Source organism: Marinifilum sp. (genome assembly GCF_965230805.1).
Lineage (GTDB): Bacteria > Bacteroidota > Bacteroidia > Bacteroidales > Marinifilaceae > Marinifilum.
Map to the genome: position 1 here is coordinate 4,498,374 of NZ_OZ246019.1, position 57,671 is coordinate 4,556,044.

General features: G+C 34.9%; 51 protein-coding genes and 1 tRNA gene (1 of these 52 only partly in view). 33 read left to right on the top strand and 19 right to left on the bottom strand.

The window, feature by feature from the left end; all coding sequences use genetic code 11:
* Positions 1–51: 51 nt before the first annotated feature.
* Both ACO05S_RS17495 and ACO05S_RS17500 read right to left on the bottom strand, forming a co-directional pair.
* A complete protein-coding gene (locus ACO05S_RS17495) occupies positions 52–675 on the bottom strand; it encodes a YqaA family protein (RefSeq protein ID WP_421919308.1) in 624 nt (207 codons plus the stop codon).
* Between the two features lie 202 nt (positions 676–877).
* Positions 878–1,183, bottom strand: coding sequence for a hypothetical protein (locus ACO05S_RS17500; protein ID WP_421919309.1), 306 nt, complete (start codon positions 1,181–1,183; stop codon positions 878–880).
* A gap of 156 nt (positions 1,184–1,339) precedes the next feature.
* Between ACO05S_RS17500 and ACO05S_RS17505 the strand changes: the two genes are divergently transcribed.
* The 6 genes from ACO05S_RS17505 to ACO05S_RS17530 all read left to right on the top strand — a co-directional run bounded on the left by ACO05S_RS17505 (position 1,340) and on the right by ACO05S_RS17530 (position 7,029).
* Positions 1,340–2,137, top strand: a complete 798-nt coding sequence (locus ACO05S_RS17505; protein ID WP_421919310.1) for a hypothetical protein — start codon at positions 1,340–1,342, stop codon at positions 2,135–2,137.
* A gap of 58 nt (positions 2,138–2,195) precedes the next feature.
* Positions 2,196–3,128 carry a universal stress protein gene (locus ACO05S_RS17510; protein ID WP_421919311.1) on the top strand — a complete coding sequence of 311 codons (933 nt, stop codon included), beginning with the start codon at positions 2,196–2,198 and terminating at the stop codon, positions 3,126–3,128.
* Positions 3,129–3,371: 243 nt separating this feature from the next.
* Positions 3,372–4,628, top strand: a complete 1,257-nt coding sequence (locus ACO05S_RS17515; RefSeq protein ID WP_421919312.1) for a sensor histidine kinase — start codon at positions 3,372–3,374, stop codon at positions 4,626–4,628.
* Positions 4,629–5,288 carry a response regulator transcription factor gene (locus ACO05S_RS17520; protein WP_421919313.1) on the top strand — a complete coding sequence of 220 codons (660 nt, stop codon included), beginning with the start codon at positions 4,629–4,631 and terminating at the stop codon, positions 5,286–5,288. It abuts the gene before it with no gap.
* A 139-nt stretch (positions 5,289–5,427) separates the two neighbouring features.
* Complete coding sequence (nhaA, locus tag ACO05S_RS17525; protein WP_421919314.1) at positions 5,428–6,759, top strand: Na+/H+ antiporter NhaA; 1,332 nt, start codon at positions 5,428–5,430, stop codon at positions 6,757–6,759.
* Positions 6,760–6,947: 188 nt separating this feature from the next.
* A tRNA-Leu gene (locus ACO05S_RS17530) sits at positions 6,948–7,029 on the top strand.
* Between the two features lie 306 nt (positions 7,030–7,335).
* Here the strand turns inward: ACO05S_RS17530 and ACO05S_RS17535 are convergent.
* Positions 7,336–7,851: a DUF6155 family protein gene (locus ACO05S_RS17535; RefSeq protein WP_421919315.1), complete on the bottom strand. Its 516-nt coding sequence runs from the start codon at positions 7,849–7,851 to the stop codon at positions 7,336–7,338.
* Positions 7,852–8,599: 748 nt separating this feature from the next.
* On the opposite strand from ACO05S_RS17535, the gene ACO05S_RS17540 reads away from it, so the two are divergent.
* Positions 8,600–10,234, top strand: a complete 1,635-nt coding sequence (locus tag ACO05S_RS17540; protein WP_421919316.1) for a hypothetical protein — start codon at positions 8,600–8,602, stop codon at positions 10,232–10,234.
* 234 nt (positions 10,235–10,468) lie between these two features.
* On the opposite strand, the gene ACO05S_RS17545 is transcribed toward ACO05S_RS17540, so the two are convergent.
* From ACO05S_RS17545 to ACO05S_RS17555, 3 genes are all read right to left on the bottom strand, one after another.
* Positions 10,469–11,890, bottom strand: a complete 1,422-nt coding sequence (locus ACO05S_RS17545; RefSeq protein ID WP_421919317.1) for a glutamate synthase subunit beta — start codon at positions 11,888–11,890, stop codon at positions 10,469–10,471.
* A 62-nt stretch (positions 11,891–11,952) separates the two neighbouring features.
* Entirely contained in the window at positions 11,953–16,473 is a 4,521-nt protein-coding gene (gene gltB / locus ACO05S_RS17550) for a glutamate synthase large subunit (protein WP_421919318.1), read from the bottom strand.
* 416 nt (positions 16,474–16,889) lie between these two features.
* Positions 16,890–17,165: a hypothetical protein gene (locus tag ACO05S_RS17555; RefSeq protein ID WP_421919319.1), complete on the bottom strand. Its 276-nt coding sequence runs from the start codon at positions 17,163–17,165 to the stop codon at positions 16,890–16,892.
* Positions 17,166–18,001: 836 nt separating this feature from the next.
* Between ACO05S_RS17555 and ACO05S_RS17560 the strand changes: the two genes are divergently transcribed.
* From ACO05S_RS17560 to carB, 10 genes are all read left to right on the top strand, one after another.
* Complete coding sequence (locus ACO05S_RS17560) at positions 18,002–18,142, top strand: hypothetical protein (protein ID WP_421919320.1); 141 nt, start codon at positions 18,002–18,004, stop codon at positions 18,140–18,142.
* Between the two features lie 11 nt (positions 18,143–18,153).
* Entirely contained in the window at positions 18,154–18,783 is a 630-nt protein-coding gene (locus ACO05S_RS17565) for a GNAT family N-acetyltransferase (RefSeq protein WP_421919321.1), read from the top strand.
* The gene (locus ACO05S_RS17570) at positions 18,770–19,969 is read left to right on the top strand and encodes an argininosuccinate synthase (RefSeq protein ID WP_421919322.1); all 1,200 of its coding nucleotides are present in this window, start codon (positions 18,770–18,772) and stop codon (positions 19,967–19,969) included. Before ACO05S_RS17565 ends, ACO05S_RS17570 begins: the two co-directional genes overlap by 14 nt.
* Position 19,970: 1 nt before the next feature.
* Complete coding sequence (gene argC / locus ACO05S_RS17575; RefSeq protein WP_421919323.1) at positions 19,971–20,936, top strand: N-acetyl-gamma-glutamyl-phosphate reductase; 966 nt, start codon at positions 19,971–19,973, stop codon at positions 20,934–20,936.
* Positions 20,937–20,947: 11 nt separating this feature from the next.
* On the top strand, positions 20,948–22,090 hold the full coding sequence (locus ACO05S_RS17580; RefSeq protein ID WP_421919324.1) for an aspartate aminotransferase family protein: 1,143 nt from the start codon (positions 20,948–20,950) through the stop codon (positions 22,088–22,090).
* 27 nt (positions 22,091–22,117) lie between these two features.
* Positions 22,118–22,921, top strand: a complete 804-nt coding sequence (gene argB, locus ACO05S_RS17585; RefSeq protein WP_421919325.1) for an acetylglutamate kinase — start codon at positions 22,118–22,120, stop codon at positions 22,919–22,921.
* Between the two features lie 123 nt (positions 22,922–23,044).
* Positions 23,045–24,109: a M20 family metallo-hydrolase gene (locus ACO05S_RS17590; protein WP_421919326.1), complete on the top strand. Its 1,065-nt coding sequence runs from the start codon at positions 23,045–23,047 to the stop codon at positions 24,107–24,109.
* A 162-nt stretch (positions 24,110–24,271) separates the two neighbouring features.
* Positions 24,272–25,609, top strand: a complete 1,338-nt coding sequence (gene argH / locus ACO05S_RS17595; RefSeq protein WP_421919327.1) for an argininosuccinate lyase — start codon at positions 24,272–24,274, stop codon at positions 25,607–25,609.
* Between the two features lie 50 nt (positions 25,610–25,659).
* On the top strand, positions 25,660–26,757 hold the full coding sequence (gene carA, locus ACO05S_RS17600; RefSeq protein WP_421919328.1) for a glutamine-hydrolyzing carbamoyl-phosphate synthase small subunit: 1,098 nt from the start codon (positions 25,660–25,662) through the stop codon (positions 26,755–26,757).
* A gap of 67 nt (positions 26,758–26,824) precedes the next feature.
* Positions 26,825–30,067 carry a carbamoyl-phosphate synthase (glutamine-hydrolyzing) large subunit gene (gene carB / locus ACO05S_RS17605; protein ID WP_421919329.1) on the top strand — a complete coding sequence of 1,081 codons (3,243 nt, stop codon included), beginning with the start codon at positions 26,825–26,827 and terminating at the stop codon, positions 30,065–30,067.
* Positions 30,068–31,050: 983 nt separating this feature from the next.
* Here the strand turns inward: carB and ACO05S_RS17610 are convergent.
* Both ACO05S_RS17610 and ACO05S_RS17615 read right to left on the bottom strand, forming a co-directional pair.
* Positions 31,051–31,629, bottom strand: coding sequence for a transposase (locus tag ACO05S_RS17610; RefSeq protein ID WP_421919330.1), 579 nt, complete (start codon positions 31,627–31,629; stop codon positions 31,051–31,053).
* Between the two features lie 356 nt (positions 31,630–31,985).
* Entirely contained in the window at positions 31,986–32,684 is a 699-nt protein-coding gene (locus tag ACO05S_RS17615; protein ID WP_421919331.1) for a DNA-binding domain-containing protein, read from the bottom strand.
* 118 nt (positions 32,685–32,802) lie between these two features.
* Between ACO05S_RS17615 and ACO05S_RS17620 the strand changes: the two genes are divergently transcribed.
* Both ACO05S_RS17620 and ACO05S_RS17625 read left to right on the top strand, forming a co-directional pair.
* Positions 32,803–33,207, top strand: coding sequence for an acyl-CoA thioesterase (locus ACO05S_RS17620; RefSeq protein WP_421919332.1), 405 nt, complete (start codon positions 32,803–32,805; stop codon positions 33,205–33,207).
* Between the two features lie 278 nt (positions 33,208–33,485).
* The gene (locus ACO05S_RS17625; RefSeq protein ID WP_421919333.1) at positions 33,486–34,160 is read left to right on the top strand and encodes a TonB-dependent receptor plug domain-containing protein; all 675 of its coding nucleotides are present in this window, start codon (positions 33,486–33,488) and stop codon (positions 34,158–34,160) included.
* 57 nt (positions 34,161–34,217) lie between these two features.
* Here ACO05S_RS17625 and cysK read toward each other — a convergent pair whose 3' ends face one another.
* Complete coding sequence (gene cysK / locus ACO05S_RS17630) at positions 34,218–35,126, bottom strand: cysteine synthase A (protein ID WP_421919334.1); 909 nt, start codon at positions 35,124–35,126, stop codon at positions 34,218–34,220.
* A gap of 6 nt (positions 35,127–35,132) precedes the next feature.
* Entirely contained in the window at positions 35,133–35,972 is an 840-nt protein-coding gene (gene epsC, locus ACO05S_RS17635) for a serine O-acetyltransferase EpsC (protein ID WP_421919335.1), read from the bottom strand.
* Between the two features lie 420 nt (positions 35,973–36,392).
* On the opposite strand from epsC, the gene ACO05S_RS17640 reads away from it, so the two are divergent.
* From ACO05S_RS17640 to ACO05S_RS17650, 3 genes are read left to right on the top strand one after another with little or no spacing between them, the layout of a single operon-like run.
* Entirely contained in the window at positions 36,393–36,602 is a 210-nt protein-coding gene (locus tag ACO05S_RS17640; protein WP_421919336.1) for a zinc ribbon domain-containing protein, read from the top strand.
* Positions 36,603–36,612: 10 nt separating this feature from the next.
* Positions 36,613–37,086, top strand: a complete 474-nt coding sequence (locus tag ACO05S_RS17645; protein WP_421919337.1) for a low molecular weight protein-tyrosine-phosphatase — start codon at positions 36,613–36,615, stop codon at positions 37,084–37,086.
* Positions 37,083–37,952: a fructosamine kinase family protein gene (locus ACO05S_RS17650; protein WP_421919338.1), complete on the top strand. Its 870-nt coding sequence runs from the start codon at positions 37,083–37,085 to the stop codon at positions 37,950–37,952. The genes ACO05S_RS17645 and ACO05S_RS17650 overlap by 4 nt, the downstream gene beginning before the upstream one ends.
* Positions 37,953–37,968: 16 nt before the next feature.
* On the opposite strand, the gene ACO05S_RS17655 is transcribed toward ACO05S_RS17650, so the two are convergent.
* From ACO05S_RS17655 to ACO05S_RS17670, 4 genes are all read right to left on the bottom strand, one after another.
* On the bottom strand, positions 37,969–38,643 hold the full coding sequence (locus tag ACO05S_RS17655; RefSeq protein ID WP_421919339.1) for a hypothetical protein: 675 nt from the start codon (positions 38,641–38,643) through the stop codon (positions 37,969–37,971).
* 114 nt (positions 38,644–38,757) lie between these two features.
* Positions 38,758–40,041: a tRNA (N(6)-L-threonylcarbamoyladenosine(37)-C(2))-methylthiotransferase MtaB gene (gene mtaB / locus ACO05S_RS17660; RefSeq protein ID WP_421919340.1), complete on the bottom strand. Its 1,284-nt coding sequence runs from the start codon at positions 40,039–40,041 to the stop codon at positions 38,758–38,760.
* A complete protein-coding gene (gene miaB / locus ACO05S_RS17665; RefSeq protein WP_421919341.1) occupies positions 40,038–41,381 on the bottom strand; it encodes a tRNA (N6-isopentenyl adenosine(37)-C2)-methylthiotransferase MiaB in 1,344 nt (447 codons plus the stop codon). Before miaB ends, mtaB begins: the two co-directional genes overlap by 4 nt.
* A 192-nt stretch (positions 41,382–41,573) precedes the next feature.
* Positions 41,574–42,218 (bottom strand): ferredoxin--NADP reductase, encoded by a 645-nt coding sequence (locus tag ACO05S_RS17670; RefSeq protein WP_421919342.1) that lies wholly within the window; start codon positions 42,216–42,218, stop codon positions 41,574–41,576.
* A gap of 702 nt (positions 42,219–42,920) precedes the next feature.
* Here ACO05S_RS17670 and ACO05S_RS17675 point away from each other — a divergent pair.
* Positions 42,921–43,613 carry a hypothetical protein gene (locus tag ACO05S_RS17675; protein WP_421919343.1) on the top strand — a complete coding sequence of 231 codons (693 nt, stop codon included), beginning with the start codon at positions 42,921–42,923 and terminating at the stop codon, positions 43,611–43,613.
* Positions 43,614–43,715: 102 nt separating this feature from the next.
* Here the strand turns inward: ACO05S_RS17675 and bioD are convergent, their stop codons facing one another.
* Genes bioD through bioA form a run of 5 tightly spaced genes read right to left on the bottom strand, consistent with a single transcriptional unit; the run spans position 43,716 to position 48,236 of the window.
* The gene (bioD, locus tag ACO05S_RS17680) at positions 43,716–44,393 is read right to left on the bottom strand and encodes a dethiobiotin synthase (RefSeq protein ID WP_421919344.1); all 678 of its coding nucleotides are present in this window, start codon (positions 44,391–44,393) and stop codon (positions 43,716–43,718) included.
* Positions 44,394–44,399: 6 nt separating this feature from the next.
* Complete coding sequence (bioC, locus tag ACO05S_RS17685; protein ID WP_421919345.1) at positions 44,400–45,161, bottom strand: malonyl-ACP O-methyltransferase BioC; 762 nt, start codon at positions 45,159–45,161, stop codon at positions 44,400–44,402.
* Complete coding sequence (locus ACO05S_RS17690; RefSeq protein WP_421919346.1) at positions 45,142–45,831, bottom strand: DUF452 family protein; 690 nt, start codon at positions 45,829–45,831, stop codon at positions 45,142–45,144. Before ACO05S_RS17690 ends, bioC begins: the two co-directional genes overlap by 20 nt.
* On the bottom strand, positions 45,821–46,942 hold the full coding sequence (locus tag ACO05S_RS17695) for an aminotransferase class I/II-fold pyridoxal phosphate-dependent enzyme (protein ID WP_421919347.1): 1,122 nt from the start codon (positions 46,940–46,942) through the stop codon (positions 45,821–45,823). The genes ACO05S_RS17690 and ACO05S_RS17695 overlap by 11 nt, the downstream gene beginning before the upstream one ends.
* 7 nt (positions 46,943–46,949) lie before the next feature.
* Complete coding sequence (gene bioA / locus ACO05S_RS17700) at positions 46,950–48,236, bottom strand: adenosylmethionine--8-amino-7-oxononanoate transaminase (RefSeq protein WP_421919348.1); 1,287 nt, start codon at positions 48,234–48,236, stop codon at positions 46,950–46,952.
* Positions 48,237–48,585: 349 nt separating this feature from the next.
* Here bioA and ACO05S_RS17705 point away from each other — a divergent pair, with 349 nt between their 5' ends.
* The 10 genes from ACO05S_RS17705 to ACO05S_RS17750 form a co-directional block, all read left to right on the top strand.
* Positions 48,586–49,113: an FKBP-type peptidyl-prolyl cis-trans isomerase gene (locus ACO05S_RS17705; protein WP_421919349.1), complete on the top strand. Its 528-nt coding sequence runs from the start codon at positions 48,586–48,588 to the stop codon at positions 49,111–49,113.
* A gap of 103 nt (positions 49,114–49,216) precedes the next feature.
* Positions 49,217–50,521, top strand: coding sequence for a dicarboxylate/amino acid:cation symporter (locus ACO05S_RS17710; RefSeq protein WP_421919350.1), 1,305 nt, complete (start codon positions 49,217–49,219; stop codon positions 50,519–50,521).
* A gap of 120 nt (positions 50,522–50,641) precedes the next feature.
* Positions 50,642–52,423 carry a fasciclin domain-containing protein gene (locus ACO05S_RS17715; RefSeq protein ID WP_421919351.1) on the top strand — a complete coding sequence of 594 codons (1,782 nt, stop codon included), beginning with the start codon at positions 50,642–50,644 and terminating at the stop codon, positions 52,421–52,423.
* A 115-nt stretch (positions 52,424–52,538) separates the two neighbouring features.
* On the top strand, positions 52,539–53,420 hold the full coding sequence (locus tag ACO05S_RS17720) for a MerR family transcriptional regulator (protein WP_421919352.1): 882 nt from the start codon (positions 52,539–52,541) through the stop codon (positions 53,418–53,420).
* Between the two features lie 187 nt (positions 53,421–53,607).
* Positions 53,608–54,102: an RNA polymerase sigma factor gene (locus ACO05S_RS17725; RefSeq protein WP_421919353.1), complete on the top strand. Its 495-nt coding sequence runs from the start codon at positions 53,608–53,610 to the stop codon at positions 54,100–54,102.
* 384 nt (positions 54,103–54,486) lie between these two features.
* Positions 54,487–54,774 carry a hypothetical protein gene (locus tag ACO05S_RS17730; RefSeq protein ID WP_421919354.1) on the top strand — a complete coding sequence of 96 codons (288 nt, stop codon included), beginning with the start codon at positions 54,487–54,489 and terminating at the stop codon, positions 54,772–54,774.
* Positions 54,775–54,823: 49 nt separating this feature from the next.
* Positions 54,824–55,546: a M48 family metallopeptidase gene (locus tag ACO05S_RS17735; protein ID WP_421919355.1), complete on the top strand. Its 723-nt coding sequence runs from the start codon at positions 54,824–54,826 to the stop codon at positions 55,544–55,546.
* Positions 55,547–55,900, top strand: coding sequence for a hypothetical protein (locus ACO05S_RS17740; protein WP_421919356.1), 354 nt, complete (start codon positions 55,547–55,549; stop codon positions 55,898–55,900). It begins immediately after the preceding gene.
* Positions 55,901–56,894: 994 nt separating this feature from the next.
* Positions 56,895–57,332 (top strand): helix-turn-helix transcriptional regulator, encoded by a 438-nt coding sequence (locus tag ACO05S_RS17745; protein ID WP_421919357.1) that lies wholly within the window; start codon positions 56,895–56,897, stop codon positions 57,330–57,332.
* A gap of 211 nt (positions 57,333–57,543) precedes the next feature.
* On the top strand, positions 57,544–57,671 hold the 5' end (the start) of the coding sequence (locus ACO05S_RS17750) for a dihydroorotate dehydrogenase electron transfer subunit (RefSeq protein WP_421919358.1). The gene runs 637 nt beyond the window's last position; the window shows 128 of its 765 coding nt (coding positions 1–128); its start codon is at positions 57,544–57,546; the stop codon falls past the right edge of the window.

Here is a 57,671-nt window from a genome sequence, read left to right on the forward strand (position 1 = left end):
TTTGTCTGCATGTTCATGTCGCATCCAAATAGAAGTTTTACCCATTACAGATCAGCTCATCAACTTAAAAATTGCTATGGCGAACAAATAGAAGCGTGCAAAGCGAAACAATGCGTAGAACAAATATTTCACAAAACTAAATCGGATAATTCCCGAAGCAATGCTTACAATAGAAAAAGGAATTGGCAGCAAAGCACCAACTATAATCAGAAAGCCACCCCATTTTCTGATGTTGTGAATGTGTTTTCCAATCTTAACTTCAATCCAGTTTCTTAGACTTGAAACACGTAAAAACCATCTTCCAATGCCATATGAAACACAACCACCCAAATAGGATAGTAGTGCGAGTATCGAAAGATAAAGTATAGGATTTGGAAGCGTTTTTACCCAGGCAATAAATAATTCAGGAGGTATTAATCCTAAAAACGATTCTGATACAAAAAAAACACTTAGCAAACCAATGGTAGGCAAGTTCTTGGTGGTGGTATAAAACAGGTTTTCAAAATCAAGTACATAGTACTCTAAAAACAACACCAAGCCAATAATTAAAAACAAAGGTACTATGGCCTTTTTTAGGATTGACACAATAAAATCATAGAAACCTGTATATGAAAAGTATTGATGCAAGAGTGCGATTCGCGACTTACGACTTTTTTTACTTGATTGTATTTTCATCTGTTTGTAATTTTCTCCTTTTCTGAGGTGGAAGCCACAAGATCAAAACAATCATTACGCTGTATGTTTGATAATTATTTTAATCATGCTCATTTCATAAAAACCATATTTAGCCTTACATATAGCTGCAAGAGAATAAAATGTTTTCGCGAAACAAAAGATAGTTATTCGTTTGATTTCAGGTAAAAACAAGGATTAGTTATTACCATCTTGGTGGGGGAGTAATCAATCGAAAGATATGATTATCCAAATACAAGTTTTCTCGAAAATACCCTAAAAAATAGAGCTTGTTATAAAATGAATGTATGCTATTGAAAAAATCATCAAGTTCTTCGCTATCTGTTTCTTCAGACTCAATTGATAATTCATCCCAATCGGAAAAGTTTTCAATCAAGGGCGACAGAGAATCTACCTGTTGAGTGTCTGTTGAACACAACAGGCTACCAAGCAATACCAGCATGGTAACAAATAAAAATAGTAGCGATCTCTCTTTCATCTCTGATTTCATACAATACAAAAGTATGAAAATAAGACATACGATAAAGCGAATTACATGGAAAAATAAGTGAGTTTGGTAAAGTAGGGAAAACCCCCACAGGATTTAGGTTTTCCCCTGTTTATAAAGATCTTCTCGTTAAATAACTTTGAGTTTAAACTAAATGCTATGAAGAACAGGAACAACAACGACAAGAGGATATTGATTTTGGCTGATTTTATGGAAGGAAACAGTACAGCAATCAATTTTGCAATGAATTATTTACACGACGAACAATCAAGTATCTATTTGCTACAGACCTGGAAAAAACCTGCTTATGGAGCAGCATCGGTAAGAGATTTGGCTGAGGTATTGAAAGAAATTACCCTAAAAGAGTTGAAAGCACTTAAAGCACATATGCTTAAAAATTACAGCATCAGAAATCCGGATGTTAAACTACTTTCTTTTGAAGGTGAATTAACGGATTTTTTTAAGTCTAAAATCTACGCAAATCACAACTGGCAGGTTGTGTTATCTTTAAAGGAACAAGGATTGTATACCGAAAAAGATGCCAAAATAAAAGAAGTAAAAGTAGCGGTACATACTCCTATCTACATATTAAACGATTACAATCCAAATGAGAAACTTAAGAGCATATCTATTAAAAACGGTAGCTCTCAACCTTCCACCTCCTTTTTATATTTTCTTAGTAAAATCTGCTCACAGCAAAATTGCAATGTGCTTGTAGAAATTAACGATAATGATTTTTCGAACTACGAAAAAAAGAGCTTGATTAAAAAATATTTGGCAGCCTGTGGTGAATCATCGCTTCAATTCGAACAGATGGGAGATGTGCAACAATTGAACAATTCCCAGCCTAAACCAATACTATCGATTTATCACAAACATCACATCAAACATAAAGTGGGGGATTTGGTATCTTATTTCGATAATTTGCTATTTAGGTTGAAAAGAACTGTGGTTTAAACGTACACCAATATAATTGACATAGAGATTCAATAGGTATAAAAAGAAATTACAACATATGGAATTAAACAGTTTTAAAAAAATTCTCGTTCCGGTAAGATTGGATATTGATAGTACAGCAGCTTTTAAACAAGCTTTACATTTTAGAAAAAAATTTAAAGCAAAAGTAAGTCTGCTTCATGTTGTGCAAAAGAAAGGGGAATTAACAAATATGCTTCAGCCAAAACTGGAAAGTAGTTTACAAGGAATCGGAATGGTTCACTTGATTCGTTTTGCCAAAATGCATTTTCGTGGTCGTATTCCTAATGATATAAAGCTAAGGGTTGAAGTTGGCGACTATGTAAATATCATCAGCGAGATTGCCAATAGCGAAGACTTTAACTTGGTAGTAATTAACAGAACCAACAATATCACAGGCTTAATCAAGAAGTACAACAAAACTGTAAATAGAATGATCGGAAAGTTGAAATGTCCGCTAATCAGTGTGAATACAAAATGGACCAGCAATGGTGTAAAAAGCATATTGATTCCTATAGATATTTCAGAACAATCGGATGATTTGGTAAACTGGGCGATTGTATTGGCTAAAACTTTTAAAGCAAAAATAAAGGTATTGCTTGCGTCAACGCTTAATATAGACACGAAAAACAGCTTTGCTTACGAAAAATCGCTACTCATCAAAAGTGCCATAAAAAAAGAAGGAATTAATTGCTCGATTATAATTGTTCAGGACGATAATATTGAAAGAAGCAAAGCATTGGTAGAAGGAGTTAAAAAAATTCAGGCCGATATGATATTAATTCAAGAATTTCAGAATTTAATGCTGAGCAATACTCAAAATAAACGATTACTGTCCGAATTTATACAAAATTCCAGTCATCCCATTTTTAGTCTTGGCACGAATCATTCAGCTTTGGTAAAAGAGTTATTATCCGTAAATAAAAGTCAAATATATAATTCAGAAAATTTAACAGGTAAATTAATCATCTGAATCCGATTAAAAACAAAACTACATCAATTAGATCAGGGGAGAAAACCATAAAAAGGAAGCAGTTATTAATTAAAAAAGATAAGGTTCTTCTCTTGAAAAGCTTCCGGTTCATAATTAAAAATGATGCGAACATTTAAGGCAATTGGAAGCTTTTCTCTCTGGTCAAATAGTTAAAGAGTATAAAGGGCAAAAATAAAATTATTACTAGATTTGAGTTAAACTTGAACTTAGATCTTGATAAGAATGAGTAGCAAATTCTTTGTGAAACAGAAAGTTGCCATGGTACTTGTGGGTTTTAGTATTGTTGCCATTGCAGCTATTCTTTATACTTTGTATCGTAGTTCCGAACTCGACAAGGAGCATATAAACCTGGTTGAAAACTCGGAAAAGATTGAAATAAAGATATTCGAAGTAAGAATCGAATTTGCAAGCGATCAAAATCGAAAAAATCCAATCAGTCAAATAAAAATCGATTCTCTTTTTAACAGTGCTTTTCAAAATATTGATAACATTAAAGCAATCGCCTCGAAAGAGTTTGGTGTTAAATCAAAGGAAAATAAAAACTTTACAAAGGAATTGTCACTATTAAAAGGCTCCGTGTCCGGCTTGAAACCTGTTGTTGATAAGGGGGGAGACATTAAAATCAAGCAAAACCACCTGGAAAGCCAAATGAAACTTTTTACCAATGCTTTTACCAATTACGAAAAAGCATTGCATCTATATATTAATCAGACCAACCAAAAATTTAAACAGAATATTTTTGTACTTCTGGCATTCCTATTGATTTTATTGGGTGTAAGTTTGTTTGTGGTTATGAAATTAATGAATTCCCTAACACAAGCGCATCTTCAACTGCTTAGAAACACCATGTCGGTGGAACAACGGGAAAGAAAAAGAATCGCACGAGAATTACACGATGGATTAGGGGCTATTTTGTCGAGTATAAGCTTATATGGCAAAATGCTTGGTAAAGATTTATCAGGTAACCAAACTTCCAACAATAAAGCAATTCAAATCAACCAACTTTCAAAACAAGCGCTGGATACCGTATCTGAGGTGATTAACAATTTGAATCCATCTGTTTTAAACCAATATAATTTGCAAGAATCATTACAGCGTTTGGCTGATAAAATCCACAATCTCGACCATCTGGATGTTGATTTGGATTTGAAAGAATTTAAAGCCGAACCTGAGCAAAATACAAAGATTGTTATTTACAGAATTTGCAGCGAGTTGATAAACAATACTCTAAAGCATGCGAATGCAAGCCGTATTACGATTAAATTGTCAGGGAAAAAGCATTTGGTATTGCAATATTCCGATAATGGTATTGGTTTTAATTTCGATGCGATTAAAACGAAAGAAAACGGCGGAATGGGCTTGCTAAACATCATAGAAAGAGTAGAATCAATAAACGGAATATGCCATATAAAAACAGCCGAAGATAAAGGCTTTAAAATAAGGATAGAATTTGCTTTGAGCGAATTAAAATTGAATTAAATGGATAAAATAAAAATAATATTAGTTGATGATCACAAGATATTCCGGGATGGGTTTCGAATGCTTTTACAAAGCTTCAAGTTTGTAGAAATAATTGCTGAAGCTTCAAATGGTAGTGAATTTTTATCACTATTAAAAGATCATATGGTCGATATTGTCTTTATGGACATCAACATGCCAAAAATTGATGGGGTAGAAGCCAGCCAGAAAGCACTTGAAATAAATCCTAATCTTAAAATTATTGCTTTAACAACATTTCTCGACAATGATTATCTGGAAAAGATGCTGATGGCAGGTGTGGAGGGCTACATGCTTAAATCTGCCGAGATAGAAGAGTTTGAAAAAGCTATAGTTAAGGTATATGAAGGTGGCAATTATTTCTCAGATGAAATTGTAAGTCTGCTATCGGATAAACTATACCTGCTTCGTAAAAAGAAAAAACAAAGAGCCGAACTACCTGAATTTACCGAAAGAGAAAAGGAAGTTCTTGAATTGATCTGTAAAGGGTTTGGAAATAAGCAAATAGCAGAAGCTACCTTTTTAAGTACAAAGACCATAGAAAAACACAAAAGCAGTTTATTTCAAAAAACAGGAACATACAATACAGTAAACTTGGTGATTTATGCATTTAAACATCAAATTGTAAACTTCGATTTGTGATTGTTACGAGCAATATATCGGCAAGATTATTTATTAAATTTAAAAGACTTGAAGTAGGGATATCCCTATTGTTTAATGCCTAGTAAACTATTACTTTCAGCCTATTTTGCATTCGAGAAAAAAATAAAATTATATAATGATGATTCAATTTTTAAGAAAGACAGAAATTTTTCGCAGGATCAAAGATCCGTTGGCCGAATTTGTTCGATTAGAGGCATTTAGTGGTATTGTATTAATGTTCTTTACCATTTTAGCTTTGTCTATCTCTAATTCTGCTCTTGGTGAGTCTTTTATTGCTTATTGGAAAAATTATTCAGGCATTCAGTTTGGAGATTGGATTTTGAAAAAATCGTTTCTGCATTGGATCAACGATGGTTTAATGGCAGTATTCTTTTTTGTAGTTGGTTTAGAGATAAAAAGAGAATTGCTTACAGGTGGACTTTCGTCAGTAAAAAAAGCAAGTTTGCCATTTTTTGGAGCCATTGGAGGAATGTTAATTCCAGCCTTGCTGTATGTTAGTTTTAACATACAAGGCGAAGGCACACATGGATGGGGAGTGCCTATGGCCACCGATATTGCTTTTGCGCTTGGTATTTTAATCCTATTAGGGAAAACAATACCCACCTCTCTAAAGTTATTGCTAACGTCTATTGCAATTGTTGATGATATTGGAGCAGTAATGGTAATTGCTCTTTATTACACCAACGAAATAGATTGGATTTATTTACTATACGGAGGTGGAATTTATGCAGTATTATGGCTTTTTAATACCCTGAAAGTAAGAAACATTACGGTTTACCTGATATTCGGAGTATTTCTTTGGTATGTTCTTCTAAAATCTGGTGTTCATGCAACCTTGGCAGGGATTCTATTAGCAATTACCATTCCTGCACGAGCCAGTAGAAATCTTTTTGATTTTATTGGATCAAATCAAGAGCTCTTACAGAATTTAAAAGCCAAAACCTCAGAGTTACAGAAAAAGCCAAACGAAAAGTTTATACAAGCCACCGTAAGTTCTATCGAAAGCAATTGTTTAAAGGTAATCTCACCTTTGCAACGATTAGAGCATTTGTTTCATCCCTGGGTGGCCTATTTAATTGTACCTCTTTTTGCATTTGCCAATGCAGGTGTAATTATTGATACCGAATTAACAAGCAGAGTAATTGAACCCATTTCCTTAGGAATCATTGCTGGTTTATTTGTTGGAAAACCACTTGGAATATTTGTATTTTCATGGGTAGCTGTTAAGTTTAAAATCGCTCAAAAACCAAGTGAAATCTGTTGGGCTCAGATTGTAGGAATAGGATTTCTGGGTGGTATCGGATTTACAATGTCATTCTTTGTTACCCAGCTGGCATTTTTCGATGATGAAGTATTAAGCCTCGCCAAATTTGCTGTTTTGATTGCTTCATTCATGTCAGGAGTTGTGGGATTCTTAATCTTAAAGTTATTTTGCATTAAAAAAGAATAATACTTCAGGACTGTTTAAGTTTGCATTGAGAATTTTTTTATAGTAGTACATCATTCTTAATGGACTTGTTTATCAGGAAGTTTTATTTATAAACACCCACAAATAGGCTTGTACAGAGGAGTTATTTATCAGAATGATTTGTAAGAATAGAAAAAATCTACCATATTTGCACCGCAATCAATCGCAATGCGGATGTGGCGTAATTGGTAGCCGCGCTAGACTTAGGATCTAGTGCCTTTGGGCGTGGGGGTTCGAGTCCCTTCATCCGCACACAATAGGATCAGCGTAAGTTGATCCTTTTTTATTTTAGTAATAATACAGTTCTATTTAGTCAATTACGAGCATCTTTAAAATGAAAAGTGCATGCTTAAAATAATTATTAAGCATGAACGGTAACGATTGTTTTGATTTTGTGGATTCCATCAGATTAGTGGGAAAATATTTACTGATACCGTGCGTCTTAAATTGTTGTGAATATTCTGAGTTTAGTCAGTCAAAAAATAGAGGCATTTCCAAGCCGCAAGGTTGGTATTTTAAAGAAGAATAAACTCAAATGATTAAGATTGTTTCAGCTTACTAATTTTGCGAACTACTTATACACATTTCAAAACCTTTACTATTTATCCAGTTTTGTTCAATGCTTTCCTCGATAATATTCTCGATACGATCCTTAAATTCCTTTTTCAACCCTTTAACTTCTATAAACTTTATTGCCTCTTGAAATGATTTTAGCATACTTTTATAAAAAGATTCCTGTTTGATACATTGTCCTGAAGTAAAGGTTTGTGCTATCTCAATATTATAAAGCATGACATTGGCAATTAGTGAGGGGTTTACACCCAAGCGTTTAAAATGCCTGATATAATTTTGTGCTACCGAACGCCTCATTTTTGCTTTTCTTCCATTTACAGGAAAGTACTCCTTGGAAATTTTAAATTTACATTCTTCCAGAAGTTTATTTTCGTTTGGATTAAAAGCAAAATCATAAAATTCCTTTACATCTTTAAATCTGTCATATAAATCTAAAAGCTGATCTTGCAGCTGCTCTTTTGTGAGTTGATGTAAGTATTCTTTTAAATCTTTTTTACTCATATTATTTGATCTCGATTATTGCAAAGATACATCATCATTACAATTTAACTGTTATATTCATTATTCCTGTTTAAATATGCCATTGTGCTCAAAGGAATACTTCAGCTTATTGTTGACTAATCCAGATTTATAAGCTTATAATAATGATTAGTCATAAAACAAGTATGTTTAAGTATTATTAATAAAATTAGAAACTTAAGAATCACTTATCATTTTATTTTGTTCATACATCATCAAAATAAAGAAACTAATGTAATGCACATAAGTTTTACGAAAATAGTTCACTAGCTTTATTTCTGTAAAATCAACTAATTCAAACCCAGTTTATGTTGCAAGCATGATGTATGGATTAAATCTTTTACATCAAGCTCAAAATCTAACATTTTTGCACTATTTAAAAATGCTTTTAAAACCCGAAAAACGAACAGAACGAAATGTTGTAAATAATTTACAGATTTCGATTTCTTCCCGATTAAATGACTCTTTGGGAGGCCTAAAGCTAATTAATTCACACAATAGTTTGTTTTATTATTCGAATGAATATCAAGTAAAATCTATTACAATACTCTCTTTAATGAAAATACACTTATCGAATCTAACTTGTCAACCTATTTTCGATAGGTACATTTTAATATTTAAAAAATTAAACTTTTAAATAATTATGTCATTAGATAAAGAATGAACAAAAACAAACAACCACTTAATGTTCTATTTATCTAAGTATTCACTTTTACCTAAAATTTCAACGATGAAAAAATTAATGTTTATTTTAATGGTGGTAGTTTTAACTACTGGCGCCTCGTTTGCGCAAATCAATTGGTCTGTATTAGGTCAGAATGGTATTGAAAATAAAGCAACAATTACTCAAACTGGTGAGTTTAACAAAAGTATTATTGAGCAAATTGGAGATGACAACACTACTAATCTATTTCAGTTTGGTAAGTCAAATTATTCTGAAATATTCCAATTAGGATTGAATAATCTCGTAGAGGTTAAACAAGTTATGGAGAATAAATCATTCATCACACAAATTATTGTGGATAACAATAAGGCGTATGTAGATCAGTATGGTAATAACTATTCAAAAATTTCGCAACTCATGGGTGAGGACAATATTGCTGATGTTTTGCAATTTGGCGAAAACTGGTCTGAAATCTACCAATGGTTCAGCACTTGGGTTGAGGCTTATGTCGAGCAACGCGGAAAAAATAATTTCTCTATGGTCGATCAAGAAAGTGTGTGGGATATAGCAAATGTTCTTCAGGTAGGTGAGGCGAATGAATCTTACATTACACAGTACGATAATTTCTTCTCGCTTGCTGATGTTATGCAATTTGGGTTTAACAACATTGCATCAATTCATCAAGAGTCAGGACTTCAAAATAATGCAACTATTGGACAGTTTGGTGAATTTAATCAGGCAGACATCACTCAAAATAATATGTTGCATGCATACGCTCTTGTAGCTCAAATAGGAAATTCGAACTTAGCTGATGTTGATCAATATGATGGTGATTATAATGAGGCTACCGTATTTCAAAATGGTAATGGCAACAAGGCATTCGCTAGTCAAAAGTATGGGAGCGAAAATATGATTGAAATTGAACAATACCAAGATGATAATATGGCAATGGCAAAACAACATGGTGGTTCGTTAATTAGAGCATATGTTGGACAAGAAGGTGATGGGAACATTGGATCTACGGTTCAATATGGTGGTAGCTCAAACTATGCCGGAATGATTCAAATTGGTAAAGAAAATCTTGCAAGTATTGAGCAATACGGCAACTTCTCAAGTTGGGCAGGTCTTGTTCAATTAGGGAATTACAATGAAGCAGTAGCAATTCAAGTAGGGGGAGATAACAATGGAGTTTATGCACAACAATTAGGCGCATTTAACCATGCTGGTATGGTTCAATTAGGAGGAGAAGATAATTCTGTTGATGTATTACAAGATGGCATAGCCAACCATGCATATACTGAACAAATTGTTGGTGTAAACAATCAAATTTTAGTTGTTCAAGAAGGTTGGTTAAACATTTCAGAAACATATCAATACGGAGGAGCAGATAATGTTGCAAGCGCAAATCAATTTGGACTTGGCAACTACTCTGGTATTATGCAAGATAATGTTACAAATTCTGTTGCCGATGTGGTTCAAGACGGTTTGTTGAATTCCTCAATTGTAATGCAGAGCAATGGTGATACAAATATAGCTTCACTTACTCAAGAAGGTATTATAAACTATTCTGAATTGATCCAGGATGGTTCTTTTAACACAACTACAGTTGAGCAGGTAGGGTTTAAACATGAAAGTTTTGTAAGTCAGTATGGCTTGGGAAATATTGCAACAGTGAGTCAAACAAACATGTCTAACCCTTAATTGCATCTAACAAAACTATTAAATAAGTGCAAATTTTTAATGGATTTTGATATTTGTAGTGGTTGTAAATATCGAAAGTAAATTTAGATTTAAATTAATATTAAGGAGCGTTAGTAAATTAACGCTCCTTTTCTGTACGATAAAATCATAAAGAAGAACCGATAAGTTATATTTGAACAGCTATCGGTTCTCACACTTAACTGCCTATGTTTAGTGTTAACTTATAGTCTAACGTTATTTGATTAAATGTTTATGAATTGAATAAGCTGTTTTTCGTCCACTATCTAAAGCACGAACAACAAGACTTGCCCCGGTGGTAGCATCTCCACAACAATAAACTTCTTTATTAGAGGTTTGACCATTGATATCGGTTTTTATATTACCTCTGGAATCCAACTCAACATCCAATTCATTAACCAAACCTTCGTGAACCGGATGAACAAAGCCCATCGCTAATAAGACCAAATCAGCCGAAAGTGTTTCTTCCGATCCTGCAATCTCCTCCATTTGATATTGTCCATTACTATTCTTTTTCCATTCCACCTGAACAATACGAAGTTCCTTAACACTTCCGTTTTTACCTTTAAATTCTTTCGAACTAAGCGACCATCGGCGCTTACACCCCTCCAAATGAGAACTTGAAGTTCTTAAAGTATTTGGCCAATAAGGCCAAGGGTTATTTTCTTTGCGTTCAGCAGGTGGTTTCGGCAGTAACTCTATTTGCAATACCGATTTAGCCTTTTGTCGAATTGAAGTTCCAACACAATCTGAACCGGTATCTCCTCCTCCAATCACAATAACATTTTTTCCCTTTGCAGAGATTCTTTCTTGCTTACTAAATTCAGTACCACGAACAACTTTGTTTTGTTGCTTTAGAAAATCCATTGAAAAGTGAATTCCTGAGAGTTCTCTGCCCTTAATCGGCAAATCACGAGCTTTCATTGCACCAATAGCAAGACAAATAGCATCGTACTCTTTTTCAAGATCCGAAAACAAAACATTAACACCAACATCCTGATTGGTTTTAAACTCAATTCCTTCTTCAACAAATAAATCTAATCTTCTATCGATAACATGCTTATCTAGTTTAAAATCCGGAATACCATATCTAAGTAAACCACCTATTGCATCATCCCTTTCGAATATAGTTACACTGTGCCCGGCCTGATTTAAAAGATCGGCTACAGACAAACCCGCAGGACCAGATCCAATAACTGCTACTTTTTTGCCAGTTCTTTTTGTTACAGGTCTCGCTTTTATATATCCATAATCGAAAGCCTTTTCAATTACCGAAGCTTCATTTTCCCTTATGGTTACCGGGGATTGATGCAAAGCCAAAACACAAGATTTTTCGCATGGTGCAGGACAAATTCTACCCGTAAATTCAGGAAAACTGTTGGTAGATTGAAGAATGTTTGCAGCTTCTTCCCAATTCTCTCTGTAGATAGCATCCTGCCATTCCGGAATCTTGCTCTCGGTAGGACAGGCCCAATGACAAAAAGGGATACCGCAGTCCATACATCTTGAAGCCTGATCAATTCGATCTTCCAAGTTTAAAGTTTGCTCAACCTCTCCAAAATCACCAATTCTATCTCTAACCGGACGATAACCGGCCTCTTTTCTTTTTATCTCTAAAAAACCTTTTGGATTTCCCATAATCAAATCAATTATGAATTGCGAATTACATTTTCGCAATTACTCATTACTTATTCTCTCTTCTATTCATGCAACTCTGTTTGAGATTGTGCTTGTTTCAATTTGCGACGAATCTTCTTTAATTTATTCTCTTCCAAAACCTTTTTGTACTCGTAAGGAATAACTTTCATAAAATGAGGCAGATATTCCTCCCAATGCGTTAAAACCTTAGAGGCAACACTACTTTGAGTAAACAGCAAGTGCTGATGAATCATGGCTTGTAGTTCATGGATATCCTGCAGATATTCCACTAACTCAAGAGCCACCAAACTCTGATTGCAAAAATAATCCAGCTTACCTTCTGTATTTAGAACATATGCAATACCGCCACTCATACCCGCAGCAAAGTTTCTGCCTGTTGGACCAAGAATCACTACGCGTCCTCCTGTCATGTATTCGCAACCATGATCGCCAACCCCTTCAACTACCGCTTTTGCACCTGAATTTCGCACACAGAAACGTTCTCCAGCCATACCTCTAATGTACGCTTCGCCGCCAGTGGCTCCATACAGAGCTGTATTCCCGATAATAATCTGTTTTTCGGGTAGAAAAATTGATTTGTGAGGAGGTTGAATAATAATTTTTCCTCCTGAAAGACCTTTTCCAAAATAGTCATTCGAATCTCCTTCTAATTTAAATGTAATTCCCTTTTCTAAAAAAGCACCAAAGCTTTGTCCTGCAGAACCTCTAAATCGACAATATATGGTATCCTCTTCTAATTCTCGTTTTGGTTTTAAAGCAGCAACTTTACCAGATAACATGGCTCCTGTGGTACGATTAGTATTTCGGATTTTAGAATCAATCCATACTTTTTCTCCATCATGCAGTGCTTTTTCAGATTGTTTGATTAAGTCATGATCCAAAACTTCTCCAATCGACTTAACAAAAGCATTTACTCCACATAATTCATGGCCATTAGTGGCAGGTAAATGAAGTAAGTTCTGAATATCAACAGTTTCAGCCTTCCATTTTTTGATATCTTTTCTTTTTACCAACAGATCCGATCTTCCAACCAAATCATCAAATCTTCTGATACCCAGTTCAGCCATTAATTCACGACATTCCTCTGCAAGGAATGTGAAGAAATTAATTACCCATTCTGAGCGCCCCAGAAATTTTTGTCTTAATTCTTTATTTTGAGTTGCGATTCCAACGGGACAGGTGTTTAAGTGACATTTTCGCATCATTACACAACCAAGAACCACTAATGCACTGGTTGCGAAACCAAACTCTTCGGCTCCTAACAAAGCCATGGTTATAATATCCCTACCTGTCTTCAGTTGACCATCGGTTTGTAATTTTATTCTGCCTCTTAAATCATTTAATACAAGCGTTTGCTGCGTTTCAGCCAATCCTAACTCTACTGGTAAACCAGCATTTTTGATAGAACTCAACGGACTCGCACCAGTTCCACCTTCGGCACCACTAATTACAATTAAATCAGCATTAGCTTTGGCAACTCCAGCTGCTACCGTACCAACTCCATTTTCAGATACCAATTTCACACTTACACATGCTGTTGGATTTACATTCTTTAAATCGTAAATTAATTGAGCCAAATCCTCAATCGAATAAATGTCGTGATGTGGAGGGGGAGAGATCAATGTAATTCCTGGGGTCGAGTTTCTTAACTTAGCAATAATCTTATCCACTTTAAATCCTGGTAACTGTCCACCTTCTCCTGGTTTTGCACCTTGTGCTACCTTAATTTGTAACTCATCTGCGTTTACCAAATAAGCCGTATTCACTCCAAATCTTCCCGAAGCAATCTGCTTAATTGAACTACGTGCACCAGAGAAAAACCTCTTGGCACTTTCCCCACCTTCACCCGTATTGCTTCTGCCTCCAATCTTGTTCATTGCAATGGCCAATGCTTCATGTGCTTCTTTAGAGATTGATCCATAAGACATGGCACCAGTACAAAAACGCTTCATAATATTTTCTACAGGCTCAACCTCAGATATATCGATTGGATTTGATTTAAAATCGAAATAGCCGCGTAAGAAATTCGGGTTTCTTGTTTCAGAATTTACAAAAGCGGAATATTCTTTGTATTTAGCGTAGTTATTTGTTCTTGTCGACCACTGTAACAAACCTATCGACTCAGGATTCCAACTGTGTTTCTCTCCATTTTTCCGGTAGTGAATTGTTCCAGTGTTAACTAGTAGATTCTGATTTTCAAAAGGATCTTTCTCCGTAAATGCTTTTTTATGATGGCATAACATTTCCTCGGATATTTCCTTTAAACCTATTCCACCAATTCGAGATGGAGTACCAGTAAAATACTTACTTATTACATCATTACTGATACCTAAGGCTTCGTAAATTTGCGCTCCCAAATAACTTCCAATTGTTGAAATTCCCATTTTCGACATTACCTTCAGCAAACCTTTATCTACTGCTTTTATGTAATTTTTTCTAGCTGATTTGTATTCAAGACTGATTCTGCCTTCTTTTACCAATCTGTCGATTACGGCATAACTCATATAAGGATTGATAACACTTGCTCCATAAGCAATTAATAGCGCAAAATGGCTCACCTCACGAGCTTCACCTGTTTCCACCACTAAACCAATTTGCATTCTCTTACGCTTCTTAATCAAGTGGTGATGAATAGCAGCAACCGCCAACAATACCGGAATAGGAGCCATTGTTTTACTTACATTTCTATCTGTAAGAATGATATAGTTCTTATGATCATCCACTGCCTTTTCGGCTAACTTACATAGAGAATCCAAAGCATCTTCCAAGCCTTTACCATTATCCGCCGCTTTGAATAGCATATCAAGAGTTGCATGTCTAAATTCTTCATGTCTAAGTTTTTTGATTTTTCCAAGATCTGTATTGGTAATCAAAGGACTTTTAAACCGAATCAATTTACAATGCTGTGGCGTTTCATCCAAGAGATTCTTTTGAACCGCCCCAATATAGTTGGTCAAATCCATTACCAGATTCTCACGAATTGAATCGATAGGTGGATTGGTAACTTGTGCAAAGAGTTGTCGGAAATAATTGAATAACAAATGTGGTTTTTCGGATAAGGCTGGAATAGGTGCATCATTACCCATAGAACCAACCGGTTCTTGACCTCCAATAGCCATAGGTAAAATAATTCGTTCAAAATCCTCCTTCGAATAACCAAAAACGTCTTTACAAAGCTCAAAATGATCGCCAATATCAGATGGAACACGTTTTTCCACAGGAATTGCCTTAAGATCTAATCGATTCTCTTTTAACCAATTTTGATAAGGATTTCTATAGGTCAATTGCGATTTTACTTCCTGATCAGGAATGATAATACCCAATTGAGTATCAACCAATAATAATTTACCAGGACGCAATCTACCTTTTTCCTTAATTTCCTCTGCTCTAAAGTTTTGAATTCCAACTTCAGACCCCATCACAATCATATCATCTTGTGTGATGACATATCGAGAAGGACGTAATCCATTTCTATCTAAAGTTCCACCAATGTATCTACCATCAGAAAACACCAAAGAAGCCGGACCATCCCAAGGTTCCATAAAGGTTGAATGATACTCGTAAAAGGCCTTTAAACTATCTGGAATTGGATTCTTTTCATTCCACGATTCCGGAACCATCATACTTAGAGCATGCGGTAAACTTCTTCCGGTTAAAAAAAGAAATTCCAATACGTTGTCAAAAGATGCAGAATCACTTTTATTTGGCTCTACTACAGGGAAAAGTTTCTTTATATCTTCGCCATATAGTTCCGATTTTAGCAATGATTCGCGGGCTTGCATCCACAATCTGTTCCCCTTAATGGTATTGATCTCTCCATTGTGGGCAACAATACGAAATGGTTGCGCCAAATCCCATGATGGGAAAGTATTGGTACTAAATCTTGAATGTACCATGGCAATAGCAGATTCCAATCTTGGATCCTGCAAATCTTCAAAGTATTTTCCCAGTTGATCACTGGCAAACATTCCTTTATAAACGAGCACCTTAGAAGATAAGCTAGGGATGTAAAACATCTCTTTTTCTTTCATCTTGCTTGCTCTTACATAACTCTCCGCTTGTTTTCTGGCAAGGTACAAACGACGTTCTAAATCATCTTGCTCATAATTTCCTCCAACAAAGATTTGTTTTATTACTGGTTCAGAATGTCTTGCAATTTCTCCAATTGCATTTGTATCCGTTGGTACATCACGTAAATGAAGAAATTCCAATCCTTCTTCTAGCAGAATTTGAATAAGAACCTCAATACAAAACTTCTCTTCAGTTTCATCTTGAGGTAGGAATATTAAACCTGTTCCATACTTTCGAGGCAAAGGAAGTTTAATTCCGATTTTCTTATAGAAACTATGAGGTACTTGCACTAAAATACCAGCACCATCACCACTTACATTGTCAGCACCACGAGCACCCCTGTGTTCCATGTTACACAGAACTTCCAGACCGCGCGTAATAATTTCGTGCGATTTTTTTCCTTTAATGTTGGCTACAAAGCCAATTCCACAATTGTCATGTTCATTCATCGGGTCGTACAGACCCTGTCGGCTTGGTCTAAGGTTTCGCATAGGCATATATTAAGTGCGAAGCCAGGCCATGATTTTTCTTTTAGGAAGACATTGAGTAACGAAAAAGTCCCCAACTTTCTCGACTAATCAGCAACGACACAATGAATCCGTTTGTCGTAGTCTATTTAAGAAAACATTCTAAAAGTGTAGAGATAAAAATTTAAGCTTGTTTAATCCGTTGCAACAAATATAACTTAAAAAAAAGCTACTAAGCAACTATTATTGTTTAGCTAATAGTCGAAAACGTTTTAAAACATGAAAAAAGTCATATTTTTTTATGCAAAGGTTTTCATGAAAATCAGGCAATTACAAATTATCATTTCAAAACCTCTAATAAAAAACAAGTACAATGTTAATTTTAGCTTAATGTTAAGTGATGCTTGAGCAAAAACTATCCTTAAAACAGGACACTTACATTAGCTTGTAGATTCCACAACTGGATGAACTTTTAAAATTTTTAAAAGTTTCTTTTCAACCCATCTTGGCAGGTATTTGCCAATTTTCGTAATAAATTGTTGTCCCAAAATATAGATTGATGAATAAAAGAATACCTTATTTAGTACATAAACAGAAGCAGTAAAGAAAACAACTTTTTTAGTTCCAACTAGAATAAAAGGAAAGGAATAAGTAAGAACAAAAGTAACAACAGCTAAACCAAACAACACAAACCCTACAATTTTTTTCAACTCCATAATGATTTCAACTATTTAGATTTTTGATATTTAAATCAATTCTACGACGCAATATATAAATGGTTATTCAATAAAACTCATTTAAAGTGTTAAAAATCATTAATTAAACAAGAAGTTCGAACATAAAAAAGATAAAAGTGTCTTATTTAAAAAGGATATGTTGAAACATGATTCGTAGTAAGCATGAAGAATATGGCAACTTTTTATACTTGTACCACCAAAATAGAGGTTCGCTAAAAAAAATCTATTAAAAAAATGGATGCAAAGCTTTGAAACGGAGTGTATCACAAAAAATATTCTTTTTTATTAGGATATTAATGTATTTTGCCTTTATCTTTGTAAGCAGCAAATAAAAAAGTATGGAAAAAATATTTATCATCCGACGACGCATATTCAGATCTTTATTGTAACGATAAGGACAAGTGTTGGTATGATACATTTCCAAGCTTTCCCATTCGGAAAGTTTTTTTTTGAAATTAAATGTAGAAGAAAAACCAAATGATTCAATTGCTTTACATACGACGAATGAGCGCACCCTTAAGGAAAGCGGTTCCGGTCTTATTGTCTTGTAATCAATGATTAAGAACAATATTTAGAAGGCTTACCGTTTTTCCCGGTAAGCCTTTTTTTTGAACTTTTAATAACTATTGAATCAAGAAATAATAAAAATGAAAAAGATAATCTTTACAGAAAGCAGACGCCATTTGCGAAGTAACTGTTACCCAGGAGGGGCGGATGAGCTTGCTGTATCTGATTGTCAGATATTCTATAAACTGTATTAAGCTTACCGTTCCTGCGGTAGGCTTTTTTTGTATGCAAATTTAAAATGATATAAAATGAAAAGTAACAACTCCTTAGAATTCCGACGACGATGGTTTAGGAATCTTAACAACAACAATTTAAAAGAAACATTCTTTATCGACATTAATAACAAATGGTTGTGCCTTACAGGTGTAGCATTATTTTGGGAAACCTAGAAGACTAACAAATGATAGATACATTAATGGAAGTTGAGCAAAAAATAAGTGTCATTGTAGCAGATTTAAGGCATATTGATTATGCTGGTGATATTTGTGAAATGATTGAAAGAGCCGCAAAAATACGTGGTACTGGAATTGCAAAAAGAAATCCTTTGTACATCGTACAAAAGATACAGGAAGGAAAAGCTGTAATTGCATTTGATGACTTAAAAGTTATAGGATTCTGCTATGTAGAGACTTGGGAGCATGGTAAATATGTTGCCAATTCAGGTCTAATTGTCGATCCAGAGTATAGAGCTGTTGGATTAGCAAAGTTAATAAAAGCAGAAGCATTTAATTTATCAAGAAAGCGATATCCTCAAGCTAAGATCTTCGGTTTAACAACCAGTCTTCCTGTTATGAAGATTAATTCAGATTTAGGTTATAGACCTGTAACATTCTCAGAATTAACTACAGACGAATCATTTTGGAAAGGTTGTAGTAGTTGTGTTAACTACGATATTCTTCAAAGAACCGATCGAAAAATGTGCCTTTGTACTGGCATGTTATTCGATCCGAGTAAGAATGGTACACCCAATCTAAAAGAAACAATCAAGCAATTCAATCAATCAAAAGAAAACGACAATGACATCAAATAAGAAAAAAGTAGTATTAGCATATAGCGGAGGATTAGATACAACATATTGTGCACTTTACCTTTCTAAGGAGTTGGGGATGGAAGTGTACACCGCGTTAGGAAATACAGGTGGTTTCAGTAAAGAGGAACTTTTAGAAATTGAAGATAGAACCAAACAACTTGGCGTTGCTGAACATGTATCGTTAGATATCACAGAAGAATACTACGAAAAATGTATCAAGTACATGATTATGGGTAATGTATTAAAGAACAATACATATCCATTATCGGTAAGCTCCGAGAGAGCATTTCAGGCAATGGCAATTGCTCAATATGCTCATTCCATTAATGCAGATTATATAGCGCACGGTAGTACAGGAGCTGGAAATGATCAGATCAGGTTCGATTTGATTTTTAAAATAATGGCTCCTAATGCTGAAATTATAACTCCTACTAGAGATTTGGAATTAAGTAGGGAAATGGAAATTAACTACCTAAAAGAACACGGCATTAATGCGAACTTCGAAAAAATGAAATATTCCATTAATGCAGGAATTTGGGGAACAAGTATTGGAGGAAAGGAGACTTTAAGTTCCAACTTACCATTGCCAGAAGAAGCTTATCCTAAGCAAGTTGAAAAAACGGATCCAGAAAATTTAAGCATAGAGTTCAAGGAAGGTGAATTAGTAGCAGTAAATGGTGAAAAAGTTGACCATCCGCTTGAAGCAATTCAAAAAATTGAAGAAGCTGGAGCCGCTTTTGGGATTGGGAGAGATATGCACATTGGAGACACTATAATTGGGACAAAAGGTAGAGTTGCTTTTGAGGCCGCTGCCCCTTTAATGATCATTCAAGCTCATCAAACTTTAGAAAAGCATACGCTAACAAAATGGCAAATGCATTGGAAGGAACAAATTGCAAATTTCTATGGAATGCTTTTGCATGAAGCTCAATATTTGGAACCAGTAATGAGAAATATGGAAAGCTTTCTTGTTGATACACAAAGGAATGTCAATGGAACGGTATGTATTAAAATGTTTCCTAAATACTTTCAAATAGAAGGTATAGAATCTCCAAATGACTTAATGTCTGATTTATTTGGACAATATGGTGAAAGCAATGAAGGTTGGACAGCTGATGATGTAAAAGGATTTACAAATATTCTAGCTAATTCTCTTAAAATTTATCATACAATAAATCAGCAATAAAATGGTAAAAGTTGGTATAATAGGTGGTGCAGGATATACTGCAGGAGAATTGTTACGGATTTTAATTTGGCATCCGAAAGTGAATATTGCTTTTGTACAAAGTGCTAGTCATGATGGTTATCCAATTACCGATGTGCACAAAGATTTGCTTGGAGATACTGATTTGAAATTTGGCAAAGCCGACTATTCAAAAGTAGATGTGATATTTATCTGCTCCGGTCATGGAAAAACCAAATTATTTCTGGATCAAAACAATTTACCTAATGGTCTTAAAATTGTTGATTTAAGTACTGATTACAGACCTAAAAACAATGGCAACGGTTTTGTTTATGGATTACCGGAATTGAATAAGGAAAGTATTGAAACAGCTAATAGAATAGCAAATCCAGGATGTTTTGCTACTTGTATTGAGTTGGGATTGCTTCCATTGGCAGCAGAAAAACAATTAAGTGAAGAAATCCATGTAAATGCAATTACAGGATCGACTGGAGCAGGACAAAATCCTATGGTAACTTCACACTTTAGCTGGAAGAATAATAATGTAGCAGTATATAAAGCATTTACACATCAGCATTTGTCAGAGATTAATGAATCTGTACTTCAGCTACAGCCTGATTACTCAAAGGAGATCAACTTTATCCCGGTAAGAGGAAACTTTAGCCGAGGCATCATGGCAACAATCTATACTGATTGTAAATGGAGTCTGGAAGAAGCCAAAGAGAAATATGATTTGTATTATTCCGAACACCCTTTTGTTTCCATCTCGAATACTATACCTGATGTAAAACAGGTAGTTAACACTAACAAGTGTGTGTTATATTTTGAGAAACACGGTAGCAAGCTAATGATTATCTCAGTGATTGATAATTTATTAAAAGGTGCATCGGGACAAGCTGTTCAGAATATGAACCTGATGCTTGGCCTGAATGAAAAAGAGGGTTTAGGATTAAAACCAATTGGTTTTTAAATAAGATAAAAATGAAATTATTCGACGTATATAATTGTTACGATATAAACCTAGTGAACGGAAAGGGAATGGAACTTTCCGATGACAAAGGAAATCAATACCTGGATTTTTATGGAGGTCATGGTGTGATTTCCATCGGTCATTCTCACCCTCACTACATGTTTAGGATCGAAAACCAACTGCATTGTTTAGGATTTTATTCGAATGCGGTTAAGAATGATTTGCAAGAAAAATTGGCTTGTAAATTAGGGAAGATAAGTGGATATGATGATTACAATTTGTTTCTGTGCAATTCGGGAGCAGAGGCAAATGAGAATGCATTAAAGATTGCATCATTTCACAATCAAAAGTCAAAAGTAATCTCAATTAAAGGTGCATTTCATGGTAGAACAGGAGGAGCTCTGTCAATAACTGACAATCCAAAATTAGCATCTGAATTCAATGTCGAACACGACGTAGCATTTGTTGAAATGAATGATACTGAATCTCTTAAGAGTGAACTTTCTAAAGGGAACGTATCCGCTGTTATTATAGAAGGGATTCAGGGTGTTAATGGAGTTGTTGAGCCAACAATAGATTTCCTAAAAACAGCTAAAACCGTTTGTGAAGAAAATGATGCTTTGCTAATTCTGGATGAGATTCAATCAGGATTTGGAAGAAGCGGAAAGTTTTTTGCACACCAGTATTCTGGTGTAAAGCCAGATATTATTACCACAGCAAAAGGAATGGGAAATGGTTTTCCAATTGCTGGAGTTTTGATATCTCCAAAGCTAAAACCTTGGAAAGGCATGCTAGGAACAACCTTTGGTGGAAATCATCTGGCATGTGCCGCAGCAATAGCTGTTCTTGAAACTATAGAAGAAGAGCAATTAATAGATAATGCGAAAGAAATAGGCAATTATTTAATCGCGAATTTAAAAGATAATAATGCTGTAAAAGCAATAAGGGGGAAAGGTTTAATGATTGGTATAGACATTGAAAATATGTCAGAAACAAGAACGAAGCTTTTAAAGGAATATGGAATATTTACAGGTTCCTCAGGAGAAAACACGCTTCGTTTACTACCACCGCTATCAATATCGAAAGCTGAAGCAGACCAATTCATTGAAGCATTTAACTGTGTTTTAGCAAGCACCTGTGCAGTTAAACACTAAGTAGTAAAACCCAAATTGTAAGAAGAAATGAGCGAATTAACAGTAGTAAAAATTGGAGGAAATGTAATTGATAATCCTAATAAGTTAAATGACTTTTTGGATGCTTTTTCAAACCTTAATGGTAAAGTAGTTCTTGTTCATGGTGGGGGTAAATTAGCTTCTGATTTATCGGGTGAACTTGGAGTGAAAACCAAAATGGTAAATGGAAGAAGAATTACTGATGCTGATAATCTTAAGCTGGTAACAATGGTTTATGCTGGTTTGGTTAACAAGAATATCGTAGCTTCTTTGCAAGCAAGAGGCGTTAATGCACTTGGAATGTGCGGTGCCGATCAGGATTTGATACTTGCAGAGAAGCGTAATCATCCTACAATTGATTTTGGATTTGTGGGAGATATCACGAAAGTGAACACCTTAGCATTATGCAAGCAAATTGAATGCAACTCTACTTTGGTAATTGCTCCTATTACACACGATGGAAAAGGTCAATTACTCAACACAAATGCTGACACCATCGCAACCGAACTAGCTACTGCATTAAGCAGGTTTTACAAAGTGAAGCTCATTTATAGCTTCGAAAAACTAGGGGTTTTAATGGATGCAGAAGATGAAAGCAGTGTAATGCCAGTATTAACTTCCGATCAATGCAAGAAAATGGTGAAAGAAGGGAGTATCAATACTGGTATGATGCCGAAAACAGAAAATGCTTTTTATGCATTATCTCAAGGCGTTGAGGAAGTTATCATTGGTAATTTTGTTTCGATGGAGAATTGTAAATCTTCCGGAACACAAGTAGTCTTAAACGCAAAGACACAAGGACACAAAGAATGATGAATAAGCTTGTTAGATATTCTGCAAAAATCAGCGTAAAAAAATCTGCGCCTATTTGTGAGAATTTAAGCATTGCAATTCAAGATTTAACGTCTTTCTGCCTTAGCGTTAAAAATTAAAGAAATGAATTTGGAAAAATATAAAAATATAGCCCTGCAAACTTTGAAAGAGTTAATCTCTATTCAATCTTTCAGTAAAGAGGAACATACGGTTGCTGATTTGATGGAGAATAAACTTAAAAGCTTTGGCTATAAAGTGAATAGAAAAGGTAACAATGTTTGGATCTTCAATTCAGATTTCAATGAAGGTAAGCCAGTCTTGCTAATGAATTCTCATTTGGATACGGTAAAGCCTAACGAAAAATGGACAAAAGATCCTTACAATCCTGAAATTGTAGACGATCAACTTTATGGTTTGGGAAGCAATGATGCTGGTGGCTGCTTGGTCTCACTTATGGCTACTTTTCTGGCACTGGACGAAACGGATCAGGAATACAACCGAGTGTTTTGTGCTTCGGCAGAAGAGGAAATCTCAGGTAAAAACGGCTTTGAGTTAGTGCAAGATGAGATAGGTAGAATAGATGTTGGAATAGTAGGTGAACCAACATTAATGGAAATGGCTATTGCAGAAAAAGGACTGATGGTTTTAGATTGTGAAGCCAAAGGAGTTCCCGGTCACGCTGCCAGAAATGAAGGAGTAAATGCCATAAGTATAGCAATGAATGACATTGAATGGTTTCATTCTTTCAAATTTGAAAATGAATCGCAAATGCTTGGTCCGGTTAAAATGACTGTGACTCAAGTTAACGCGGGGAAACAACACAATGTAATTCCAGCATCATGCAAATATGTAGTTGATGTTAGAACAAACGAGCATTATTCTAACGAAAAAGCCTTCGATATTATTCAAGAAAATATAGAAAGTGAGGTAAAAGCCAGATCGTTCAGAATGAATTCTTCTGGCATTCCATTGGAGCATCCACTTATTCAAACTGGCTTAAATCTAGGAATGGGATATTATGGGTCTCCAACAACATCTGATCAAGCAATAATGAAAGGATTTCCTACTCTAAAGTTAGGTCCTGGAGATTCTGCCAGATCGCATACAGCAGATGAGTTTATCTATTTACATGAAATAAAGAAAGGGATCCAAAAATATTATAACTTGTTGAATGGATTGAAAATTTGAGAAGTGAATGAGTTAATGTGTGAACTTGTAAAGGAGGAAAACAAAAAGTTCTTAAACATTTTCACAGTGCATAAAAGCTATATAAAAATCTAAATGATAACTGCTTTATAGAAAAGGAGTTTGGAATCACCGCTTGACTTAATATTTAAACAAACACAGAATATGAAACTTTGGGATAAAGGCGTAAAAGTTGATAAGAAAATTGAACAGTTTACGATAGGTATGGATCGTGAATTAGACTTGGAGCTGGCAGCTTTTGATGTGTTGGGATCACTTGCCCACATCGAAATGCTTCAGTCTATTGGTCTGCTTGAAAAGAAAGAATTGAAATTAATTCAGGAAGAACTCCGCAAAATATATTCAGCCATTAAAAACGATGACTTTGTGATTGAAGACGGGATTGAGGATGTTCACTCCCAAGTGGAGTATTTGCTTACCCAGTCATTAGGAGATATCGGTAAGAAAATACACAGTGGAAGATCGAGAAACGATCAGGTTCTATTGGACTTGAAACTATTCACCCGAAATAAACTGGAGGAAATCGTTCGTGAGGCAAGATTGCTATTCGATGAATTGATTGAGAAAAGTAATGCATACAAAGATGTATTGATTCCAGGATACACACACTTGCAAGTAGCTATGCCATCATCGTTTGGTTTATGGTTTGGATCATATGCTGAAAGCTTAACCGATGATCTTTTGGTGTTGCAAGCAGCTTATAAGGTAGTAAATCAAAATCCGTTGGGATCGGGAGCCGGATATGGTTCTTCTTTCCCATTAAATCGACAAATGACAAGCGATTTGCTCGGTTTTGATGACCTAAGCTACAACGTGGTATATGCACAAATGGGGCGTGGAAAAATGGAGTTTACTGTACTGTCAGCTTTGGCAAATATGGCCATGACCATTGCCAAACTGGCTATGGATGCATGCTTGTACAACTCGCAGAACTTTAACTTCCTAAGTTTCCCTGATGAACTAACCACTGGAAGCAGTATCATGCCACACAAAAAAAATCCGGATGTGTTTGAGGTTATTAGAGCAAATGCCAATGCATTGCAAATGTTACCAGCTCAAATACAGGCTGTAACATCAAACCTTCCTTCAGGATATCATCGAGATTATCAGCTAACCAAAGAGTTCTTTATGCCTTCATTTGATAAAATGCTTTCATGTCTCGAAATGACCAGAATTATGCTATCGGAAGTAAAAATAAACGAAGAGGTATTGAATGATGAACGCTACAAATACTTGTTTACCGTTGAAGAGGTAAATAAAATGGTAGTTGATGGTATTCCTTTTCGTGATGCATACAAAAAAGTTGGACAACTTGTTGAAGCAGGCGATTTTAATCACGAAGGTGAAATTAAACATGTACACGAAGGAAGTATTGGCAACCTGTGTAACGATAAGATTGTTTGCAAAATGAATGAAACTTTTATTGCATTCAATTTTCATAAAACAAAAGAGGCATATATGAATTTATTGAATCGAATATAGTAACTACTAGGTACTGAAAATATAACATTAACCATTTTATAGAACTGTTTATGTCACAACAGATAAAAGCAAAGCTAATATTACAGGATGGATCAGAATATATTGGTACATCTTTTGGGTATGAGGACTCCGTGGCAGGAGAGATGGTGTTTAACACTGCAATGACGGGATATCCTGAAAGTTTGACCGATCCTTCTTACAAAGGACAGATTTTGGTGAGTACTTTCCCTTTGATTGGAAACTACGGGGTTCCGGGAACATTGCAAGAAGATGAACTGTTCCGCTTTTATGAATCAGAAAAGATTCAGGTTTCAGCATTTATTGTTTCTGATTACACCGAAGAATTTAGTCACTGGAATGCTAGCTTAAGTCTTGCAGACTGGATGAAAGAACACAAAATTCCCGGTATTTATGGTGTAGACACCCGTGCTCTAACCAAAAAGCTTCGAGAACAAGGGAGCATGCTTGCCAAAATTGTTTTTCAGGATAAGGAACCTGAATGGAAAGATCCAAACCTTGAAAACCTGGTAGCACAGGTAAGTATTCCTGATAAAAAAGTTTATGGCAACGGAAAGCACAAAGTACTTTTATTAGATTGTGGAGTAAAGAATAACATTATCAGGTGTCTGTTAAAACGCGATACAACCGTAATACGAGTTCCTCATGATTACGACTTCACACAAGAGGAATACGATGGCTTATTTATTTCTAATGGTCCAGGAGACCCAAAACAGAATACATCTGCCATTGCAAATTTGAAGAAAGCTTTTGATCAAGATACTCCAATTATGGGAATTTGTCTGGGAACACAACTTATGGCGCTTGCCGCAGGAGCTGATACCTACAAATTAAAGTACGGACACAGATCTCACAACCAGCCAGTAGTACTTCAGGGAACCAAGCGTTGTTTCATTACCTCGCAGAACCACGGCTATGCTATTAATAACGATACTTTACCTAAAGAATGGCAACCTTTGTTCATTAATGCCAACGACAATACATGCGAAGGAATAAAGCATGTTTCTAAACCATTTTTTGCTTCTCAGTTTCACCCCGAAGCATCGAGTGGACCTACTGATACAGAGTTCCTTTTTGACGATTTCATTGGAATGATGGAAGAGTATAAAGTATCAAGTATAAATGAATAAGGAAAAATTAGAAGAATTATCAATTAACAGCCAATAGCTAATTGCTAAAGGCTAATAGCTAGGAACAATGATTAAAGACAAAATAAAGAAAGTACTCGTATTAGGTTCAGGAGCCCTTAAAATTGGTGAAGCTGGTGAATTTGACTATTCCGGTTCTCAGGCATTAAAAGCCATGAAAGAGGAAGGTATTTATACCGTATTGATTAACCCGAATATCGCAACCGTACAAACTTCTAAGGGAGTTGCCGATCAGATTTATTTCTTGCCGGTTACTCCCTTTTTTGTGGAACAGGTAATATTAAAAGAAAAGCCGGATGGAATTCTATTAGCATTTGGCGGACAAACAGCCTTAAATTGTGGTGTGCAACTTTTCGAATCTGGTATTCTGGAGAAGTACAAGCTTAAGGTACTGGGAACACCAATCGAAGCGATTATTAAAACTGAGGATAGAGAGATTTTTGCTAACGAGTTGCGAAAGATTGATGTAAAAACTCCTCAATCTTATGCGGTTTCATCTGTGCAAGGAGCATTAGATGCAGCTGATAAATTAGGTTTCCCAATTATCGTTCGTGCGGCCTTTACACTTGGTGGGCAAGGTTCAGGTTTCTGTAATAATTTGGAAGAACTGAAAAAGCTAGCTGAGAACGCATTATCATACTCAAACCAGATTTTGGTTGAGGAATCGCTGAAAGGTTGGAAAGAGGTAGAATACGAGGTGGTACGTGACGCTTACGATAACTGTATTACGGTTTGTAATATGGAAAACTTCGATCCGCTGGGAATCCATACTGGTGAAAGTATTGTAATTGCCCCTTCTCAAACGCTAACCAATTCCGAGTATCACAAGCTAAGAGCATTGGCGATAAAGATTATTCGTCATATGGGCGTAGTGGGAGAGTGTAACGTACAGTATGCATTGGATCCTAACTCAGAAGATTATCGTGTAATTGAAGTGAATGCGCGTTTATCCAGATCATCTGCATTAGCATCGAAAGCTACAGGATATCCCTTGGCGTTCGTCGCGGCTAAGCTTGGTTTAGGATACGCATTGCACGAGTTGAAGAATACCGTTACTCAAACCACTACTGCTTGTTTCGAGCCTGCTTTGGATTATGTAGTTTGTAAAATTCCTCGTTGGGATTTGAACAAATTCGAAGGTGTTACCAAAGAGATCGGGTCGAGCATGAAATCGGTTGGTGAGGTTATGGCCATTGGTCGCAACTTTGAGGAAGCCATTCAGAAAGGATTGCGTATGATCGGTCAGGGAATGCACGGATTTGTAGGGAATGTTCACTCTAAATTTGAAGATGTCGATAAGGAGTTGACACATCCTACTGATATGCGTATTTTCTCCATTGCGCAGGCATTCGAAAAAGGCTATAGCATAGATAAGGTGCATGATCTTACCAAGATCGACAAATGGTTCCTAAGCAAACTGGAACACATCACTAAGATTAAGTGGGATCTGCAAAAGCATAATAATTTACAGACTTTACCTGATGAATTGCTTAAAGCAGCTAAGGTATACGGATTCTCGGATTTCCAGTTGGCAAGATTCGTTCTGAAGCCAGAAAATACCAATATGGAATCGGAATTGCTATCGGTAAGAAAACACAGAAAAACGAAAGGAATTGTTCCGGTTGTGAAGCAAATTGACACACTAGCGGCAGAATATCCTGCGCAAACCAATTACATTTATCTTACTTATAGTGGTGATGAAAATGACATCTCATATGAGGATGATAATCAATCTGTAATTGTATTGGGTTCGGGTGCCTATAGAATTGGATCATCGGTAGAATTTGACTGGTGTAGTGTAAATGCACTGAATGCTGTAAACAAAGAAGGTTTACGTTCTGTAATGATCAACTACAATCCTGAAACAGTAAGTACCGATTACGATGTTTGTGACCGACTGTATTTCGATGAACTGTCATTCGAAAGAGTTTTGGATATCATCGATTTGGAATCGCCTAGAGGTGTAATTGTATCGGTTGGTGGACAGATACCTCAGAATTTATCAATGCGCCTGCACAAAGCAGATGTAAAAGTGTTGGGTACGTCTCCAGAGTCGATTGACAGAGCAGAAAACCGTCAGACATTCTCGGCGATGTTAGATGAACTAGGAGTTGATCAGCCACGTTGGAGTGAGTTGACCAGCATTGATGCCATTCACGAGTTTATTGATGAAGTGGGATTCCCTGTATTGATTCGCCCAAGTTACGTGCTTTCAGGTGCTGCCATGAATGTGGTATCGAACCGTGAGGAATTAGGACACTTCCTTAATCTTGCGGCTCAAGTTTCTAAGCAATATCCTGTAGTCGTGAGTGAGTTTATCCAGGAAGCCAAAGAGATTGAGTTCGATGGTGTTGCCAAGAATGGAGAAATTGTGATAGATGCCATCTCTGAGCACGTTGAGTTTGCAGGAGTACACTCTGGTGATGCAACCTTGGTATTCCCACCTCAGAAATTGTACTTTGAAACCATACGCAGAATCAGAAAGATTGCGCGTAAGGTTGCAAAATCATTAGATATTACTGGACCATTCAATATGCAGTTGTTGGCAAAAGACAACGACATTAAGGTAATCGAATGTAACCTTCGTGCCAGCCGTAGTTTCCCATTTGTATCGAAAGTAATGGACTATAATTTTGTGGAAACAGCTACACAGGCAATGTTGGATGTTCAAATTCCAAATAATCTTCCATCAATGTTCGAGTTGGAACATATTGGTGTAAAAGCATCGCAATTTTCATTCTCAAGATTGTCGAAAGCCGATCCTATTTTAGGTGTAGACATGTCTTCAACTGGCGAAGTAGGTTGTTTAGGTGCAGATTACTACGATGCGATATTAAAATCAATGATATCAGTAGGTTATCGTGTACCGAAGAAAGCAGTGTTAATTAGTAGTGGTCCTATTCGCTCGAAACTAGAGCTATTAAAGAGCTCCAAGATGCTAGAGGAGCGTGGATACAAGCTATACGGAACAAGAGGTACAGCAAAGTTCCTTCAGGAAAATGGCGTGACGGTTGAAGCAGTTGCCTGGCCAGATGAAAACGAAGAGAAAACAGCGGTAAGTTTGATTCGCGATAGAGAAGTAGATTTGGTTGTGAACATACCAAAGAACTTGAGCAAGGATGAGCTGAACAACGATTACCAAATCAGACGTTCTGCCATCGACTTAAACGTTCCTTTGGTAACCAATGCCCGTTTGGCATCTGCTTTTATCTACTCAATCTGTAAAAAGTCCGAAGCCGATCTTAAAATCGAAAGCTTTAGCGATTACGTAGAGCAAAAGCAAGATTGGTAGAAGAAATACTTTGATGCTCTCACTCCATGTGAGGGTATCAATGCTTGCTTGCAATAAAAAACTGAGAACATCACTTGAAGTGATACCCTCAGATCCCTGCATTTTGATGCTCTTACTTTAAGTAAGGGTGTTAATTGTTCCCTTGAAAAAAACCAAAAATATCACTTCAAGTGATAAGTATAGAACCTTGCATTTTGGTGTCTTTTTTCAATTCAAAAACTGAGAGCATCACTCGCAGTGATACCCTCAGATCCTTGCATTTTGATGCTCTTACTTTAAGTAAGGGTGTTAATTGTTCCCTTGAAAAAAACCAAAAATATCACTTCAAGTGATAAGTATAGAACCCTGCATTTTGGTGTCTTATTTCAATTCAAAAACTGAGAGCATCACACGCAGTGATACCCTCAGATCCCGGCATTTTGATGCTCTTACTTTAAGTAAGGGTATCAATTGTTCCCTTGGAAAAAAACCAAAAATATCACTTCAAGTGATAAGTATAGAACCTTGCATTTTGGTGTCTTATTTCAATTCAAAAACTGAGAGCATCACTCGCAGTGATACCCTCAGATCCCTGCATTTTGATGCTCTTACTTTAAGTAAGGGTGTTAATTGTTCCCTTGAAAAAAACCAAAAATATCACTTCAAGTGAAAACTATACAACACTGCATTTTGGTGTCTTTTTTCAATTCAAAAACTGAGAGCATCACTTGAAGTGATACCCTCAGATCTCTGTATTTTGATGCTCTTACTTTAAGTAAGGGTGTTAATTGTTCCCTTGAATAAAACCAAAAATATCACTTCAAGTGATAAGTATAGAACCTTGCATTTTGGTGTCTTATTTCAATTCAAAAACTGAGAGCATCACTCGGAGTGATACCCTCAGATCCCAGCATTTTGATGCTCTTACTTTAAGTAAGGGTATCAATTGTTCCCTTGAAACGAAAAACCAATACTTTAAGCGATACCCTCCAGCATCATTGATTTTACAATTGTTCTCCTATCAAATTTTCCGTTTTAGCCAATTCATAATCAATTAAAGAACCTTTTCTCTCACAAAAATAATCACGATAAGATGAAAACTCCCAATCCTCAGGCGAAGCAACCAGTTGATCGAATACTGGATTCATATGAATATAGTTAAAGCAAATTCGTGGATACGAATAATCATCCAGGTTGGTATTAATCCTTGCACCAAACTCAGCATTCCAATACGAGGGCGTTATTTCTTCAAGCATATTTAAGCATTTGGTCTTTGTATGGCTCTGAAATAAGGATCCATTAAAATTCTGTTCCTTTTGTAATGCTCTCGTATAACTAGCAAGTAGCTTACCAATTGAAAAATTTAAATCAACATTAAAATTTTCTGGCTTAATGCAGTTTACCTTTATCAGTAAATGAAAATGAGTAGGCATAAGACACCATGCAAGTATACTACAGTAAGGAGTTAAGTGTTTACGAAGTTTTTTTAGGAAAAACAAGTAATTCTCGTGCGAGTAAAAAATACGAACACCATTATTGCTTCTGTTATAAACATGGTAAAGATAATCTTCTTCAAAATACATAGTAATAATTCTATAGTTTACATTAAAAGTAATAAAATTAATAATTAGGATAATCACAGCGAGCATCAAGTGAGCGTATCAATTTGTTAATTGCAATTATTAACTGAGAGCATCACTCGGAGTGATAGCCTCAGATCCCTGTATTTTGATGCTCTTACTTTAAGTAAGGGTGTTAATTGCTATATTAAGCTGATGCAATGTAACCCTCCCTGCTACTCTTTACCATATACTTATAATACTTCTTACCGTATCAAGTTCTTCATACCAATCGTTTCAAGCACTTGATGTGTTACGTTTCATATGCCTCATACGGTTCGTTTCATGTACTTGATACGGTAATAACTATTAAGGGAAGTTTATATAATGCTAATGGCTTTATCGAAGCGTCCTAAGCTAATACAAGTGTATCGAGGAGGTAAACAACGTACTTCAATCATGTAGTCGCCCTTTTCAATATCCAATGGAATCTGAAACATTTGATAGCTTTTTGTGCTTTTAATGGATAGTTCTATTCTGTACTCTTTTTTGCTTGTATCATGCACCAGGAAAATACCTTGCTGTTTATCTTCTTTATCGTGTTTAAGGCTTTTGCCTTTCAGTTCTATTATCGATCCTCTTTCAAATTGATAATTCGATGTAGGAGAGCTTAAATTTTTAACAGAGTTAATCTGTATTAATGAACCTGGAGGTGTTACTTTAAACAGCTCACCTTCATCGGCTATTCTTTTTAGAAATGTTCCTTCCGACACACGAAAATGAAGTTGATGTCTTTTCTTATCAAATTTATCATGTTCACCTTCGAAATTACCAGTTAAAGTAGGTTGAATATTAATGAGTGGTGTATTGATGCATATTCCTTTTTTTAGAGCTTCTTCAATTACTTCTTGAACTCGTTCCAGTACTCCTTCAACCAAATATTCAGGTATTCTATTTCCTTTTAACGAAGCTAAGGCAATTAAATCCTTACTGTTTATTGTTTTTAAGGAGTCAGGTATTCCAATGTATTTGTGTTTTCCTTTTTGAAAAGGATTTTCCTTTAAGTAATAGTAAATCATTTTGAATGCTTATTGTATTTGGGGCGTTTAAATTAGTCATAATTTTTAGAAAATAGTTTAATATTAGCATCATTTAATTCCTTTTAATTAGTTTTAGTCCTTCAAAAACAAACATCAAATGAAAGACTATATTTATACTTTACCTCTTAAGGTGCGCGATTACGAGTGCGATATTCAAGGAGTTGTAAATAACTCGGTATATCAGAATTATTTAGAGCATGCCCGTCATGAGTTTTTAGAATCGATTGGAAGTAATTTTAAGAGATTACATGAAGAGGGGATAGATGCGATGGTATCGCGCATTGAGATTGATTACAAGAACTCATTAACCAGTGGCGATGAATTTGAGGTACGACTAAACATTGAAAGAGAAGGCTTAAAGCTGGTATTCAAGGAGGATATCTACCGAATATCTGATAAGCAAGTTTGTGCGAAAGGGAAAGTGTTTGTAATCTGCTTGGTAAATGGGCGACTGAGTAAAGGAGAGGTGTTCGACGAATTGTTTCGAGAATATCTTGCCTAAAATATAATACTGCTTTTTATAGACAAAAAAAGGATCGAACTCCTCCGATCCTTTCCCACATTACATGTTAACCTTAAACTCAATCTATTTTAAAACCGCTCTGTTTTTCTGTTCTTTGTACACAATTCAAAGGTACGGCAATAGGCGGTTAAGAGCTGCAAAGGAAAGTTAAAAAAGATTAAATGGGAGAGGGAAATGATTAGAATGATATCTAATGGATAAAGCTGTTGTTTAAAATATGATTATCTTTAATTAAATTAAAAATCCTTCATTTTATTATGACCTACTTAAAAACAATATTTTCGTTCCTAAGTATTTCCCTTTTGTACTTTTCTGTAAGCGCCCAACAAATAGAAGTTAGTGGTAAAGTTTTAGTTTACAACAAAATTCCTGTTGTTAATGCTGATGTGCTGGTAAATAGTAGCAAGCAAATAGTCAGAACTGATCAACAAGGCAATTTTAAATGTATTTGCGATATTAAAGATCGTTTAATTGTTACAGCCAAAGGGTTTGACAAATATGTATTAAAGGTAAAGAAGAATAAAAAAGACAAGCTGATAGCCAAAGTAAAATTGTCGAATATTGAAAATGCAATGGACAAGGCAATTGAGAACGGACACATTTTATTGCTTGATGAATTTAAAGAGTTAAGTCAAAAAAACTCCGGAGCAATAGATTATTCCAGATACAATTCGGTTATGGATATTCTTACCAATGAGTTTCCAACATTACAGATTTCCAATGGTGAAGTTATTATTCAGGGGCAAGGATCAATATCAGTATCAAGTGCAGCACAAATTGAGATTGATGGCTTTCTTACATCTTATTCAGCTTTAAATAACCTATCGACAACAGACATTGAAAACATTAAAATTATTAAAGGTAGCGATGCCTCAATTTATGGAGTAAATGGTGGAAATGGAGTAATATCGATTACAACCAAAAAAAAATAAGCAAGTAAAAAAAGATAATAATGAAAGGCAGACCTCAATAGTCTGCCTTTTGTATGATTAAAACAATTCATCCACCGAGAGGTATCTCTCGCCCGTATCATAATTAAAAGTTAATACCACTGCAGTAGATTCGATTGATTTAAGCTGCTTGCTAACCGCTGCCAAGGATGCCCCGGTTGATATACCAGCGAGCACACCTTCTTTAATGGCTAATTCCTTGGCCATCGAAAAGGCTTCATCCTTACTAACCTGAATGGCTCCATCAAGAATCTTAGTGTTTAGGTTTTTAGGAATAAATCCTGCTCCAATACCTTGCAATGGGTGCGGCCCTGCCTGTCCGCCACTAATTACAGCAGATGCTTCTGGTTCCACTGCAAACACCTTCAATTTTGGAAACTTCTGCTTTAAAATTTCTGCAACTCCACTAATATGGCCACCTGTTCCTACACCCGTAATCAAATAATCGATACCATCCGGAAAATCTGTAATAATCTCTTTTGCTGTAGTCATTCTATGAATATCCACATTGGCTTCATTGTCAAATTGTGATGGCATCCACGAATTAGAATTTTCAGATATGAGTTCTTCCGCTTTTTCAATCGCACCTTTCATGCCTAATTCTCGCGGAGTTAGAACGAATTCTGCTCCGTAAGCAGCCATGAGGCTTCTTCGTTCTACCGACATTGATTCCGGCATTACCAAGATTAATTTATAAGCTTTAACCGCAGCAACCATAGCCAAACCAACACCAGTATTTCCAGAGGTAGGTTCAATAATAATAGATCCTTCGGTTAATTGTCCTTCTTTTTCGGCAGTTTGCACCATCGATAAGGCAATTCTGTCTTTAATACTTCCTGCCGGATTTGCCCTTTCCAATTTCATCCACACATTGGCATCTTTAAATACCTTATTCAGTTTTAAAACGGGAGTATTTCCTATTCCTTCTAAAATATTATTCAGTTTCATATTGATTTATATTTGAAAATTAATAATCTTACTTTCATCAAGCTTAGTTCTCACCTTTGTTTCATGTTTGTGATAAACAACACTATTTGAATCAACACTGGAAGTTAACCACACATTACCGCCAATAATGCTGTTTCTTCCTATAACAGTATCGCCACCAAGAATAGTAGCACTAGAGTAGATAATTACATTGTCTTCGACAGTAGGATGACGTTTCTTCTTGGCCAGGCTTTTCTTCACCTGCAAGGCACCAAGAGTAACACCTTGATATATTTTTACATTGTTCTTGATAACGGCCGTTTCGCCAATTACTACACCAGTGCCATGATCAATAAAGAACGAATCGCCAATGGTAGCTCCCGGATGTATATCGATACCCGTTTTTGTATGAGCATATTCACTCATTAAACGGGGTACAGTTGGAACGCCCAAATTGTATAATACATTACTCAATCGATACACCATGATTGCGAAGAATCCCGGATATGCAATGATCACTTCTCCAAGGGTATTGGCAGCTGGATCAAACTTTTGTATGGCTTCAGCATCTTTTAGTAAAGCCTTATAAACCAAAGGCAATTGTATCATAAAAAATTGTGTAATGTTCTCAATAGAATCATTTAGTTTGAAATTAACAGGCAGTAATAATAATTTAAGTGTTGATTCCATTTGATAAAGCAAAGACTCCTCGGCACAGCAACTTTTGCTTCTTCTGGCACTAATAGGAAATAGTGCATTCATAGCCTCTTCAACAAATCTTTGCGACAAGTCGCGAGAAGGCATGTCAATCTCGTTGTTCTTTCTGGATGCTTTAAGCTCGTCCATTACTTTCATTAAGTAACTCATTATTTATTGTTTTGATGTACAGAAATTCTATTAATCAGGTAAACAGTACTATTACCTATAAGGGGATAATCAGTTAGCAAGTAAAATAAACAGGTACTAACAGCAGCAGCAACAACAACAATTGTTGTATTGATAGGCTTGGGAATAACAAGAGGAAACTTGAATTAGATACACACCATACCTAATCATAGAAAATCGATTCGAGTAACTTGTTATGGTATGATTAAAAATTCTTGTCATCTATTGGATATAATACATTCAAACTTAAAAAAAATAAATTGAATAAGAGTCTTGAGTCTTATATTTTCTGTTAAAAGAATGTTATTTAATTATCGATATTGGCTTTATTAAAGTAGAAATTCGAGTTCCATATCTTTTTTATTACTTTTATTACGTGGCTTAAAATAAACGATAATAAATATGAATACATCAAAGTATATTTGTCCCAAATGTGGTAATGGAAATTATGTAAGCGATGAGTTCAGAGCAACAGGAGGTCGATTCGCCAAAGTTTTTGATGTTCAGAACAAAAAGTTCACAACAATAACATGTTCCAGGTGTTCTTATACCGAGTTGTATAAGGGAACTACCAGCCAGTTAGGTAACATTTTTGATTTTTTGACCAATTAAAATCATATCAATGAAGAAGAAATTACTTTTTGTGTGTTTAGGAAATATTTGCAGATCGCCCAGTGCTGAAGCGGTTATGAATGGATATTTAAAAGTAAACCTTCTGGATGACGAGTATGAATGTGATTCTGCTGGCACAGGCGGTTGGCATGTAGGCGAAAGAGCAGATACTAGAATGAGAACACATGCTACCAAAAGAGATTATCACTTAACAAGCATTGCTCGTCAGTTCAATCCGAAAACAGATTTCGAAGAGTTTGATCTAATCATTGGAATGGATCAACAAAATGTTTCGGATCTCAAAAGTATGGCAAGAAATCATAAAGATTTGAATAAAATTAAGTCGATGACAGATTACTGTACCCGATATACTCATTATGATTCGGTTCCTGATCCTTATTACGGAGGAGCTGATGGCTTTGAATTGGTTTTAGACATCTTGGAAGATGCATGCGAAGGATTATTAAAAGAACTCGATAAATGATAGAATTTCAAATTATTGAGAAAATACAAGATTGGGCCAAGTGTAACATTTCAAAGCAGAAATCAGTGGGAGGCGGCTCAATTGCTCAAACTAATTTGATTAAATTAGAGGACGGTCGAACCTGTTTCCTCAAAACAGCTTCTTTAAAACCTGATGCTTTTTTTAAGGAAGCCAATGGTTTAAAAGAGATTCGAAAGGCGAATTGTATTCGAGTACCTGAGGTACTTTTAGTAGATGAATCCTTTCTTCTTTTGGAGCATATTCAGGAAGGAACAAAAGACCTTAACTTTTTCACAAATTTTGGCGAAAAACTGGCAGAATTGCACAATCGTACCAAATTCAAATTTGGCTTTAAAGAAGACAATTATATCGGATCAACAATTCAATTAAATGTTCCATCAAAAGTGGAAGCAGAAAGTTGGACTGATTTTTATTACAACAAAAGGTTATTATTTCAGTACAAATTAGCAGAGAAAAACCAACTTGTTGGTAATGAATTAAAAAATGGATTCATTGTTCTGGAGAATAGAATAGAGGAAATCCTGGAAGGGAGTGAAGAGAAAGCTTGTCTTTTGCATGGCGATTTATGGGGAGGCAATTATTTGTGTGATCTAGATTCGAATCCTGTACTTATCGACCCTGCTGTTTATTATGGTCACAGAGAGGCAGATTTAGCGATGACAAAACTATTTGGTGGATTTACAGAGCAGTTTTATAATGCCTATCGAAGAAAAAAGCCCTTGCCACAAGGATATGATTATCGAGAAAATATTTATCTGCTATACCATGTATTAAATCACCTTAACTTGTTTGGTAGTTCATACTATGGCCAGGCAGTTCGTTTGGTCTGGTCTTACTTGCATTAAGAATAAAGCTTATGATCTAAGGAATAAAAAAATCTTCTGCTATACTTTCTATCTGCTTATATGAAAGCAGTTTTCCTTTTTTATGATACTCTTCCATTCTTATTAAACCAACATTAATAGCGTACCATTCAATCAGTCGGGTTTTGGTTTTAGATATTCCTGAAAAGGTGATTTTGTCAGATGAAATTCTATAGCAGTTAAACTTACCAGCCGGAGTTTCAATGTTTTCTATTCCTTCAACCCTTCTATTCACCAGCAAAACAGTCATTGACATTAAGACCGAACCGGTTCCTCGTAATATATCGGCCTGACATGTTGCTTCAGGCAGAAGTTGATCTTTGATAGGATTCAATGGTAAAGCAACGCTGTCTGCATCAATTTTAACTACCATGTTTTGGTAAGAATCCAATTTAATCGGATCTAAATATCTTTCCGCACCAATATAAAAATTTGAATCCTTGGATGTGAAATGAAAGTATTGGTAGAAAGTATTTTGCTTAATGGTGGTAATCTCAGACTCAATGTTATAACGAATTTTCCCATATGCATCTTTGGTTTTTCCAGCCAACTGCCATATAGCTGTATAAGTTTTACGATTTTTATGATCGTAATTCACATATTTTATCTTAAAATTCCTTTTAGAAGGCATGTATGAGTGATCTCTTTGTCCAAAACAAAGAGTTGAAATCATTATAAGTATTAAAACTGAGAAAAAATACTTCATCAATGTGATAAGAAATAGTAGTTAGCTTGACACCAAATTTAAACAGATTTTAATTGGACCAAAAACTTTAAGGCCGATTTTTTATTTAATCTGTTCTCCTATTAGTACAGGTTCATCTCCAGTTGAAATATCTTTTATTCTAAGCTTGTAAAAATGATTTTTCTTAAGATCCGATCCGATAAATTCTACCGGCACATAATGCTCACCATATCCCTTTGCATTTGTTCCATCCGTTTTTTCTACCAAAACGGTTTGCACCTTGCCAATAAAATCACACCTGTACTGTTTTTTAACCTGTTCTGCGATCCTTCTTAGCAATTCACTTCTTTTGGTTTTTATCCTTTCATCTACTTGGTCGATCATTCTTTCAGCCCTTGTTCCATTTCTGATAGAATATTTAAATGCATGAACATGTCCGAAATTGAGTTCTCTTATAATATTGCATGTGGCTTCAAAATCATGATCAGTTTCACCTGGAAATCCTATGATCATATCAGTGGTGATATTAAAATCAGGTCGAATGAAACGAATTTTATTTACGATTTCCTTAAATCTTTTGATGCCGTACATTCGTCTCATTCGCAATAAAATGGTATCTGAACCACTTTGCAAACAAAGATGAAGGTGAGGAGTCATTTTTGGATGATTTAATAAGCTTAAGAACTTGTCTCCAAAACCATCTGGCTCGATGGAGGATATGCGCAGACGAAAATCACCATCCAAATTCAAGATTTGCTCTACGACATCGTCGAATTTGTATTGCTCAAATTCGTAGCGACCAATGTTTACACCTGTTAAAACTATCTCCTTCGCTCCCTTGGCAATAACGCTTTTAACATTTTCCAAAATACTATGAATGGGTCTGCTCACAGCTCTTCCACGCACTGATGGGATAATGCAAAATGTACAAAAATTATCACATCCATCTTGTATTTTAATCATGCTACGTGTATGAAAACCTTTATCAGTAGATCCGTAAGAAAATAGGTCATCACTTAATTTAGACGGGTGGACTATTTCACCATTAAAATGAGCTTCCACCAAAGAGTACACCGAGCTTTTCCTGTCATTTTCTACCACATAGTTGATTTCCTTACGACTTTCAAGCTCATTTTTTGCATTGGTTGCCATACAACCAGTTACAACCAAAACTGAATTTGGATTTTTTCGATTGGCCTGACTAATAAAGTTTCTGGATTTATGATCGCTTTGATGAGTTACCGTGCATGAGTTTATGACATATACATCGGCCTCTTTATCAAAAGGAACCAATTGAAAATCATTTTCTTGAAACTGAGAAGCAATTGCATCCGTTTCATACTGATTCAATCGGCAACCTAAAGTTTTGAAAGCTACTTTCTTCATGCTACTTTTTCTTTTACAACAATCAATTCTCCTTCTACTGAAAAGTCGGCAGCTGAGGTAATTTTAATATCTACAAAATCACCAATTAAAGAATCATCCGTAGATGCAAAGCGAACATTTATTTTACCTTCCGTTAAAGCAGCCATATATCCTTCATGTCTTGCTTTTCCTTTCACCAAAACTCGATAAGTTTTGCCAAGCATCTTTTCGTTATGAGATTTCGAATGAATCTTTAAGTCCTCAGTCAACTGATGATGACGTTGCTTTTTGATATCAAGACTTACATCATCAAACCATCTATGACTCAAAGCTCCAGGACGAGGTGAGTACATTGCTATATAAGCCATGTTATACTTAAATTCGTCCATTGCCTTCCGCGTATTTTCAAATTGCTCCTCGTTTTCACCTGTAAAGCCTACAATAATATCGGTAAACAAGGTAGCTTGTGGAATCAACCTTCTGATTGTCTGAACAATCTGTCGGTACTTGTCTACACCATGTTTTCGGTTCATATGAATCAGAACTTTATCATCGCCAGATTGAATCGGAAGATGAATTTGTTTGGCAAGACAATTATATTCAGCAATTACTTCAATCACTTCATCAGTCATATCACGGGGATGGGGAGAAGTAAAATAAACCCAAAACTCTTTACGCAGTTCGTTGCCAAGTCTGCCAATTCTTCTTAAAAGCTCTGGGAATTCAATCTCATCACCTTTTTTATCAAGTCCGTAAGAATTCACATTCTGTCCCAATAGAGTTATGGATTTAAAGCCTTTCTCTACCAAACTTTTCACCTCAGTTATAATTTCATCTGATGGTCGCGATACTTCACGACCGCGAGTATAGGGAACAGCACAAAAAGAACAAAACTTATCACAACCATTCTGAATGGGTACAAATGCTTCAAATTCTGAAGTATAGTTAGGTTTAACATTCCAAAACTCAGATATGCTTTCGTTTTGAGAATCAAATCCTTTTTGTAGACCCACGGGAGTTGAAACACCATATTGTTGAATCATTTCAGGCAGTTTAGGAAGATCCTTCATTTGAAAAATAATGTCAAACAATTTTAGAAATTTCTCTAAATCAGAAGGCAAAATGCATCCAGAAACAAATGTTACCAGATTCCTTTTATTTTTCAATAGGTTCCATTTATGGATTTTTGAATATACTTTATCAATCGCTTTTTGTCGTACAGAACAAGCCAAGATTCCAATTAGATTTGCATCTTCCTCGCAATCAGTCCACTGATATCCTATCTTTTCGATTACTGAACGAACACGTTCACCATCTGAAGCATTCATTTGACAGCCTAATGATACTAAATGATATTTCATTTCTTTAATTATAAATTATGGGGTATTAATTATGAAACGAGCATGATTATAATAATTATTAGCCCAAAAATGATATTGATTGTTTTGATCTTGTGGCTTCCATCTTACTTGGAAAAATTATAAACCGATGAATTAAAAGAGGAAAACTCATTATTGCTCAGAAATATATAATTCCTCATTCTTAATTTATAATTAAAAATAAACTTCTGTGTGAATTGGACCTAATTGAATACCTTGTTTTTCAAGAATATCGTAGGCTTCATAGATCATATGACAGTTTCCACATAGATAACAAACCGTATCAGATGAAACCGGATTTTGCTTTAAATATTCTGTAACCCTGCCATGAAAATCTCCTGTTTTTTCTCTTGAGGTGCATAAAATATAATTCCCTTTCTCATAGGATTCTCTTTCATAAGCTTCCTCTTTCATTCGAACTCCATGCAACAAACTGTAGTTCATTTCCGGATGAGTATGAATAAAACTATGAATGGGAGAAATTCCTGTGCCAGTTGCAATAAATAAAAATTTCCTTTTACTAATTTCTTCTTCCTGTAAAGAGAAGTGGCCAAAAGGGCCATCGATATCTAAATGATCGCCAGGTTTACATCTCTTTAATTTCTTTGATACCAAACCATCTTCCACCTCTTTGATAAGAACTTCGAGGTATTCATCCCGCTCGGAACTGTAAATGGAGTATTCTCTTCGATCAATACTACCAGAAAATCCCAAGGTGATATACTGTCCTGTTTTAAAAGTGAAATCTTTTTTCTCCATTTTAATGATATAGGTTGATGAAGTAAGATTTCTTATCTCAATAACTTTATGTGATCTCATTCTAACTTTGCAATTTTTTTAATCTTCCCCCATATTTCTGTGACACTTTTACTATATGGAATCTTTTTAAATAAAGGATTACAAAAAAATACAAAATTAGTTGAAGATACAAGAATTAGAAGACCTTTTTATCTCTTATCGGGCTTAAAAGATTCATTTTAAGGATAAAGTCTATCTAAACTTTAGAAATTCATCTATATCAATACAATTTTTGAAAAGAAATAAATCGTCGTACCCGCCTGTACATTAGGAGTTAATGAGAATTACCTATAGATTTAACTGTCTTAGGATGGCTTATTTATTTTGCTCCTTAGTCATTGGGAAGAATATTTAATTGGTGAATGGGAAAAAACTACCAACAGATGTAATGAGATTTAAATTGTTTTAGAATTTTGAGTTTAGTGCATGCATACAAATAGAGACCCATAGCCTAAGCGTCTACAATATTTTTTACAAAGAATACTATAATTAATTCATGATAATACCGGTATCAATAGAGAAGTTCTCTTTACTCAAGATTTTTCATTCGCCACTAAAAGTTTAATTGAGTTTACTCATTTCTTTTTGACTAATAATACGATTTTACGAATTTCATTCAAGTAAATATTGAAAACAACAAGGTGCTTGCCGAAAAACCTAAAAAGAGTAGGCTTAAATAAATACGGATGATTAAATATTCCGTGTTAATTAAAACAAAAAATAATGAATACTAATACATTAAACAAAGAACCGGATGTACAATTGCGTTCTGAAATGCTTCCTGAGGTTAAAAGTTATTATGGTGTAAGCCAACAATGGAAAACTGCAATATCTAATGTTTCGGTATTAGGGCGCGGACATTTAAAGTGTAAAATTACTCGGCCTGACAGCGGAAGTGCAAAAGGAGGGTATGTGTATTTATACAAGGATGAAATAGGAGGCGTACCAGTTGTAAGAGAGTACTTTGCAGGTCAGCAAAGTGGATATTTTGAAATTAAAAGTGATAATATAGATTTGTATAATGGGCACTATGTATTAGCCTATGGTCCACATTTCTCCGATGATGTGAACATTCTTGCGTCTACAGTTCAGTTGGATAATGGTTTTGCATATAATTTGGAGTCTTGTCTTTGCAGCCCAATAAGTGCTTCAATTAATGAAGCTACTTGCTATTACGTATTTGCAAGCAACGTGCTTGGATTTAGCCATTATGATTCATGGGTACAGATTCGTGAAGGAAGTGTATTTGGAGAAGGTACTATTATTGCACAAACTTCAATTCCTAAAACATCCAACAGAAAAGGAACAAAAGTTATTGAAGCTACACTTCGATATGGGCATACATATAATGTTTGCATTAACCTTTATTCATCTGTAAGACCTGTAGCAGGATATAGTTTTACAATGGAAGAATAATACAAGTATTAATATGAAATAAAAATGTATAATAACTAAATAGAATTAAAGGTTTTCTTAGAACAAGAAAGCCTTTATTTTTAATCAGTATAGATATATTCCTCAAAAAAATATTTCCTCGAAGTTAATATTTGGAATTCTATTCTCTTTAATAACAGGAACTTCAATAATAGAACAATCAAAGTTCATTTTCTTTAGATAATATTCAAACACTTTTATTGAATCCTTCAAAATAATTTCGCTATCTGCAGGAAAATGATTGTATATTAAACCTTGCAAAGGAATTTCTCTCCTTTGCAATACTTCCAAGCTCAAAAGAGTGTGGTTAATACTTCCCAATTTAGATGAGCTGACCAAAATAGTAGGATACTTTTTTTCTTCAAGATAGTCTAACAATGAATGTTCAAGGGTAATTGGAACATTTAGACCGCCAACCCCTTCCAAAAGAATATGGTCGTAATTCTTCTGTAATGTTTTCGTTGAATGTTCAATTTTTCCCAGATTGATTGTTTTGTTCTGCATTTCCGCTGCCAGATGTGGAGAAGCAGGGTAGTTGAAAACATATGGACACGTGGTACCATCTTTATCAACATCCAATAATTCAATTCCCATTATCTTACGATGAGTTTGAATATCTTCGGAAATACCAACACAGCCAGTTTGTGCGAACTTTTGAGTGACAACCTTTACTTTCCTATTTAGTAAGTATTTGGCCATTAATCCGGTAGCAAATGTTTTTCCAGCGTCGGTATCAATGCCGGCAATAAAATATATTGACATGTAAACTTATTTTTTTGGTTTTGCAATAAAATAAATTGGCTGATAGGTAAGTGGCACTCCTAATTCAGTTCCAAATAAATCGTCATAATCTTCTTCAAACCTTTGTAAATAACCCTTAGTCCATACTTTGCTTGATATACCATTTACACCTGTTTGTTTCATATGCTTTAATACTGCAAAAGGATTTGAAAAATACCTGGTAATATTTTCTTTATCGCACCATAAAATCTCAAACTTTTTGGATAACATTCTTTCATGTTTTGCAAAGGACAAATAATTAAGACCATTGCCTTCCAAATCTCTTATTTCTCGAAAATTGTCTGGTCCAAAAGAACTAAAAACAAGTAAAGATTCTGGCAATAAAACATCATAAACTTTAGAAAGAAAACTCTCCAAGTCGCTAAACCACTGGAATGTAGAGCTGGAAATTACAAGGTCTAAATTCTCTGGAAGATCGTGGCTTTCAATGTCTCCACCAAAAAAATGAATACTTGAATCAATTCTTTGCAATATTTCTTTGTACTCCAATACTATATCATTGGCATGGTATATATCTGCCTGAAAATGAGCGAAAAACTTATCTGTTAGAACAGCAGGTCCACAACCAATTTCAAGTACATTCTTAAAATGGCCGTCTTTAATCCTCAAAAGCTCATTAATTAACCTCGAAGCAATGGCCTCCTGAACAATGGCATGTTTACGATAGGTTTCTATGCTTTTTACAAAGCTCTTATGTATGATATCCTTATTAATTCCTTGGTTTTCCACAACTTAAATCCTCAATGATCTCATCCCACGAATTCCATTTGTCAAAACAATAATGAGGATAATCTCTTTCTATACATTCAACATTACTATTCCAAGCATATTTCTGATTACTAAGTGTAAAGATCAAATCCTGTTTTCCAATTAAGGCACTACAAAAAATCGACCAGTCAACAAAGTGAGTCTGAATTATTGATTGCAATTCAACAAGTTCAGCATATTGATCACTCAAGTCTCTTTTGGGCAAATTTGCCTTGAAGTGTTGATATGCTGATTTTCCACCACACATCCTCATCCAGAACTTTTCTAGATTCTTCTCATCCAAACTTAAAACTGTTCCTTGAAAAACATTAGGTGGTATACCTTTTAAATTGTCAATTGGATACGTTGTTCCATTAATTGCGATGATATTAGCAAATGCCCCCTTAAGATCTTTTAATAACAAGTTGGCAATATAAACTCCCAATGACCAAGCAATCAAATTAATGCTATTGTAGTCTGCAAAAAGTTGTTCAATTTCCTTTGGCAACAAGATATCTCGGTAATCGTAACACATCATCACATCATATTCGTCACTTGGTAAATGAGAAAAAGGGGAGTCATCAAAGCTCCATCCATTAAAAAATAGGATGCATTCCTTCTTCGAATTCTTGTGTATCCACTTAGTTTTCATTGCAAAATTCTTTAATTAATATTGGCAAATCCTCTATCTCTTCCCAAGTCATATCAGCACAAACCGATAAACGTAGCCTTGAAGTGCCAACAGGAACTGTGGGTGGCCTAATTGGAAAAATTAAAAAACCTTTTCGCTGCAAATAATCAGCTAATTTTACACATTTTTGACTATCGCCAATTATTACCGGTATAATATTAGAGTTACCATCGGTCTTGATATTAAAATCCTTAAGTTTATTCCTTAGCTTTTCAGCCAATGACATCAAATGCTCTCTCTCCATGCGCATTTTTATAATTGTACGTAGCATGATGTAATTCCAGCTAATTACGATAGGAGGTAAAGCTGTGGTGAATATTAAGGATCTCATTTTATTGATCAGATACTTTTTAATGATTGAATCACAGATCACAAAAGCCCCTATTGAATTCATCGCTTTACCAAATGTACCTACCAATAAATCAACTTCTTGAATCAAGCCCTTTTCTTCTGCTAATCCAAGACCCTTCAGTCCTCTTACACCTAAGGCATGTGCTTCATCTAAATATAGGAAGCAGTTGTATTTCTTCTTTAATTGAACCAGAATTTGCAAATCAGCTTCATCACCATCCATGCTAAAAACAGATTCACTTACAATAAAAACACGATCATACTGCTCACGTTTATTTTGAAGAATATCCTCTAAGTGTTTATAATTTAGATGCTTGAATCGAGTATATTCAGCTTTCGACAAACGAATACCGTCAATAATGCTAGCATGATTTAACTTATCGGATAGAATTAAATCGCCTTTTCCGCTTAATGCTGATAGTATTCCAATATTGGCGTGATAGCCTGAATTGAAAAACAAGGCGGAATTCTCATAGAGTTCTTCCAACTCTTTCTCCAAAAGATCATATTCCTTAAAATTCCCAGTCAGAAGTCTAGAAGAACCGGAGCCAAAAGAATTTCCTTTAGGTCTTGGTATGTTTTTTTTGCTTACACCCAAATAATCATTAGAAGATAAATTGACTTTACAATCAAGATTCGAGATGTTTTTTAGAGATCTTAAGTTCCCAGTACTCTCTAATTTTTCTAATTCTTCCAGATATTTCTTAACCAAATCATTCATCTAATAATTAAACCATTTTAATTACAGAAACTAACTGTTTGCATAAAAATAACAGATCTTTATCACTAATAATAAACGGAGGCATTACATATACATTTTTACCAAAAGGGCGCACCCAAATGCCTTGATCAACAAATTTTTTCTGCATTGATTTAATATCAACAGGGTCTTTCATTTCAATTACACCAATGGCGCCCAATATACGAACATCCTCCACATTATTAAAGTGCCTAGCCGCAATTAATTCCTGCTTTAACATGGTTTCAATACGACTTACCTTATCCTGCCAATTATCGTTTAATAGTAAAGAAATACTGGCAATTCCAACCGCACAAGACATAGGGTTTCCCATAAATGTAGGCCCATGCATAAAGCTGCCCGGCCTACCATTTGAAATGCCTTCACTTACTTTTAAGTTTGTTACGGTAGCTGCAAAAGACATATAACCGCCAGTGATTGCCTTGCCGACGACCATAATATCCGGCTCGATATCTGTATATTCGCATGCGAACATTTTGCCAGTTCGACCAAATCCAGTGGCAATCTCATCAAATATTAATAAAATGTCATATTCATCGCAAATATTCCTTAACTGATTAAGGTATTCAGGATGGTAAAATCTCATACCACCAGCCCCTTGGACTATAGGCTCTAGAATAACTGCGGTAAGTTCCTCATGATGCATTTTAATCATATCCTTCATTGGAGAAAACGATTGATCATCCCATACATCATGAAATTTGCAAGAAGGTGCTTCTACAAAAAAATTAATCGGCAAAACACCACTGAATATTTCATGCATACCTGTAACAGGGTCGCATACAGACATCGCATTGAACGTATCTCCATGGTAGCCAGATCGAATGGTAAGAAACTTATTCTTTTTATAGTTATTTGTAGTAAATCGGTATTGCAAAGCCATTTTCATCGCAACCTCAACAGCTACAGACCCCGAATCACAGAAAAACACTTTCTCCATTGAAGGAGGTGTAATTTCAACCAATAATTTTGCTAAATCTACAGCTGGTTGATGCGTAATGCCACCAAACATTACATGTGACATCTTTTTCAGCTGCCTCTCAACAGCCGCATTTAGTACAGGATGATTATAACCATGCACAGCACACCACCATGAAGACATACCATCAATCAACTCTTGTCCGTTTTCTAATTTCAACTTCACACCGTCTGCCGAAACAACAGGGTATACTGGCAAAGGGTCTTTCATCGAAGTATATGGATGCCAAATATGCTTTCTATCAAAATTAAGGTCAATAGTACCTTGTTTACTCATACAAACAAAATTCTTTTAATTTTTGGCGTAAAGCTATGATTTCTTAGGCTATGAGAGTAAGATTTGTGCATATTTTTATAACATATAGGACTAACACTTTATATATCAAAGCTATAAAAACATTAAATGTATATCTAATATACAATTATTGATAAAACAAATTATGAATTATTTATCTTAAACAGTTCTATAACACGAACAGTTAATGACAATTAGATGTTATTAAGTACTAAAACCTGTTAATGATAGACTAAGAACAACTATTTTATTTGAATAAAGAAATAAATGTACTTTCTTTGTATCGGATTATCAGGAAAATCTATTGAAACAAATACTTAAAAAAGATATTATGACTATTGCAAAAGATAAAATGGTATCAGTAATTTACGAATTAAAAACTGATCCAACTGGTGAGATTATTGAAAAAGCAGTTGCTGAAACTCCATTAACTTTCTTGTGTGGAGCAGGTCAAATGCTTGAGAAATTCGAAGCAAACTTAATGGGATTAAAAGAAGGTGAAACTTTCGATTTTAAATTAGAGACTCTAGAAGCATATGGTGAAGCCTCAGAACAAGCTGTTATCGATCTTCCTAAGAACATTTTCGAAGTAAACGGCGAATTCGATTCAGAAATGATTAAAGAAGGAAACGTTGTTCCAATGCAAGACAGTTCTGGTCGTAGAATGAACGGTATTGTTTTGGAAGTTGCTGATGCAACGATAAAAATGGACTTTAATCACCCATTGGCTGGCGACGATCTTTATTTCAAAGGTGAAGTTATTGAAGTTAGAGATGCCACTGGCGAAGAAAAGCAAGCGGCTTACGCTCCACAAGGTGGATGTGGTAGCGGAAGCTGCGGAAGTGGTTGCTCATGTTAATAGCAAAAACATACAAAACTCATCAAACCCGAAAACCAATGGTTTTCGGGTTTTGTTTTTATAATGCTTACAATTACCTTTAATGCTTTGTAAAAAATTAGGTATGTGGAAAAGATTACCCCTTTATGGGAAAATACTAATCGGAATGGCATTTGGTATATTTACTGGAATGTTAGCCGTTTATTTTGAGTTTAATAAATTCACCTCAGATTGGATAAAACCTTGGGGTGTTATCTTCTTGAACCTGTTAAAATTAATAGCGGTTCCGTTAATATTTGTTTCGCTCGTTAAAGGCATTTCAAGTCTTTCTAACATCTCAAAACTTTCGCGCATAGGTATTAAAACCATATCGCTTTACGTAATATCTACAGTAATTGCAGTAAGCTTTGGGCTTCTTCTTGTTAATAATTTTGAACCAGGAAACGCTTTCCCAGAACATAAAAAACTGGAACTTCAAGAAAGATATGGCTCAGCAATAAGTCTGAAGAAAAATCAAGCAGATCATATAACGGAAGAATCACCTCTTCAATTTCTGGTTGATATGGTTCCTGACAATTTCTTTAAGGCAGCTACTGATAATAGTAAAATGTTACAAATTATCTTTTTTGCAATTCTTTTCGGTATTGCCATGGTAATTCTTGAAGAGAAGAAGGTAAAAGTAGTAAAAGATTTTTTCGATGGGATAGATGCCATAATTCTCAAAACTATAGACATCATTATGTTGTTCGCACCATATGGCGTTTTTGCACTTATTGCCGGACTAATAGTCGATTTTTCAGGTGATGCAGATCTTTTTGCGGCCTTGGCGTGGTATGCGCTTACCGTTTTATCTGGTTTATTTGTCATGATCTTCCTAATTTATCCATTATTTCTTCGAATTTTCACACCAATCAAATACACCGATTTTTACAAATCAATTTCTCCCGCACAATTACTAGCATTTTCAACCAGTTCAAGTGCTGCGACACTTCCCCTTACTTTAGAATGTGTCGAAAATAAAATGGGAGTTTCCAACGAAGTGGCAAGCTTTGTTCTTCCTGTAGGTGTTACCATTAATATGGACGGTACAAGTTGCTATCAGGCAATAGCAGCCGTTTTTATTGCACAAGTATTTGGTGTTTCATTGGATATCTACGATCAATTACTAATTGTATTGACAGCCACTTTAGCATCAATTGGTACCCCTGGTGTTCCCGGTGGAAGTATTGTTATGCTGATTATTGTACTTACATCGGTTGGCATACCAATAGAAGGTCTGGCACTAATTCTTGGCATTGATAGGCCTTTGGATATGCTTAGAACTGTGGTAAATGTAACTGGCGATGCTACCGTTTCAACAATTGTTGCCAAAACCGAGGGAAAACTAAACTATCCACCTCAAGCAATGGAAAGAAAAGTAAAATCGTAATTCACAATTAGATTAGGTGTTTCCATATGGATTATCTATTTTTTGTTTAAACTTTTTTCTTATTTAATGAACAAAAATTAATTGTATTTGTTTCCTGATTGAACCATTAAAAAAAATGACATGAATTTCAGGAATTACAAATTTAGCTTAGGATTATTTCTCCTAATGATCGCAGGACTTATAAATGTTTCTTGCGAGGATGATGACGACATGCCAGATGAAATGCCAATGGAAAAAAATATCGTTGAAACCGTTGTTGGCAATAATAACTTCTCTATTTTAGCTACCGCTTTAACCAAGGCAGAACTTATAACTGCCTTAAATGGAGATGAACCATTAACAGTATTTGGTCCCACAAACGAAGCTTTCGAACAGTTATTCGATGACTTGGAAATTTCAGGTATTGATGATCTGAGTGCCGAAGTTCTTTCTCCAATCTTATTATATCACGTTTTGGGTTTTCAGGCTAAGTCAAGCGATTTAAGCGATGGTTATGTGGAAACCCTTAGTAAATTTAAACAAAGCGATTTTGGCATTAACCTTTTAATTGATCTTGATTCAGGTGTTGAATTAAATGGAAGTGCCGATGTCACAACAGCGGACGTAATGACAACTAATGGAGTAATCCATATCATCGACGAGGTATTGCTCCCACCAGACGTGGTAGATATTGCCATAGATAACGGAAACTTCTCTCATTTAGTGAAAGCAGTTATCAAAGCAGATTTGGTAGATGCCCTTAAAGCTGAAGGACCATTTACAATCTTTGCTCCTACGGATGCAGCTTTTGAAGCTTTGTTCGATGAACTTGAAATTAGTGGAATTGATGATTTAACCGCTGAGGACCTTACTCCAATTCTAACACATCATGTTGTATCAGGTAATGTACGGGCAGCAGATGTGATCACAGGAAGCGTACCAACCTTAAACACTGAAGCAGATATTGAGATTGATGCAGGTGAAAGCGGAGTAATTTTGAATGGATTAAGCAAGGTAATTCTAACAGATGTTCAAGGATTCAACGGTGTTGTCCACGTTATTGACAAGGTTTTGATTCCAAATTCAGAAGAAGAACCTAAATCAATTACTGATATTGCTTCAGCAAATTCAGATTTTACCAGTTTGGTTGCCGCTCTGTCAAAAGCTGATTTGGTAGAAACGATGAGTGGTGAAGGGAGTTTTACTGTTTTTGCTCCTACTAATAAAGCATTTCAAGACTTATTTGAAGATCTTGATGTAACTGGAATTGAAGATCTTTCAAAAGAAACTTTAAATCAAGTCCTTTTGTATCATGTTCTTGGCAATAAAGTAATGTCAGGTGACATCACCTCCGGATATGCAGAAACTCTAGCAACCAATAGTCCTGATATGGATCCTGTTACATTAAGAATTGATCTGATGGATGGAGTGAAATTAAATAAAGAATCCAAGGTAATTACTGCCGACATAGAAGCTTTCAATGGTGTAATTCATATTATCGACAAGGTACTTTTTCCACCCAATTTAGTGGATATTGCCATTGCAAATGACAACTTCGAACACTTGGTAGCAGCGGTAGTTAAAGCAGATCTTTCAGAAACCTTAAGTGGAGACGGACCATTTACTATTTTTGCTCCTACAGATGAAGCTTTTGAAACTTTATTCGAAGAATTAGAAGTGGACGGAATAGATGATTTAAGCGCTGAGACTTTGATTCCAATCTTGAAATACCACGTTGTTTCAGGTAATGTAAGATCCGATCAGGTTTCAACCGGAATGGTAGCAACGTTAAACGAAGGCAACAGCCTTGATTTTGACACAAGTTCAGGAGTAAGTATCAATGGAAATACGAAAGTAACAGCTACTGATATTCAGGGAACAAACGGTGTAATTCATGTAATCGATAAAGTTTTAATACCTTAATAAACTCTAAATTTCATACTAAAACCTACACTTTTGTGTAGGTTTTAAATTTTTTGATTAGTTTTAATAACTTCTTTAAAAGTAGGCTTGAAATCTTCCCACCAAATTAAAAGATATGAGTAAATATTCCATAAAAGACTTAGAAAAAATTACAGGTGTAAAAGCTCACACTATTAGAATATGGGAGAGAAGGTATGGTATCATTCAACCGGAAAGAAGCAAAACTAATATTCGTTCTTACTCGGATCATGATCTTCGAAAACTACTGAACATTTCAATGCTTAATTCATCAGGAATTAAGATATCTAATCTTGCTAAATTGAGCAGCATCGACCTTGAAGCAAAAATATTAGAGCTATCAAGATCCAATAAAAACATTGGTTTTCATATCGAAAAACTAACATTGGCAACTGTTAATTTTAACGAAGAATTGTTTGAATCCATTTTGTCAAAGTGCGTACTGGAAAGTGGCATGGAATCAACCATAACAGAAGTGCTTTACCCTTTTTTTGAAAGAATTGGAATACTTTGGCAAGTCGGTTCAATCAATCCTGCTCAAGAACACTTCATTTCAAATTTGATCAGGCAAAAATTATTTGCTTCAATTGATTCTCTTTCTGGAAGATCAGTTGAAGGCGCTTCCAAAGTATTGATATATCTAAAAGAAAACGAACTGCATGAAGTTGGTATTTTGTTTTACAATTACATTTTAAGAAAAAACGGATTTAGCACGCTTTACTTAGGGCAACATCTACCATTTAAGGATTTGGTAATTGCAGTAAATGATTATAATCCAGATTATATTTTTAGCTCTTTTATATCACCAATTAATGTGGAAAATATTAATAACTACCTATTAAACATGGAGAGGTCATTTAAGGATAGAGCTGTATTAATTACAGGCTTACAATTAAAGCAAGATGGAGTGGAAGTCCCTAATTCTCTTCAACTTATTACATCTATACAAAAATTCAAAGATCTTCTGCAATTGAAATAATAAAAGACACTTTTGTCTTATTTAGACATCCCGAATAAAATCCCCAAAAACCCTCACGTATAGAGCCTTGTAGGCTTTTTTTATTTAGAATGATTCCTTTCTTAAGCACCTCAGCTGACGAATGTATTGCGTTTTGTCTAACTTTTTAGTAATTTAATTAGACAAAACAAAAAAAAGGAATAATATCATGACTACTATAGAATTCAATAATACGATAGTTAACCTAGAAGAGCAACTTAGAGTTTATGCTTACCGATTAACGAACAATAGAGAAGATGCATTGGACTTGTGTCAAGAAACTGTATTAAAGGCCTTCATGTACAAAGCAAAGTTTAGCCATAACAATCTTAAGGCATGGCTTTATACAATCATGAAAAACCTATTCATTAATGCTTATAGAAAAAGGATAAAGCAACGAGAATGGATGAAACATGAAACAAATCAAAACTTTGGGAAAGTAAATGTGAGTTTCGATAATCCTTATTCTACACAAAATTACAAGGATATCATGAAGGAACTGGACAAATTGGAGGATTCCTTGCGAACACCTTTCAAAATGTTCTTAGATGGCTTTAAATACCGAGAAATAGCAGAACACACAAATCTTCCAATAGGTACGATAAAGAGTAGAATATTTCAGGGTCGTAAAATTTTATCAAAACATTTGGCTGATTATTCATAAAATCTAATTTAACGTGAGTTCGACGTAAAATTCGTTCACAGTTTGATCTGATTTTGAGTAGAAATTTTATCAAATTTTCGAAGGAATATCGGGATATTTCAAGAAGATTTGAGGAGATTTATGCCGAAAGCAGGCAAACACATAATGGAAAGTTCTCTTTACGACATCTTCACATTAAAAATTCCTCAAAATAGCCCGCTATTCTTTCCAAATTTTTAATGCAAATCTATGCCAAATATAACTTTCTGCGAATAGAATTTTACGTCGAACTCACGTTAATTTAAGTTTTACACATTTTTAAATGATAAATTAATTGGGGTTTATTAACTTTGCCAGCGTAAAGAGGGTATAAATCCCGGTTAATTCATCAAAAACACAATTAAGATGGCTAGTAGAAGACGCTTAAAAAAAGACATTGATTATCTTTGCTTTGAAGTTATTTCGGACTGTTATAACTACAATTATCTGCACCCCGAAAACAAAGAACAGGTAATGGATATCATTAAGGACACCATTGTTGCGAGAAATAATTTAGTTGCCAGAGTAAACCATCCTGATGGAAAAGATAATCCTAAAATGGTAAAAGCATACTATAAATCTATTTTTACAGACTTAATAAAAAATATAGACGAATCGTTTACACGCTTAAGCTCCTTAATAAAGGAAAAATAATTTCCGAATTAAATATTTTAATAGCTTTGCAAAATGCAAAGCTTTTTTTATGCCTTCCGAAAAAACTGTTCATATTAAAGATATAGGTGAGTTGTCTCTGAGAAAAGATAAGCGATTCAAACGCTTATCAATTCGTATGGCACCTACAAAAGGCATATGGATTAACCTTCCGTATGGTATAACCGAAGATGAAGCCATTCAGTTTGCACTTAAAAATAAAAGCTGGATCATCCAAGCAAAGCAAAAGAAGGAAGAGAAGGAAAATCAACAGACCAGATTCACTCCAGATTCTGTGTTCAGAACAAAGTATCATGAATTAAGAATTAGATCTGCGGCCACAAACGCTTATTCTTCAAGCTTAAACAACGGGTTCCTTGAAGTAAATTATCCGCATGGCATGGACGTGACCAGTGAAGAAATTCAACAGTTCATCCGTACTTCAATTGTTGAAACTTTGCGGCGAGAAGCCAAATATTATCTCCCTAAAAGAATAGATTATTTGGCTAAAAAACATGGATTTACCTACACATCCTTGCAGATTAAAAACACCAAAAGCAGGTGGGGATCCTGCTCGCATGACAATAAAATCAACCTAAGTTTACATTTAATGAGATTGCCGGAAGAACTTTCTGATATGGTAATACTGCATGAATTGTGTCATACAAAAGTTAAGAATCATTCGAGCAGTTTTTGGGAACTTCTAGCCAGGCATTGCCCAAATCTTGATGTGAAAAAAAATCAAATCAAGAATTACTCCATAAACATTATTTAGATGAGCAAGGAAACATATATCGTCATTGGTCTTTGTATCTTCGCTTTATTGTTGGGCGCTCGCATAAAGAATGTCATAAAATCAAAGGCGAAGAATCATAAACAAAGTAAGAGGAAATCTAAATCAAAACAAACAGCTCTTTCGTCAGCTCAAATCAAACTACGCCGCATATTTACTATTGCAATGCTAATCGTGGTGTTTGGACTTTTAATATTCATGATTCCTGCATTGTCAAGAGATGTTTTAACTTCTAATGGTAATGTAAACGAAAACCTTATTCTTAGGATATTAATTGTGGGATTTGCAATTTATATTCTATTTATGGGATATTTGAAGATAAGAAAGTCTAAATAAACTCTTTTTTGTCTATGTCGACTAGAATCATTTTTTTTCATCATCTCATTCCGACTCCTTATCTCACACACTTTCTGATCGTTAAAGTGTTTTTTACTGTAAATTAAGCTCCTGAGAATGTAATATTTGTAAACAGACTATAGAATGAGCTTAGAATACTCAACAAATTAGATCCACTAAGTCACAAAAATCAATTTTTAAACACTTCAAAGTTTACATTACTGAATTAACTCTGTAAAATTCAAATCTATTATTGATTTACATTTATAAATTCGATTTTCTTCGATTTTGTTGCCTTATGTAACTAGAATTTGATTATTACCGTATACATTGATGTAGTTATGATTTTACCAAATGTAACAAGTTGTAAGTGCTTACATTAGCTACTATTCGATAATTACATTCGTAATAAAATACAAAACTACATCAATTATAGTTCTGATATTCATATATTTAGTGTGGTAGTTCTAAAGTTCTACTTAATAGGTTTTGTTTACACTTATACACAAATAGGGGTTTCGAGCCTTATAAATGTAAATTTCAATGATATATATAGCTTGTTTTCTGATCTTTAGGAGATTTAATTTACCTCTTAGTTTAATCAAATTCCTAAATTATACCTGTTGCAAGACAGGTCATCCTAGTATATTTGTAAATTACCTTTGTAACCTAGATGCATCAGTCTAGTTTATAAGCTATTTAAGTTGTTTTAATTGCTTTTCCTCTAAGCAATGAACCTTGATTGCAATTTATAAGCACATCTGAATCTACATAAGGATAGATTTAATATCCACTAAATGGCTTAGGATAAAAGAACTTAGTATGATTACTTTTGTAAATCACCTAAGTAAATTGCCAATTGTGATCACTATTCATGAATTTACATCAGTAAATCACATAAGTGAAATGTCTTTCTCTTAAGAATTTGTCTTTTGTGAATTTTATTTTACCTTTGTATCGATATAGATAATTAACATCTGTAAAACACTAAAACATGAAAGATAGAATCGTTCAATTAATAAACAGTGAAGGTTTAAGCTCTTCAAAGTTTGCGGATACAATTGGAGTGCAACGCTCTAGTATATCTCACATACTATCCGGAAGAAACAAACCAAGTCTTGATTTTGTGCAGAAAATAAGACGTTCCTTTCCTCATGTAAACATTGACTGGATTATATTTGGCGAAGGTGAAATGTATAAAAGCAAGGAAACACCCAATCTTTTCGAAAAGGATATCATACAGTTCGAAAAGGAAGATGACAGGCCTAATGTTACAGTACAACCTCCTAAATTAAAGAAGGAACCTGCTTCAAAACCAGTGAATCAGCCCGAATCTTTCCCGGAAATGAATACTTTTGTTCCTGGCAAACAAATTGAAAAAGTTGTTGTGTTTTATACGGATAAAACTTTTAGAGAATACACCCCATCTTAATAAACTGTTCGAATTTATTTTTCGGTTTTAATAGATACAAAAAGAAGGGTAACAAGGCAGATTCTATTCAAATAGAGTTTGATTCGATCAAGTTAGGCTTCACTTTTTCTTTATAAAAAAGCTGAAGGATAAATTTTAAACAGTTTCTAAGCATTTTTTAAATTACCTTTGCCTGGATTTATTCTTAACAGATATAATATTGCTAGGCACCATGAAAAAATTAGTACAAGACTTTGAAGTACTACGAAAAAAAGAGCTAAACGAGGATCATTTTGTGCTGGATGTAAAGGCATTAGAGCCACTTCCTAAAATACAACCGGGACAATTTGTAAACGTTTT

Bases quoted from the DNA above. Each gene is read 5' to 3' on its own strand.
- ACO05S_RS17640 (WP_421919336.1), top strand. From the start codon at position 36,393: ATGAATACATCAAAGTATATTTGTCCCAAATGTGGTAATGGAAATTAT.
- ACO05S_RS17625 (WP_421919333.1), top strand. From the start codon at position 33,486: ATGACCTACTTAAAAACAATATTTTCGTTCCTAAGTATTTCCCTTTTG.
- ACO05S_RS17570 (WP_421919322.1), top strand. From the start codon at position 18,770: ATGACATCAAATAAGAAAAAAGTAGTATTAGCATATAGCGGAGGATTA.
- ACO05S_RS17540 (WP_421919316.1), top strand. From the start codon at position 8,600: ATGAAAAAATTAATGTTTATTTTAATGGTGGTAGTTTTAACTACTGGC.
- ACO05S_RS17500 (WP_421919309.1), bottom strand. From the start codon at position 1,183: ATGAAATCAGAGATGAAAGAGAGATCGCTACTATTTTTATTTGTTACC.
- mtaB (WP_421919340.1), bottom strand. From the start codon at position 40,041: ATGAAGAAAGTAGCTTTCAAAACTTTAGGTTGCCGATTGAATCAGTAT.
- bioD (WP_421919344.1), bottom strand. From the start codon at position 44,393: ATGTCAATATATTTTATTGCCGGCATTGATACCGACGCTGGAAAAACA.
- ACO05S_RS17670 (WP_421919342.1), bottom strand. From the start codon at position 42,218: ATGAGATCACATAAAGTTATTGAGATAAGAAATCTTACTTCATCAACC.
- carB (WP_421919329.1), top strand. From the start codon at position 26,825: ATGATTAAAGACAAAATAAAGAAAGTACTCGTATTAGGTTCAGGAGCC.
- ACO05S_RS17620 (WP_421919332.1), top strand. From the start codon at position 32,803: ATGAAAGACTATATTTATACTTTACCTCTTAAGGTGCGCGATTACGAG.
- ACO05S_RS17720 (WP_421919352.1), top strand. From the start codon at position 52,539: ATGAGTAAATATTCCATAAAAGACTTAGAAAAAATTACAGGTGTAAAA.
- ACO05S_RS17745 (WP_421919357.1), top strand. From the start codon at position 56,895: ATGAAAGATAGAATCGTTCAATTAATAAACAGTGAAGGTTTAAGCTCT.
- ACO05S_RS17725 (WP_421919353.1), top strand. From the start codon at position 53,608: ATGACTACTATAGAATTCAATAATACGATAGTTAACCTAGAAGAGCAA.
- carA (WP_421919328.1), top strand. From the start codon at position 25,660: ATGTCACAACAGATAAAAGCAAAGCTAATATTACAGGATGGATCAGAA.
- ACO05S_RS17690 (WP_421919346.1), bottom strand. From the start codon at position 45,831: ATGAAAACTAAGTGGATACACAAGAATTCGAAGAAGGAATGCATCCTA.
- ACO05S_RS17535 (WP_421919315.1), bottom strand. From the start codon at position 7,851: ATGAGTAAAAAAGATTTAAAAGAATACTTACATCAACTCACAAAAGAG.
- ACO05S_RS17730 (WP_421919354.1), top strand. From the start codon at position 54,487: ATGGCTAGTAGAAGACGCTTAAAAAAAGACATTGATTATCTTTGCTTT.
- ACO05S_RS17495 (WP_421919308.1), bottom strand. From the start codon at position 675: ATGAAAATACAATCAAGTAAAAAAAGTCGTAAGTCGCGAATCGCACTC.
- ACO05S_RS17515 (WP_421919312.1), top strand. From the start codon at position 3,372: ATGAGTAGCAAATTCTTTGTGAAACAGAAAGTTGCCATGGTACTTGTG.
- ACO05S_RS17705 (WP_421919349.1), top strand. From the start codon at position 48,586: ATGACTATTGCAAAAGATAAAATGGTATCAGTAATTTACGAATTAAAA.
- ACO05S_RS17735 (WP_421919355.1), top strand. From the start codon at position 54,824: ATGCCTTCCGAAAAAACTGTTCATATTAAAGATATAGGTGAGTTGTCT.
- ACO05S_RS17555 (WP_421919319.1), bottom strand. From the start codon at position 17,165: ATGGAGTTGAAAAAAATTGTAGGGTTTGTGTTGTTTGGTTTAGCTGTT.
- miaB (WP_421919341.1), bottom strand. From the start codon at position 41,381: ATGAAATATCATTTAGTATCATTAGGCTGTCAAATGAATGCTTCAGAT.
- ACO05S_RS17610 (WP_421919330.1), bottom strand. From the start codon at position 31,629: ATGTATTTTGAAGAAGATTATCTTTACCATGTTTATAACAGAAGCAAT.
- gltB (WP_421919318.1), bottom strand. From the start codon at position 16,473: ATGCGAAACCTTAGACCAAGCCGACAGGGTCTGTACGACCCGATGAAT.
- ACO05S_RS17545 (WP_421919317.1), bottom strand. From the start codon at position 11,890: ATGGGAAATCCAAAAGGTTTTTTAGAGATAAAAAGAAAAGAGGCCGGT.
- ACO05S_RS17715 (WP_421919351.1), top strand. From the start codon at position 50,642: ATGAATTTCAGGAATTACAAATTTAGCTTAGGATTATTTCTCCTAATG.
- ACO05S_RS17655 (WP_421919339.1), bottom strand. From the start codon at position 38,643: ATGATTTCAACTCTTTGTTTTGGACAAAGAGATCACTCATACATGCCT.
- ACO05S_RS17565 (WP_421919321.1), top strand. From the start codon at position 18,154: ATGATAGATACATTAATGGAAGTTGAGCAAAAAATAAGTGTCATTGTA.
- ACO05S_RS17505 (WP_421919310.1), top strand. From the start codon at position 1,340: ATGAAGAACAGGAACAACAACGACAAGAGGATATTGATTTTGGCTGAT.
- ACO05S_RS17645 (WP_421919337.1), top strand. From the start codon at position 36,613: ATGAAGAAGAAATTACTTTTTGTGTGTTTAGGAAATATTTGCAGATCG.
- bioA (WP_421919348.1), bottom strand. From the start codon at position 48,236: ATGAGTAAACAAGGTACTATTGACCTTAATTTTGATAGAAAGCATATT.
- ACO05S_RS17615 (WP_421919331.1), bottom strand. From the start codon at position 32,684: ATGATTTACTATTACTTAAAGGAAAATCCTTTTCAAAAAGGAAAACAC.
- ACO05S_RS17675 (WP_421919343.1), top strand. From the start codon at position 42,921: ATGAATACTAATACATTAAACAAAGAACCGGATGTACAATTGCGTTCT.
- ACO05S_RS17650 (WP_421919338.1), top strand. From the start codon at position 37,083: ATGATAGAATTTCAAATTATTGAGAAAATACAAGATTGGGCCAAGTGT.
- ACO05S_RS17695 (WP_421919347.1), bottom strand. From the start codon at position 46,942: ATGAATGATTTGGTTAAGAAATATCTGGAAGAATTAGAAAAATTAGAG.
- ACO05S_RS17520 (WP_421919313.1), top strand. From the start codon at position 4,629: ATGGATAAAATAAAAATAATATTAGTTGATGATCACAAGATATTCCGG.
- argC (WP_421919323.1), top strand. From the start codon at position 19,971: ATGGTAAAAGTTGGTATAATAGGTGGTGCAGGATATACTGCAGGAGAA.
- ACO05S_RS17590 (WP_421919326.1), top strand. From the start codon at position 23,045: ATGAATTTGGAAAAATATAAAAATATAGCCCTGCAAACTTTGAAAGAG.
- ACO05S_RS17580 (WP_421919324.1), top strand. From the start codon at position 20,948: ATGAAATTATTCGACGTATATAATTGTTACGATATAAACCTAGTGAAC.
- nhaA (WP_421919314.1), top strand. From the start codon at position 5,428: ATGATTCAATTTTTAAGAAAGACAGAAATTTTTCGCAGGATCAAAGAT.
- argB (WP_421919325.1), top strand. From the start codon at position 22,118: ATGAGCGAATTAACAGTAGTAAAAATTGGAGGAAATGTAATTGATAAT.
- ACO05S_RS17510 (WP_421919311.1), top strand. From the start codon at position 2,196: ATGGAATTAAACAGTTTTAAAAAAATTCTCGTTCCGGTAAGATTGGAT.
- ACO05S_RS17560 (WP_421919320.1), top strand. From the start codon at position 18,002: ATGAAAAGTAACAACTCCTTAGAATTCCGACGACGATGGTTTAGGAAT.
- cysK (WP_421919334.1), bottom strand. From the start codon at position 35,126: ATGAAACTGAATAATATTTTAGAAGGAATAGGAAATACTCCCGTTTTA.
- ACO05S_RS17710 (WP_421919350.1), top strand. From the start codon at position 49,217: ATGTGGAAAAGATTACCCCTTTATGGGAAAATACTAATCGGAATGGCA.
- ACO05S_RS17740 (WP_421919356.1), top strand. From the start codon at position 55,547: ATGAGCAAGGAAACATATATCGTCATTGGTCTTTGTATCTTCGCTTTA.
- argH (WP_421919327.1), top strand. From the start codon at position 24,272: ATGAAACTTTGGGATAAAGGCGTAAAAGTTGATAAGAAAATTGAACAG.
- epsC (WP_421919335.1), bottom strand. From the start codon at position 35,972: ATGAGTTACTTAATGAAAGTAATGGACGAGCTTAAAGCATCCAGAAAG.